Origin of the sequence: Porphyromonas sp. COT-290 OH860 (genome assembly GCF_000768935.1) — a bacterium.
Lineage (GTDB): Bacteria > Bacteroidota > Bacteroidia > Bacteroidales > Porphyromonadaceae > Porphyromonas.
In genome coordinates this window covers 1-46,618 of sequence record NZ_JRAR01000033.1, presented here as the reverse complement: position 1 = coordinate 46,618, position 46,618 = coordinate 1, and the positions used below count along the sequence as shown (strand labels likewise).

General features: G+C 49.4%; 35 protein-coding genes. 20 read left to right on the top strand and 15 right to left on the bottom strand.

Going from position 1 to position 46,618, the window contains the following annotated elements; translation table 11 throughout:
* The 12 genes from HQ41_RS03640 to HQ41_RS03585 all read left to right on the top strand — a co-directional run.
* Positions 1-876, top strand: an 876-nt coding sequence (locus HQ41_RS03640) for an IS30 family transposase (protein ID WP_044188039.1), incomplete at its 5' end; no start/stop codon positions are given.
* Positions 877-1,078: 202 nt separating this feature from the next.
* A complete protein-coding gene (locus HQ41_RS03635; RefSeq protein ID WP_152567326.1) occupies positions 1,079-1,468 on the top strand; it encodes a hypothetical protein in 390 nt (129 codons plus the stop codon).
* Positions 1,469-1,709: 241 nt separating this feature from the next.
* Positions 1,710-5,459, top strand: coding sequence for an efflux RND transporter permease subunit (locus tag HQ41_RS03630; RefSeq protein WP_044188035.1), 3,750 nt, complete (start codon positions 1,710-1,712; stop codon positions 5,457-5,459).
* Positions 5,449-6,924, top strand: coding sequence for a TolC family protein (locus tag HQ41_RS03625; protein ID WP_081964747.1), 1,476 nt, complete (start codon positions 5,449-5,451; stop codon positions 6,922-6,924). Before HQ41_RS03630 ends, HQ41_RS03625 begins: the two co-directional genes overlap by 11 nt.
* A 15-nt stretch (positions 6,925-6,939) precedes the next feature.
* A complete protein-coding gene (locus HQ41_RS03620; protein WP_044188032.1) occupies positions 6,940-8,469 on the top strand; it encodes an efflux RND transporter periplasmic adaptor subunit in 1,530 nt (509 codons plus the stop codon).
* Between the two features lie 277 nt (positions 8,470-8,746).
* Positions 8,747-10,129 carry a DUF6242 domain-containing protein gene (locus HQ41_RS03615; protein WP_152567325.1) on the top strand — a complete coding sequence of 461 codons (1,383 nt, stop codon included), beginning with the start codon at positions 8,747-8,749 and terminating at the stop codon, positions 10,127-10,129.
* 13 nt (positions 10,130-10,142) lie between these two features.
* A complete protein-coding gene (locus HQ41_RS03610) occupies positions 10,143-10,850 on the top strand; it encodes a DUF6089 family protein (RefSeq protein WP_044188029.1) in 708 nt (235 codons plus the stop codon).
* A 132-nt stretch (positions 10,851-10,982) separates the two neighbouring features.
* On the top strand, positions 10,983-11,747 hold the full coding sequence (gene uppS, locus HQ41_RS03605; protein ID WP_044188027.1) for a polyprenyl diphosphate synthase: 765 nt from the start codon (positions 10,983-10,985) through the stop codon (positions 11,745-11,747).
* 39 nt (positions 11,748-11,786) lie between these two features.
* Positions 11,787-14,516: an outer membrane protein assembly factor gene (locus HQ41_RS03600; protein ID WP_044188023.1), complete on the top strand. Its 2,730-nt coding sequence runs from the start codon at positions 11,787-11,789 to the stop codon at positions 14,514-14,516.
* Between the two features lie 84 nt (positions 14,517-14,600).
* Positions 14,601-15,116, top strand: coding sequence for an OmpH family outer membrane protein (locus tag HQ41_RS03595; RefSeq protein ID WP_044188022.1), 516 nt, complete (start codon positions 14,601-14,603; stop codon positions 15,114-15,116).
* A 65-nt stretch (positions 15,117-15,181) separates the two neighbouring features.
* Positions 15,182-15,709 (top strand): OmpH family outer membrane protein, encoded by a 528-nt coding sequence (locus tag HQ41_RS03590; protein ID WP_044188020.1) that lies wholly within the window; start codon positions 15,182-15,184, stop codon positions 15,707-15,709.
* Positions 15,710-15,799: 90 nt separating this feature from the next.
* Complete coding sequence (locus HQ41_RS03585; RefSeq protein ID WP_044188018.1) at positions 15,800-16,813, top strand: DUF4476 domain-containing protein; 1,014 nt, start codon at positions 15,800-15,802, stop codon at positions 16,811-16,813.
* A 76-nt stretch (positions 16,814-16,889) separates the two neighbouring features.
* Here the strand turns inward: HQ41_RS03585 and HQ41_RS03580 are convergent, their stop codons facing one another.
* The 4 genes from HQ41_RS03580 to HQ41_RS03565 form a co-directional block, all read right to left on the bottom strand.
* On the bottom strand, positions 16,890-17,615 hold the full coding sequence (locus HQ41_RS03580) for a nitroreductase family protein (RefSeq protein ID WP_044188016.1): 726 nt from the start codon (positions 17,613-17,615) through the stop codon (positions 16,890-16,892).
* A 103-nt stretch (positions 17,616-17,718) separates the two neighbouring features.
* Entirely contained in the window at positions 17,719-19,080 is a 1,362-nt protein-coding gene (hisS, locus tag HQ41_RS03575; protein WP_044188041.1) for a histidine--tRNA ligase, read from the bottom strand.
* A gap of 89 nt (positions 19,081-19,169) precedes the next feature.
* A complete protein-coding gene (locus tag HQ41_RS03570; protein WP_044188014.1) occupies positions 19,170-19,664 on the bottom strand; it encodes a dihydrofolate reductase in 495 nt (164 codons plus the stop codon).
* Positions 19,665-19,720: 56 nt separating this feature from the next.
* Positions 19,721-20,515 carry a thymidylate synthase gene (locus HQ41_RS03565; RefSeq protein WP_044188012.1) on the bottom strand — a complete coding sequence of 265 codons (795 nt, stop codon included), beginning with the start codon at positions 20,513-20,515 and terminating at the stop codon, positions 19,721-19,723.
* Positions 20,516-21,404: 889 nt separating this feature from the next.
* On the opposite strand from HQ41_RS03565, the gene HQ41_RS03560 reads away from it, so the two are divergent.
* From HQ41_RS03560 to HQ41_RS03550, 3 genes are all read left to right on the top strand, one after another.
* Entirely contained in the window at positions 21,405-24,659 is a 3,255-nt protein-coding gene (locus HQ41_RS03560; protein ID WP_152567324.1) for a fibronectin type III domain-containing protein, read from the top strand.
* A 65-nt stretch (positions 24,660-24,724) separates the two neighbouring features.
* Positions 24,725-26,656 carry an Omp28-related outer membrane protein gene (locus HQ41_RS03555; protein ID WP_044188008.1) on the top strand — a complete coding sequence of 644 codons (1,932 nt, stop codon included), beginning with the start codon at positions 24,725-24,727 and terminating at the stop codon, positions 26,654-26,656.
* Positions 26,657-26,855: 199 nt separating this feature from the next.
* Complete coding sequence (locus tag HQ41_RS03550) at positions 26,856-28,667, top strand: M6 family metalloprotease domain-containing protein (RefSeq protein ID WP_044188006.1); 1,812 nt, start codon at positions 26,856-26,858, stop codon at positions 28,665-28,667.
* A gap of 91 nt (positions 28,668-28,758) precedes the next feature.
* Here the strand turns inward: HQ41_RS03550 and HQ41_RS03545 are convergent, their stop codons facing one another.
* From HQ41_RS03545 to HQ41_RS03525, 5 genes are read right to left on the bottom strand one after another with little or no spacing between them, the layout of a single operon-like run.
* A complete protein-coding gene (locus HQ41_RS03545; RefSeq protein WP_044188004.1) occupies positions 28,759-29,904 on the bottom strand; it encodes a glycosyltransferase in 1,146 nt (381 codons plus the stop codon).
* Positions 29,901-31,043: an EpsG family protein gene (locus HQ41_RS03540; protein ID WP_044188001.1), complete on the bottom strand. Its 1,143-nt coding sequence runs from the start codon at positions 31,041-31,043 to the stop codon at positions 29,901-29,903. Before HQ41_RS03540 ends, HQ41_RS03545 begins: the two co-directional genes overlap by 4 nt.
* Before the next feature lie 32 nt (positions 31,044-31,075).
* Positions 31,076-31,822, bottom strand: a complete 747-nt coding sequence (locus HQ41_RS03535) for a lysophospholipid acyltransferase family protein (RefSeq protein ID WP_044188000.1) — start codon at positions 31,820-31,822, stop codon at positions 31,076-31,078.
* 13 nt (positions 31,823-31,835) lie between these two features.
* Positions 31,836-34,163, bottom strand: coding sequence for a FlgD immunoglobulin-like domain containing protein (locus HQ41_RS03530; RefSeq protein ID WP_152567323.1), 2,328 nt, complete (start codon positions 34,161-34,163; stop codon positions 31,836-31,838).
* The gene (locus tag HQ41_RS03525) at positions 34,151-34,732 is read right to left on the bottom strand and encodes a non-canonical purine NTP diphosphatase (RefSeq protein ID WP_044187996.1); all 582 of its coding nucleotides are present in this window, start codon (positions 34,730-34,732) and stop codon (positions 34,151-34,153) included. Before HQ41_RS03525 ends, HQ41_RS03530 begins: the two co-directional genes overlap by 13 nt.
* Positions 34,733-34,833: 101 nt before the next feature.
* On the opposite strand from HQ41_RS03525, the gene HQ41_RS03520 reads away from it, so the two are divergent.
* Genes HQ41_RS03520 through HQ41_RS03510 form a run of 3 tightly spaced genes read left to right on the top strand, consistent with a single transcriptional unit; the run spans position 34,834 to position 36,779 of the window.
* On the top strand, positions 34,834-35,202 hold the full coding sequence (locus HQ41_RS03520) for an MmcQ/YjbR family DNA-binding protein (RefSeq protein ID WP_044187994.1): 369 nt from the start codon (positions 34,834-34,836) through the stop codon (positions 35,200-35,202).
* Positions 35,203-35,233: 31 nt separating this feature from the next.
* The gene (locus HQ41_RS03515) at positions 35,234-35,992 is read left to right on the top strand and encodes a biotin--[acetyl-CoA-carboxylase] ligase (RefSeq protein WP_044187992.1); all 759 of its coding nucleotides are present in this window, start codon (positions 35,234-35,236) and stop codon (positions 35,990-35,992) included.
* A complete protein-coding gene (locus HQ41_RS03510) occupies positions 35,958-36,779 on the top strand; it encodes a TrmH family RNA methyltransferase (protein ID WP_369794216.1) in 822 nt (273 codons plus the stop codon). Before HQ41_RS03515 ends, HQ41_RS03510 begins: the two co-directional genes overlap by 35 nt.
* 202 nt (positions 36,780-36,981) lie before the next feature.
* Here HQ41_RS03510 and HQ41_RS03505 read toward each other — a convergent pair whose 3' ends face one another.
* The 6 genes from HQ41_RS03505 to htpG form a co-directional block, all read right to left on the bottom strand.
* Positions 36,982-37,779 (bottom strand): UDP-2,3-diacylglucosamine diphosphatase, encoded by a 798-nt coding sequence (locus HQ41_RS03505; RefSeq protein WP_044187988.1) that lies wholly within the window; start codon positions 37,777-37,779, stop codon positions 36,982-36,984.
* Between the two features lie 4 nt (positions 37,780-37,783).
* Positions 37,784-38,101, bottom strand: coding sequence for a metal-sulfur cluster assembly factor (locus HQ41_RS03500; protein ID WP_044187985.1), 318 nt, complete (start codon positions 38,099-38,101; stop codon positions 37,784-37,786).
* 66 nt (positions 38,102-38,167) lie between these two features.
* Positions 38,168-39,052, bottom strand: coding sequence for a 1,4-dihydroxy-2-naphthoate octaprenyltransferase (gene menA, locus HQ41_RS03495; RefSeq protein ID WP_044187983.1), 885 nt, complete (start codon positions 39,050-39,052; stop codon positions 38,168-38,170).
* Positions 39,053-39,055: 3 nt separating this feature from the next.
* Positions 39,056-40,402, bottom strand: a complete 1,347-nt coding sequence (locus HQ41_RS03490; protein WP_044187981.1) for an aspartate kinase — start codon at positions 40,400-40,402, stop codon at positions 39,056-39,058.
* A 52-nt stretch (positions 40,403-40,454) separates the two neighbouring features.
* Entirely contained in the window at positions 40,455-41,099 is a 645-nt protein-coding gene (locus HQ41_RS03485; protein ID WP_235316900.1) for a cell division ATP-binding protein FtsE, read from the bottom strand.
* Between the two features lie 156 nt (positions 41,100-41,255).
* Complete coding sequence (htpG, locus tag HQ41_RS03480; RefSeq protein ID WP_044187977.1) at positions 41,256-43,313, bottom strand: molecular chaperone HtpG; 2,058 nt, start codon at positions 43,311-43,313, stop codon at positions 41,256-41,258.
* 968 nt (positions 43,314-44,281) lie between these two features.
* Between htpG and HQ41_RS03475 the strand changes: the two genes are divergently transcribed.
* Together HQ41_RS03475 and HQ41_RS03470 are read left to right on the top strand one after the other, a co-directional pair.
* A complete protein-coding gene (locus tag HQ41_RS03475) occupies positions 44,282-44,821 on the top strand; it encodes a PH domain-containing protein (RefSeq protein ID WP_081964746.1) in 540 nt (179 codons plus the stop codon).
* A complete protein-coding gene (locus tag HQ41_RS03470) occupies positions 44,811-46,430 on the top strand; it encodes a PH domain-containing protein (protein ID WP_044187973.1) in 1,620 nt (539 codons plus the stop codon). Before HQ41_RS03475 ends, HQ41_RS03470 begins: the two co-directional genes overlap by 11 nt.
* The last annotated feature ends 188 nt before the right edge of the window (positions 46,431-46,618 follow it).

Below are 46,618 nucleotides of genomic sequence, written 5' to 3'. Positions count from 1 at the left end.
GCTGTCGAAGCAGGTAGCTTCCGAAAGAGGAAGATTAAATTCACCCCCGAAATACGCAAGAAGGTCAATTTCTATATCGCCGTGGAGCAATGGTCTCCCGAACAAATCTCCGGGTATTGCACTCAAAATAAGATTCCTATTATAGGGAAGTCTCGTATCTATGAGTATATCCATGAGGACAAAAATATGGGAGGAGATCTATGGAAGCATACGCGACATGCCCTAAAGAAACGTAAGACCCCTAAACTTGTTACAAGCCCCAAGCAGCTCAATAAAAAGAGCATTGAGCAGAGAGATCCTATTGTGCAAAATAAGGGGAGAATAGGAGACTGGGAGATGGATCTTATTNTTACAAGCCCCAAGCAGCTCAATAAAAAGAGCATTGAGCAGAGAGATCCTATTGTGCAAAATAAGGGGAGAATAGGAGACTGGGAGATGGATCTTATTGTCGGGGCACACAATCAAGATGTCATACTGACAATGGTAGAAAGAGTCACCGGATACGGGATGATTCGAAAACTCAAGCATGGCAAGAATGCCAAGAAACTAGCTATACTTGTCAGCAAAGAAATGAAGGGGGTAGCAAGAAGAGGGCTACTGAAGACCATTACCACGGACAACGGGACCGAATTCTCTAGTTATGAAATTATTGAGAAGGCGCTCAAAGTGCCTGTATACTTTGCCCATCCCTACTGCTCTACAGATAAACCTCATGTCGAATTATTCAATAAACTCGCAAGACAATACATTCCTAAGAAGATGGATTTCAAGCAAATAAGTCAAGATATGTGTATCAAAATACAACACAAAATTAATCGAAGACCCAGAAAACGGCTAGGATACCTAACGCCAAGCCAAGTTTTAGGACTAACTTAGATCAACATTGTTGCGCTGGAAGGAGGAATGTGCACAATCGAAGACCCAGAAAACGGCTAGGATACCTAACGCCAAGCCAAGTTTTAGGACTAACTTAGATCAACATTGTTGCGCTGGAAGGAGGAATGTGCAGCTCTGTTTGGGAGCTCTGGAGATTTGGAATATTTTGGTAACTTTGACTCTTCATTGCGACTAGATCAGTATGACGAGATTTGTATTATCCATATTAACAACCCTCTTCCTCTTTGTGTCTTCTGGCATAGCCATAAGCTCGCACTACTGCATGGGCAGACTTGTAGAGGTTGCCTTGGGAGGTGTGCAGGATACCGATGGTTGCTGTGCCGTCGCCGATGAGTCGGCCAGTTGCTGCTCTAGTCAATTCTACTTCTTGAAGCTCACGATCGACCAGAACAAGGAATGTAGCCCCGAGGTGAACTTGACGCCTTCGGTAACCAATCTCTTCGCCTACCTATGGCGATATACAAGCTCTCTCGAGGTCAATCAATACTACAGAAGCCAAGCCCCGCCTTTTGAGGCGACTAGGCAGAGCCAGAGCCCACACTTTATCCTCTATCGCAAGCTCATCATTTAGCAGTTTGTATCCTTTTTAGACTTTTATCGCTTGCATTGCTTCGACTGGCTTAGGCTTGTCGAGGTATGTCGCTCACTCTATGCCTATCACGACTTGGAGGCAGTAGGGTTGTGATGAGCCTTGGCGTAGTCTCGTATCGCTACTCGAGGTTGGCTATTGGCTTAGCCCCTTGGGCTGAGACGGTGCCGCCGAAGCTACCCAAGCTCTCTTGTTCATTGACCGACTAAATAAATACATAATTATGCTAGATAGATTAATTCGTTATTTCCTAGAGAATAGGCTCATAACGACATTACTGCTGATTTTGATCGTGGTCTGGGGGATCTCAACGGCTCCGTTCAATTGGCACGCAGGAGTTATCCCACGCAATCCAATCCCCGTAGACGCCATTCCTGATATTGGGGATAATCAGCAGATTGTAGCCACGGAGTGGATGGGGCGTTCGCCCAAGGATATTCAAGACCAAATCACCTATCCGCTCACGACTTCGCTTTTGGGTATCCCGGGGGTGAAGACTATTCGCAGCTCATCGATGTTTGGCATGTCGTTTATCTACATCATTTTTGACGATGATGTGGAGTTCTATTGGAGCCGCTCACGCATTTTGGAGAAGCTCAACTCCCTGCCCTCTGGTACGCTGCCCGATGGGGTTCAGCCCTCTCTCGGGCCAGATGCCACGGCTCTCGGGCAGATCTATTGGTACACGCTCGAGGGCAGAGATCCCAAGACTGGTAAGCCTACGGGAGGCTGGGACGCCGAGGAGCTACGTACGGTGCAGGACTTCTACGTCAAGTACGCACTCTCATCTGCCGAGGGAGTTGCCGAGGTGGCCTCGGCTGGTGGCTTCGTCAAGGAGTATCAGATAGATCTCAACCCCGATGCTATGTACCGCTTCAACATCTCGGTTATGGACGTTATGGGCGCCATACAGAAGAGCAACCTAGACATAGGGGCAGAAACAATGGAGATCAACAAGGTCGAGTATCTCATCCGAGGGCTTGGGTATATCAAGAGTATCTCGGATATTGAGCAGACTGTGGTGGCCGTGCGTGAGGGTGTCCCGGTGCGTATCTCGGATATTGCCTTCGTCAATATAGGCCCTAGTACTCGCCGTGGTGGGCTCGACAAAGAGGGCGTAGAGGCCGTGGGAGGCGTGGTTATAGCACGCTATGGCTCCAATCCTCTAGAGGTCATAGACCATGTCAAGAGCAAAATCAAGGAGATGGACTCTGGCTTGCCTCAGAAGACGTTAGCCGATGGCACCGTGTCCAAGGTGTCCATAGTCCCTTTCTACGACCGTACAGGTTTGATCCGAGAAACAATCGGTACGCTCGAGACGAGCCTCTCGCACGAGGTGTTGATCTGCATCATCGTCATCATTGTACTGGTGCTCAACCTCCGTGCTTCTATCGTCATCGCCAGTATGCTACCTATCGCTGTGTTGGGTACATTTATTCTGATGAGGTACACAGGTGTTGAGGCCAACATAATGGCCCTATCGGGGATCGCGATCGCCATCGGTGTGGTGGTCGATGTCGGTGTCGTTTTCGTTGAGAGTATCATACGCTATCTGGAGCTACCCGAGTATGCAGGTCGTACTAGGGGCAAGACTCTCTTACGTGTTATCTCACTAGCCGTTTCGGAGGTTTCGGGTGCTATAACCACGGCGATGATTACCACCATTGTGAGTTTCCTACCTGTATTCGCTATGCAGGCTCAGGAGGGTAAGATGTTCGCTCCGCTGGCCTATACCAAGACTTATGTACTCGCTACGGCCTTCTTGCTGGGGTTGGTCTTGCTCCCTACTCTGGCCTATTGGGTGTTCTCGGTGCGGATCAACTCTAGGCTACTGCGCAGGGTACTCAACTATCTCCTCATCGTCCTTGGTCTAGGGCTCTTTGTTGCCTATCTGAGCTTGCCAGCCCTTGGGCTCATCGCAGTGGGGGTAAACAACCTTTTGGCACATCGCTGGAGTCACCCAAATAGAGCCAACCATATTAATATAGGTATTGCCCTGCTGGTGGCTACCTACTACCTCTCGGTCGAATGGCTACCTATGGGGGCTGATAGTGGTGGGCTCCTCAACTTCTTATTTGTGGCTGGGTGTATCGCTTTCATTCTCGTGTTGCTGTGGCTGTTGGTCATCTACTATGAGCGCATCTTGCGCTGGTGCTTGGCCAATAGATGGAAGTTTATGATCATACCCATAGCCACCGTAGTGAGCGGATTGCTCATTTGGCGCAATATGGGGCAGGAGTTCATGCCTAGCCTCAACGAGGGGTCTTTCCTGCTCATGCCAACGAGTATGCCTCACACTGGGATAGAGCAGAACCTAGAGTATGTAGAGCAGCTAGATAGGCGACTAGCCTCTATCCCAGAGGTCGAGGTCGCTATCGGCAAGTGGGGGCGTGTGAACTCTGCACTTGACCCAGCTCCCGTACAGATGTTTGAGAACACCATTAACTATCGCCCCGAGTATATCTTGGACGAGAATGGCCACCGCAGGCGATTTAAGGTAGATAGTGACGGAGCCTTCGTCCTCAAGAGTGGACAGACCTACAATCCCCAAGACGGATATAGGCTGATATCATCGGATAGTCTAGTCCCTGATGCTAGAGGAGCCTACTTTCGTCAGTGGCGTCCGGAGATTAAAAATGCCAACGATATATGGCAGCAGATTATTGATGTGAGCAATCTGCCCGGGCTTACCTCTGCTCCCAAGCTACAACCCATAGAGGCTCGTCTGGTTATGCTCTCCACCGGTATGCGTGCACCCATGGGTGTGAAGGTCTATGGCCCCGATCTGGAGGCTATTGAGCAGGGAGGTAAGGCTATCGAGCAGGCTCTCAAGTCAGCACCGTCGGTTGTTGCCTCATCGGTTTTCTACGACAGAGCAGTAGGAGCACCCTACTTAGAGATCAAGCTAAACAGAGAGAGTATGGCTCGCTACGGTGTGCCAGTGGCCGACTTACAGGAGGTACTTAGCGCCGCAGTAGGTGGTATGGCGCTCTCTCGCACGGTCGAGGGGCGTGAGCGGTTCCCTATTCGTCTGCGCTATGCACGAGAGCTTAGGGATAGCCCCGAGGCACTATCAATGCTTCTTATCCCCACGGCTACAGGAGCTCAGGTACCACTCCGAGAGCTGGCCGATATTGAGTATTCTCGTGGGGCTCAGATGATACAGAGCGAGGACACATTCTTGGTTGGCTATGTCATCTTCGACAAAGAAGCCGATCGAGCCGAGGTCGATGTTGTAGAGCAGGCCGATGCCTTCTTGCAGGAGAAGATACGTTCAGGAGAGCTGGTATTGCCCAAGGGCGTGTCCTATAAGTTTGCTGGCAACTACGAGCAGCAGCAGCGTGCTACTGATAGGCTTATGATCGTGGTGCCTCTGGCTCTACTGATCGTGCTCCTCGTGCTCTACGCCCAGTTCAAGACGGTCACGGCTTCGCTCATTCATTTCTCAGGGGTATTCGTTGCCTTCTCGGGTGGCTTCATGCTCTTGTGGCTATATGGTCAACCTTGGTTTATGAATTTTAGTATCGCAGGCGAGAACATTCGAGATCTGTTTCAGATGGCTCCTATCAATCTCAGCGTTGCCGTTTGGGTGGGTTTCATTGCTCTCTTTGGTATCGCCACCGACGATGGGGTTCTGATGGGGACATATATTCACCAAGTCTTCCAGCAAAGACAGCCCCGCACCAAGGACGATATTCGTGAGGCTGTCGTAGAGGCAGCGCTCAAGCGTGTTCGCCCTGCAGCGATGACTACTGCCACTACGCTCATAGCTTTACTGCCAGTGCTTACCTCGACGGGTAAGGGCGCTGATGTGATGATCCCGATGGCCATACCCACTTTTGGTGGTATGCTCATTCAGTCGATGACTATGTTTGTAGTCCCAGTATTACAATGCTGGTGGAGAGAGCAGGTAGAGGGACGACTAGCCAAGCAACAAATCAAACAACAAGACGGAAATAACGATGAACAATAAATATATATGTAGGGTTATGGCACTACTCTCTGTGGCGGTGCTCTCTAGCCCGATGAGGGCTGGGACTGAAGTACAGCCCGATAGTCTCCCCCATTACTTGGAGTTGGCCGCCCGCAGCAATCCTCAGCTACAAGCGGATCTAGCGCTCTACAAGGCCTCTGTCGAGAAACTACCACAGGCTGGAGCCTATCCAGATCCAGAGCTAGAGCTCGGGGTATTTCCCAAGCCGATGCACACACTCATGGGTAAGCAAGTGGCAGATCTAACTCTGATGCAGATGTTCCCTTGGTTTGGGGTGCGCCAAGCCGCCCGAGCAGAATCGGAGCAAATGGCGAAAATGGCGTATGAGCAGTTTAGGGAGCGTAGAGATAATATATGGTATCAAGTCAAGGCTCAGTGGTATGAGCTCTGTGGCCTTGGTGAGCGGTACAAGGCTGTGCAGAGCCATATAGACCTGCTGCATCAGCTCGAGCAACTCGCCTTAGGGCGTTTTTCTGCAGCTGGTGTGCAGACTGCGGGTTCATCTTCAGCTAGCCCTCCTCGCTCTGTGTGGCAGTCGGCCTCTACTTCACCTGCTAGCTCTACGGATATGGGAGGTATGCCGGGTATGTCTGGTGGCATGAGGGGAGTGTCTTCCGCACCTATGACCTCTGGAGCCAATGCCATGCCTCAGATGTCTGGCTCTGGAGCAATGAGTATGTCCTCGGGCAGTATGGCGGACGTCGTACGCATTCAGCTAGAGCGAGCCGAGCTGGAGCATGAGCTCCTAGACTTGCTCTCTAGGCGCCGGGCAGCTGAAGCCAAATTTAATACCTTACTTAACCGTTCGGTAGAGAGCTCTGTAGCTTTAGCCGACACTCTCGAGCGGCGTACCTTGCCCGATCGAGCGGCTGGCCTGCTCGATAGCCTCCTAGAAAATAATCCTATGGTGGCGATGCTCAAGTCGGAGGCTCGAGCATACAGAGCCAAAGCCAGGATGGACCGATTGATGAGCTACCCGATGATTGGCCTCGGATTACAGTATAGTATGGTGGCTCCGTACGATAAGCCCATTCTAGGCAATCATGGCAATGGACATGATATGCTGATGCCTATGATCAAGGTTAGTCTGCCTATCTTTCGTGGTAAGTATAAGGCTCAGCAAAGAGAGAACAAGCTATACTATCAGGCCTCACAGCTCAAAGAGGCCGAACTACACAATCAGCTACGAGCCGAGTACCTCAATCTGCGTCTAAGGCTAGAGGAGTCGGCACGCAAGTCCGATCTCTATGCGAGGCAGTATGCCTTATCTCAGTCGCTCAGCCGTATCGTGATACAAGAGCTAGTGGCAGGGCGGCAAGGGCTTGCCGATGTGATAGCCCAAGAGCGTCAGCTCGTGGACTATCGGCTCAAGGCTATTGAGGCTGTCGTAGCCTACAATACTTACGTTGCAGCGCTCGAGAAGTTATTATCCATTTCCTTTTAATTTTTACGACAGACAATGAAGACTAGAAATAATATAATGACTAAGAAGTATCTCTACTATCTCCTATTTGCTTTGGGAGGACTTCTTCTCGGGGGGCTACTCTTTGGCTCTCCTACTGGCGGCGCTCACTCGGGGCATAGCCATATAGCGGAGGGAGATACTGCAGACGCTTGGATCTGTTCTATGCACCCACAGATCGTTATGGATAAGCAGGGCAAGTGCCCCATCTGTGCGATGGATCTCATTCCTCGCAAGACCAGCGGAGGGGGAGAGGAACTAGATCCGTCTGCCATACAGCTCTCCGAGGAGGCTATGGCACTTGCCAATGTACATACGACGAGAGTCAGTCTAGAGAGCCCTGCCAAGAGTATCCGTCTTTATGGCAAGATTGTCCCAGACGAGCGTGGGTTGCAGTCGCAGACCGCTCACGTGTCTGGCCGTATCGAGAAGCTGAATATTAAGTTCACGGGAGAAACTGTACGTTTAGGACAAACCTTAGCCACCATTTATTCGCCAGAGCTACTCACAGCACAGCAGGAGCTGCTGCAGGCGGTAGCCATGCAGCAGCCCCAACTAGTTCAGGCCGCCCGAGAGAAACTCCAGCTCTGGCACATCACTTCGCAGCAGATCGATCACATACTACAGTCCAAGCAACTCTCTGCATTCGTGGAGATCAAGGCTACGGCTAGTGGTGTCGTCACGGATAGACGTGTCAATCAAGGCGACTATGTTGCTCAAGGAGCGGTACTATTCGACATCGCCAACCTCTCTCGGCTGTGGGCGGTTTTTGATGCTTTCGAGGGGGATCTGTCTTTCTTGAGCGTTGGCGACTCCATCGGCTTCAAGCTTACGGCTTATCCGGGACGGAAGTATTCTGGCAAGATTTCCTTCATCGACCCTATGATTAATCCAAGTACCCGTACGGCTCGTGTCCGTGTCGATATCGCCAACTCAGGCATGGAACTCAAACCCGAGATGTATGCCATGGCAGAGGTGCAAGCAAAGCTGAGGGAAAATCCGAGTGCTATCATTATCCCTCAGACGGCAGTCCTCTGGACGGGGAAGAGATCTGTGGTGTACGTTCGTCAAAGAGATGCATCTATGCCTACGTTCTTGATGAGAGAGGTTGAGCTGGGGCCTTCTTTGGGTGGAGCGTATGTGGTACTAGATGGCTTGTCCGAGGGAGAGGAAGTGGTAACTAGTGGTGTCTTCGCTCTAGATGCTAGCGCACAGTTAGAGGGCAAGAAGTCGATGATGAATGTAGTGCCTGATTCGGAGCACTCCAAGGAAATTAAGTTCGGAGTGAGAGGCTCGTGCGGTATGTGCAAGGACTTGATAGAGAAGACAGCGCTTGATATTTATGGCGTTGAGGACGCTCGGTGGAGCAAAGATGAGCAGATACTTTACCTGCGCCTCAATACTGCCGTAGCCTCCGAGCAGGCGGTCAGCAAGGCGATTGCCAAGATTGGCTACGATACCGAGTATCATAAGGCGGAGAGCTCTGTCTTTGACCAACTACCCGGTTGTTGTAAGTACGATAGATAGCCCACCAGCAGTATTCTTGTACTACTGGTCTAGGAGTAGTGCCGAGGGGGAGACCTTGGTACTACCCCTATTATCTTGTTTGGCATCGGGGTAAAATGTGGGTTTAGTGGACGAGGCGAGTGTAGCATAAGAGCTGATGCATACCAAAAAGGGTATCTAGAGAGTTACTTAGGTAGTAGAGATTGAGTGCAGAGCTGGAATAATATTTACTAACTTTGTGTCTCAATGTATCCGCACATTTGTCGGGCGGTTTACTTGTGTCGTAACATATAAATATATGAAGTATATATCATCACTCGGTCGGTTGGTACTTGTAGGAGGCTTTATTTGGGCTACACTAGGAGCTGTCGGCTGTGGCTCCAAGTCCGATCCCAAGGTGCAGGAGGTAAAGTTTGTTAATGCTCAGATCCGCAGCTTCTCGATGTCTTCGGAGAAGGATGCAGAGCTATCCAAAGTCTTTTTCTCTATTGAGAACTTCGCTGATACAGGCAAGATAGAGAATAAAAAGCCGCTTGCATACGGCAAGAAAATGGAGAAGATCAAGCTCTCGGTAGGAACAGCAAGTACCGGGACTAAAATATATGTAGCTCTAGGCAACGGAGCTTATGAGGAGTGGAAGGCAGAGAAGGTTTACGACTTCCCCGAGGAGTTGCACGAGCTCAAGGTCAAGGTGAGCATTGGAGATGATCGAGATAAAATAGAGTATGCTTACAATGTCAAATTAAATAAATACAAATTTGATCCCGAAACCATAGTCTGGGCAGACCCCGTGACGACCGTCGGTGACAGACCAAGGTTAGAGCAAGATGCGTATGCCTATGCCATGAAAAGGGTAGATGATGTTTGGGTAGTTGAGGCCACGGCAGGGGAGAATAGGTATTACACTTATCAAGACGGTGTTTTTACTCGAGATATGGGCTATTCAGGGCTGCCCACAGGAGCTACTATTAGGCATATCGAGGAGTATGATAGGAAGCCTTATGCGCTAGCCTCCAATGGTTATGTTTATCGACTATTAGGCAAAGTCTGGCAGCGGATCGAGGCTATCGGTTCGGTTGAGGGACTTCTTGGGGTCTTGCCTCCACGCCTCTCGGCAGAGGAGCCCGATTTGGCTCTCTTAGTGAAGGGTGATGATGGCGAGCTTCGCTTCGCTGTTTATTCGCAGGGCAGGGTTAAAGTGTCTTCTCTAGCTGTTCCCAAGGACTTCCCAAGGGACAATTATCGTGCTTTCTCGGGAGTCAAGAAGTATATAGGCGGGTACCTATATCTGGTCGCTTTAGAGGATCAAGCCATTATCTCTAGAGTACAGCGCAGCGTTTGGTACACAACCAATGGCTTAGACTGGTCACGTATATATACCAACTCCGATGCTGGTACAGTTCATTCGGCTTCGATTTTTAAGACTGATGACCTTATTTATATATTCGAAGCGAGCCCCTCTGTGGGGCTGAGGATTTGGACTTCGGACAATATGGGGCGTACTTGGCGTGAGAACGGCCCCATTGCTAAGCCTAGGGACTTCGCCTCTTTTGCCAATAGACGTGTCCTTGCTTGGGAGCATGCAGTCAATCACAATATTGCTCTCTTGGGGAGTGTAGATACACCTGTCGGCTCTCCTGCTTCTCTGTGGATTGGAGCGCCCAAGAAAGATGAGTATTAAATAAAAACAAGGAGTGAAGTTCGGCTCAAGCCACTGGATACTGCCTCTTTTACTGTGTTGCAGTATCCTGTCGATCCCAACACAGCGCCTCTCTGCTCAGGAGTATGTTTACGAGCTGGGGGGGCGTTTAGGGTCTTCCTACTATATGGGAGATGCTGCACGCCGAGCCTTCGTTACCTCGTATGCTTCAGCCCTATCCTTAATTGGTAGATATAATTCTAACTTCAGATGGGCTTGGACGACAGAGCTTGGATATAGAGGGTTAAGTGGAGATACACGCTATGCCGACAATGTCTTCCCAGAGGGGCGTACAGCTCGGTTTTCTTCGTACCTGCTCAATCTGAGATTGGGAGGAGAGTTTAATTTTTATCCCCTGAGCGACAAGTTTCGTTATCTAGGTACAAGGAGCTTTTCTCCTTATATAGGGGCTGGATTAGCAGGGAGCTTAGCATGGTCGCAGAGTAGGGTAATACCTACTCCTAGCGTCTATTGTGCTCTGGGAGTTAAGTATCGGCTTAGTGCGCGGCTCAGCCTAGAGGCCGAGTGGCAGTGGCAGCACACGTGGAGCGACGGTCTTGATGCGCTGCAAGCAGGGCGTACATGGCTCTCCGATCCGTATCGACTCAATGCCTCGTGGATCAAGAATAGGGATGCTTTTGCCGTCCTTAGTTTAGGGCTTACTTATCAGCTCAAACGTAGGAAACAAGGGCAGTGTGATTAGGTAAAATGTGCTATATTTGGGCATATATACAAGCGATAGGTTCGGGGAAGCCCCCAGTGGAGGCTGCGATAGAAGTTGTCCGCTAGATCCGGAGTAGTATTCGCTTGATGATGAAAGGAACAAATGTAAATAATGACAATAGACAATAGTAGTAATCAAGATTTGAAAGAGCTCAGAATACCTCGCCATGTGGCAATTATCATGGATGGTAATGGCAGGTGGGCCAAGGAGCGAGGCCTTCCTCGTACAGAAGGCCACATCAAGGGGCAGGAGTCGCTCAAGGCCACCCTCAAGGCCGCCGCAGAGTTCGGAGTTGAGGTGCTGACGGTATATGCCTTCAGTACGGAGAACTGGAATCGCCCAGCCGAGGAGGTTGATGCGCTCATGGAGCTTCTTGTGCGGGCTATTCATGCAGAGAGCGCAGAGCTTATTCAAGAGGGTATTCGCTTAGAGGCAATTGGAGATCTCTCTCGTTTGCCTCAGACTGCTTATGAGGCCCTTATGGACTGTATGGCTCAGACTTCTGCAGGCAAGCGTGTTCGTTTGGTGTTAGCACTTAGCTATTCTTCTCGCGACGAGATAGTCCGAGCTATTCGTCGGGCTGTTGCTTTACAAGCCTCGGGCGCTCTCACGAGCCAAGACATAACGGAGGAGGCATTCTCTGCTCTGCTTGATACGGCCAATCTTCCAGAGTTAGACCTTATGATCCGCACTGGAGGCGAGGAACGTATTAGTAACTTCTTGCTTTGGCAGGCCGCCTATGCCGAGCTATACTTCAGCAGTGTTTATTGGCCTGACTTTGGCAGAGAGCCTTTGCTAGAAGCTATCCGAGCATATAGCGATCGTGAGCGACGCTTCGGTAAGACAAGCGAACAGATACAGCTTGGCGACGATTAAGCTAAGATTACTACACAATGAAATAGACCCATACCAACGATGTATAGACGCCTATCACTAAGCCTAGCCGTAGGCTTCCTCTCAATCGCTTCATTGGCGGCACAAGTTAGGTCTACCGTAGAGGTCGATACGCTCAGCCTACAAGGCGTACGTATTGACAACCCCGAGGTAGAATACACACGCCCTGTTTCCAAAATTATTGCCGACGTTAAGATTACGGGAGCACCTAGCTACGACGAGTTTGTCCTCAAGAGCCTCTCTTCACTTGCCGTGGGCGAACGTATCGATATCCCGGGACTGGCACTCACCGATGCTGTCAAGCGGTATATGCAGTATGGCTATTTTGCCAATGCCAAGATCCTCATCACCAAGTATGTGGGTGACTACGCTTGGATTGAGATACAGCTTGTGGAGAATCCTCGTATTGGCAAAGTAACCTACACAGGTATCGGCAAGAGTGATCGGGAGGAACTTGAGAAGCGCATTGGTCTACGCAAGGGAATGCAGAGCTCGCCCAATGTTTTTGATCGTACTCGTCAGCTCATTAAGAAGTATTTCGACGAGAAGGGCTACCGTGAGATGAAGCTCACGATCAATCAGCAACCTTCGACCGAGGAGAAGAACTTCATTGATTTGATCATTCATATCGACAAGAGTGGTAAGACGAAAATCAAGAATATCATCTTCGAAGGCAACGAAGCGCTGACAGATCATCAGCTACGTATGGCGATGAAGAAAACTAATGAAACTTTCTCGACCAAAAGACTCTGGACAAGTATTTTGGAAATCTTCCAGCCAAAGAAGCTAGTTGATGCAGAGCTTGAGAATGACTTACAGAATCTACTCAAGCGCTACCACCAAGCAGGCTATAGAGATGCTGAGATCGTATCCGATAGCATCGTACGTCTACAAGATGGTAGCCGCAAGGTAGATCTACATATTAAACTGCATGAGGGGAATAAGTACTATATCAAGGATATTCGCTTCGTAGGCAATACTAAATACAATGCCGAGGTGCTCAACCATTTGCTCGGCGTGAAGGCTGGAGATTTGTACGACCAGAAGCGTCTAGAGGATCGTCTGCAGGTGGACGAAGATGCGGTGAGCAATTTGTACTATAACAATGGCTATATCTTCGCAGCTATTGATCCTGTAGAAACGAGTGTCGTAGGCGATTCTGTTTCGCTAGATATTCGCATCACAGAGGGACCACAGGCAACGATCAATAAGGTAAAGATTAGTGGTAATGACATCGTCTACGAAGATGTTGTGCGCCGTGAGCTATATACCAAGCCGGGCAGACTGTTTAGTAAGGAGGATTTGATGAACTCGTATCGACTGATCAACCAGATCGGTCACTTCGATGCTGAGAAATCTCTCCCAAAGACTGTGCCTGACCCAGCCAATGGTACTGTCGATATTGAGTATGACCTTGTACCTAAGAGCAACGACCAGCTTAATCTCTCGATCGGGTGGAGCCAGTCTGGTCTGATTGGTTCGGCAGGTTTTACTTTCTCCAACTTCTCAATCAAGAACCTTTTCCGCCCAAGCATGTACAAGGGGATTATCCCACAGGGCGACGGACAGAAATTGTCTATCAATGTCCAGTCTAATGCTCGTTACTATCATCAAGCTAGCTTGTCTTTCAGCGATCCTTGGTTTGGTGGTAAGCGTCCAAACCTCTTTAGTGTAAGTGCATTTTACTCGCACTCCACTGCCATTGACCAGAGGTATTACAGCAATCAGGTCAATAGCTACATGCTTAATAATCCATATTACCTCGGTGGCTATGGCTACGGTAATGGCTATGGCTACGGAGGCTACGGAGGTTATGGTGCAGGCTATGGCTATGGAGGTTCCAGTGCAATCTATGAGAGTGCCTATGACTCGGACAAGAGCCTCACCACTCTTGGGCTAACTATTGGTAATGGGCGACGCCTCAACTGGCCGGATAACTGGTTCCAAGTGTATGGAGCGCTCAACTACACCCACTACAGACTGAATAACTGGATCTATTACACGTTTGGCAACTTCCACCATGGTAGAGCCAACGACATCAACCTTGAGCTTCGTCTAGAGCGCAACTCCATCGACAATCCTATCTATACACGCAGAGGCTCTGAGTTTAGTGTTGCGCTTAATCTGACGCCTCCTTACTCGGCGTTTGATGGTAAAGACTACAGTGACCCTGCGCTCTCGGAGGCCGATCGCTACCGCTTTATTGAGTATCACAAGTGGCGTTTCTCTGGTAAGGTGTTCTTGCCGCTGCTCAATCCGCTTACCGTTAAGCGTACCCCTGTGCTCATGGCACGTATGGACGGGGGTATAATCAGTAGCTATAACAAGCACAAGCGCTCACCTTTTGGCACATACTACATGGGTGGTGATATGATGAGTGGGCAGTATGCCGGCTTTACGAATGAAACTATCAGCCTGCGTGGCTATCGTAATGGCTCGATCGCAGGTGCCGACTATGACTATGCTTACTCATACTTCCGCACGACTCTCGAATTGAGATATCCGCTCATCTTCGAGCAGTCCACTACGATTTGGGTACTTGGCTTTCTAGAGGCTGGTAATGCGTGGAGAGATAATAGTCGCTACAATCCGTTTGACCTCAAGCGTTCGGCTGGGGTAGGGGTGCGCATCATGCTACCTATGGTTGGTCTTCTCGGTATCGATTGGGCATACGGCTTCGACCGTCCTAGCCCGCTCTCGAGAGAGCGTGGTGGCAGCAATGTACACTTTGTTCTCGGCCGTGATATCTAGTAAGCAAGATATTTGCTACATTTGACATTCGGAATACAATAATTTTAACTTTTCTAGAGTTATTCACTAAAAAAGATGTCCGTTATGAAGAAGAATCTATTTGCCCTACTGGCCTTGCTTTGGGTGAGCGTAGGATCTGCATCAGCCCAGAAGTTGGCCTTGGTTGATATGGAGTATATATTAGGTAAGATGCCGGCCTATGAAATGATGAACCGACAGCTAGAGGATTTGTCCAAGAAGTGGCAACAGGAGGTTTCGGGGCAGGAAGCAGAGGCTCAGGCTCTCTATAAGAAGTATCAGAGTGATTTGGTTTTCCTCTCGGCAGAGCAGAAGAAGATGCGTGAGGAGGAGATCGTAACGACAGAGAAGGCCGCTTATGAGCTCAAGCGCAAGTACTTCGGCCCAGAGGGTGAGTTGATGAAGCGTCGTGAGAGCTTGATGAAGCCTATCCAAGACGAAGTTTGGAAGAGCCTCAAAGAGCTTGCTCTAGCGCAAGGTTATCACGTGATCATAGACAAGGCAAGCAGCAAGATCGTCTACGCAGACCCCTCAGTAGACGTCAGCGCCATTGTATTGCAGAAAATGGGATTTGGAAAATAATCCCTATCTTTGATCGCATTGTTTTTTGATAAATCCAAACAAATAAATTAAATAGGACAACAACGATGAGAAAGATTTTGATGGCTCTGCTCCTTGCACTACCACTCACAGTGCTTGCACAGCAGAAGATCGCAGTGGTAAATACTCAGGAGATCATGACCTCTCTTCCAGAGGTAAAGGCTGCCGAAGACAAGATCCAAGAGCTAGCTAAGAAGTATAATGTTGAGATCCAGAGCATGCAAGATGCGTATAAGGCCAAGGTTGAAGCTTTCGTCAAGGAACGTGAGCAGCTTCTGGAGGCTATCCGTGCGAGCCGTCAGCAAGAAATTCAGGGCCTAGAGGAGCGTATCCAAGCATCTTATCAGGCTATGCAGGAGCAACTACAGAAGGAGCAGCAGAAGCTATTGGCTCCTATCCAAACCAAGGTTGCTGCTGCAATCAAGAAAATAGCCGATGCCGATGCTTGTACGTATGTACTAGAGGCTGGGGTGATGCTACATGTAGGCAAAGACGCTGTTGATATTACTGACAAGGTGAAGGTAGACCTAGGAGTTAAGCCTACTGCAGCTGCTAAGCCTGCAGCTGGCCGCTAGTCGATAGCTCCAACAACAAAAAGTCATAGAGGGGGAAGGCAATAGCTATTTGCGTTCCTCCTTATTGTTTTCATATTTAACTATAAGATTATGATCAAGCAGTTGCTGAGCTTTGCTCTTACTTTGCTCATGGGTGTATTTCTGTGGGGGTGTGGGCTCTCTAGTAAGGCCCTCAAGCTCTCCCAAGGAATGACGATGCAGCAAGTCCTAGCTGTTATGGGTTCGCCCGATCATCGTAGGTTCAATAGTAATCAGGAGGAATGGGAGTATCGTGAAACGATTGGTGAGAAGATGAATGTATTGATTGTCACCTTCGTCGGGCAGCGTGTGGATAAGCTCGACTCGTACGATATGCCTGCTCCAGAGCACGAACCAATCCCACCGACCTACGACCCGGGGGCGCCTAGACCTCAGATAACAATCCCCTTACCAATTCCCGAAGAGGTGTATCCGCCCAGCTATCCACCTAGGGGAGGCTACCCAGATAGACCGATGATTGACGAGCGTTGGTTCGCCGACTTCTACAACCATCTCAAGCGTACGCCCTTCCCACGTGAGCGTAGAGATATGATCGCCAGTGCGACTCTAGAGAGATACTTTACCGTCGAGCAGAGCTGTAGACTGCTCTCGCTTTATGCCCACGAAGACGACAGGCTAGATATTCTCCGTTTGCTCTCTGGGCGGATTGTAGACTTGGAGTATGCCGATCGTATCTTGGAGATGTTCCGATATCGTAGTAGCAGAGAGAAAGCTCGCTCACTACTGATCCCTCCACGAGGCCGATATGGGACTCTAGAGGGAAGACCAGCCGACCCGAGGTTGGTGATTGATGAGCGCTGGTTCGAGGATTTCTACCAGAGAGTCAAGGCTAAGACTTTTAGTGATGATAAGCTAGAGTACATCTCTGTGGCTGCTCATACTCGTTTCTTTACAGTACATCAGGTGTCGAGGTTGATGAAGCTCTACACCTTCGATGACGATCGCCTCAAGGTGCTGGGGCTATTGGCTCGCCGCATTGTTGATATGGAGAATGCAGATCGACTACTGGATCTATTCACTTTCAGTAGTGGCAGAGCTGAGGCTCGGAAGCATTTAGGCTTGTAGCTCAGAGTATAAATTAGGAAGGCGGTGTATCGAATGCATAGTTCGGTACACCGCCTTCTTATTTTGTTGCCTCTGTCTAGCGATGTTTGTACATCTGCTCAAAGGGGATACGCACACGATCGCCCCAGATCCCTCTAGGATCTCTGATGCCACAGCTGACGATCATACCTATCTCGGCTCCGCTGGGGAGGTTGAGCAGACGGCGAACACGCAGACTATCAAAGCCGCCTATGGGGCAAGTATCATAGCCCGCCTCTGCCATTGCGATGATGAAGGTCTGTGCGACCATGCCGCAGCTTTGATGCACCGATACACGTACATCGGCCTCCGACACCTGCCGGATCATTGGTCGAAATAGTCCGATGCATTGTGCGAATGATTTGCGTATCACTCCCCAGATCCCCAAGCAACGTGAGTTGAGCAGAGGCATCACCCGACCGTAATAGAGCTCCCAGCGCTTGAGGCGATGCTCTTGTCTGTCCTGTGGGCTATTGAGCTTTACATTCTCTCGTTCGTAGGCGAGCATCGCTTTGGCTCTCGCTCTATGTAGGTCTTGGCGTGCTACGAAGACAACCATTTGCTGAGCGGTGCTGGCTGCTCCTTGTCCGAAACAAGCCACTGCAAGCTGACCGAGTAGGGCTTTGTCTGTGACATGATACACCTCGTAGAGTTGCATATTGGAGCTTGTAGGCGAGAGCTGGGCTAGCTTGATGCACTCACGTACACGCTCGGTGTCGATGGGCTGATCGCTATATCGCCGAGTAGCACGGCGAAACTCCAGTATTTCTTTTAGGCTTTTCATTTTTTGCTTGATTATTAAGTGCAAATCTATCTATAAACAATGATCCTCTTTATCTCCCAATAGGGTGGCGAGATAAAGAGGATACGTAATTGATACCGCTTTTTTACTTCGTGAGCAGCTCAATCAAGGCCTCTTCCGTGAGGCTAGCTTGCTCGCCTGTGAGCATATTCTTGACCGTTAGTGCTCCACTGCGGAGCTCATCTTCGCCTACGAGAGCCACATAGCCTATATTCATGCTATTGGCATAGCTCATTTGCTTCTTGAGTTTGGTGCTCTCTGGGAAGAGCTCGCAGCGCACACCAGCACGGCGTAGGCGAGCGACTATGGGGACTAGGCTACGGGCCTCGGAGGCTCCGAAATTGACGAAGAGGATCTGTGTGCCAGTGCTACTAGCGTCTGGGAATAGCCCAAGCTCCGCCATCACGTCATATATCCGGTCAGCTCCAAAGGAGATGCCCACACCGCTGAGCCCTTGCAGCCCGAAGATACCCGTTAGGTCGTCGTAGCGCCCACCTCCCGAGATGCTGCCGATTGTGGCGTCGATAGCTTTGACCTCTAGGATTGCTCCCGTATAGTACGACAGACCACGTGCTAGGCTAAGGTCTATCTGTACCTCAGTCATGAGCTCTACCGTGTCTAGGTGATCGAGTACGAAGCGCAGCTCCTCAATGCCTTTGAGCCCCTCGTCACTTGTTGCGATGAGGGAGGAGAGCTTATCGAGTTTTTCTTGATTGCTCCCCTCTAGTAGCAGTAGGGGCTCTAGGCGTCCTAGAGTTTCGTCCGAGAATCCTTTTCCTCTAAGTTCCTCCTTGACCTTGTCCAAGCCAATTTTGTCTAGCTTGTCGATCGCCACCGTGATATCAATGAGCCGATCCTCTGCACCTACGGTCTGGGCAATGCCTGCGAGTATCTTGCGGTTGTTGAGTAGTACTCGTGTACGAATGCCTAGACGGCGAAAGACCTCATCTATGATTTGAATTAGCTCTACTTCGTTGATCAAGGAGTCAGAGCCGATTACGTCGGCATCGCACTGATAGAATTCACGGTAGCGCCCCTTCTGTGGCCTATCGGCACGCCAAACGGGCTGTATCTGGTAGCGTCGGAAAGGCATCGTAAGCTCATCACGGTGCATCACTACGTAGCGAGCGAAGGGTACGGTTAGGTCGTAGCGTAGCCCTTTTTCACATAGGCGAGCTGCTAGTTTATGGGGGTTGCGCTCGAGGAGCTCTCCGTCCTCAATACCTTTGAAATAGTCGCCCGAGTTGAGCACCTTGAAGAGAAGTCTATCTCCCTCCTCGCCATACTTACCCATCAGAGTAGATAGGTTCTCCATAGTGGGGGTCTCGATCTGCTGATAGCCGTAGAGGGCATAGACCGAGCGGATAGTATCGAAGATATAGTTGCGACGAGCCATTTCTACGGGGCCGAAGTCGCGCATTCCTTTAGGAATCGTTGGTTTCTGCATATTATCTTTTGGGGAGAGTGATCCTCCGTCTGTATTATTGTTTGCCGAGTACAAAGTTCGGCAATTCGGCTCATTTAGCCAATATCGCTCTATCTCTCGGCTCGAGATAGGACGTAGTATTTGCTCGCCAATGGATTTTTGTCGTCGGCAGGGTATACCTCTTCGTACAGGGACTGCCACTCCGCCCAGTCTATCTCGGGGAAGAAGGTGTCAGCATCGGGGTACTCGGCCTCTACGAGGGTTAGGTATAGCCTATCGGCTCGCTTGACTAGCTGACGATAGATCTCGCCTCCGCCTATGACGAAGACCTCTTCTTGGTTGCCTACGGCTTCTAGAGCTTCCTCCACACTGCCGAATAGCTCTGCTCCGGGGGCCTCCTTGAGGCTTCGGCTGATGACGATGTTGCGCCTATTGGGGAGGGCGCCATTGGGGAGGGATTCCCATGTGCGTCGACCCATCAAGATGCTATGCCCAGTGGTCAGTGACTTGAAGCGTTTGAGGTCTGCGGGCAAGCGCCAGAGCAAATCATTGTTGCGTCCGATAGCTCGGTCTAGAGCCATCGCGACTACTATGGATAGTGTCATAGAGCTCAATGGTTGGTTGGGGTAGGGGCGGGGAGAAGTTGCGTACGGGAGTAGATCTAGACTGATACCGTGGCTGCGATATGTGCATGAGGATCATAACCCTCTAGCCTAAAGTCCTCGAAGCTGAAACTGTCAATATCCTGTATCTCGGGGTTGATCCACATACGAGGTAGGTTACGAGGCTCTCTAGAGAGCTGCGTCTTGACCTGATCTAGGTGGTTGAGGTAGATATGCACATCGCCAAAGGTATGTACAAACTCGCCTGCCTCGAGCCCCGTGACTTGGGCAATCATCATCAGCAGTAAGGCATATGAAGCTACGTTGAAGGGGACGCCAAGGAAGACATCGGCGCTACGTTGGTAGAGCTGTAGGCTTAGGCGCCCATCTCTTACGTAGAACTGCATCAAGCAGTGGCATGGGGCCAGAGCCATGTCGTCTATCTGTGCCACATTCCAAGCCGAGATCATTAGCCTGCGGCTATCGGGGTTGTGCTTGATCTCCTCGATGACCTGCTTGATCTGATCTATGGTTCCGCCTCGATAGTCTGGCCAAGACCTCCACTGTGCCCCATAGACGGGCCCTAGATCTCCATTTGCGTCTGCCCACTCATTCCAGATACGTACCCCTCGCTCCTGCAGATAGCCTACATTGGTATCTCCTCTGAGGAACCATAGTAGCTCATAGATGATACTCTTGAGGTGCAGCTTCTTGGTGGTCAGTAGCGGAAATCCTTTGGCTAGATCAAAACGCATCTGGTAGCCGAAGGTGCTGATCGTGCCAGTGCCAGTCCGATCGCCTTTGGTCTGCCCCTGATCTAGGATATGCGCCAGCAAATCAAGATATTGCTTCATTGATTTCCGTGTCTTTTGTTTCGTTAATACTAGGAACAAAGATAGGCTAATATCACGACTATGTATGTAGGGACTAGATTAGGCAGGTAGAATTTATATTCTGGCTCAGTTTTCAGAATGTTGTTGGGGCGACCCCTCTGAGCTTGGGGCAAAAAGGATAGACCTCATATTTGCCCCCTAGGAGGCCCTAGATCGAGTGCAGCTGTATTTTGGGTATATCACTCGGGCGAGTGCGAAGAGTCGCTTAAATTGTATGTTTTCTAATGATTTGGTTTTTAGATATCTATGAAGATCCTTTTGGCTGATCTGGAGCCTTTGATGCCCACTCAAAGGATTTTCTTCCCATCAATCCTAGACGATTGGTGGGTATATCGTCCGAGATTGGCCCTACAACGCTTCTAGATCTTCCCATTGATTTCGTCTAAACTTTCCCGCAACCCTTATTTGTCTATCCTAAACACAGGTTAGTTGTTTATAGAATATTAACAATTCGTTTATACTATCGGGTTAGGATTATCGGTGGACTGCTGGCTATATAGTCCCTTCGATTCATTTTCTGGGAGTGAGATGGTTATTAAAATATAGACCATTTTATTTTTGCTTACCTTTGTTTCAAGCTGGCTTGTAGGGGGATTCATTTTGCAGATGCCTATTATATAGGGGGTGTAGGAGTTTAATGTTGCCACATAGGGGAGAGTTTTTGTAACCTTGGTATAGTGCCGTAGGTAAGACCCTACGCCAGATTTAATCCATAAAATAGAAGTGATTGCTGCGCACCGAGCTTAATTGTCCGAGCGCATAGATCTAGTGCTCAAGAATAAGGAAAATGATTTGTCGTAGACTTAACCAATGAGGTTTTGTCGTATGTTTAATATTAATAAAAACAAGCATGAAAAGGAAAATTTTACTCTGTTTGTCTTTGTTAGGCTCCTTAGTGAGCTTTGGCTCTGCTCGGGCAGAGAGCACTCGCCCAGAGAAAGGCAAATCTCCACTGTTAGTAGAGAGCACTGCCTCGGAAGCCCAAGACCCCCCTCTAGGCTTTGTGTGGGACAATGGTAGCAGCTCCAAGGGGGTGACTTTCTTCGGGGCAACTTTCGAAGATAAGTCTACCGCTCCCAGCATCGTTCGCCTATCGCCCAATAAGCCTACCGATATACATCGGCTTGGACCCGTGGATCCCTTAAATGAATTTAAAATCAAAGTGATACACTGTGGTGCTTACACGGGTAAGAAGTACGTTGGGTATATGACGATTTTGTACACCTACGAGATTCGTCCAGCACGTTTCGTGGAGATAGACACCCAGACGGGGGCTGTGAAAGTGCTCCGGAGCTATGACCATACTTCGCAAGAGTATAAAGACTGGCCAGTCATCTACGACATGACTTATGACCATAAGAATAATAAGTGTTGGGGGATAGCTCGCAGTAATCGTGAGGACAAAAAAGCCTATTCTACAGTGTACTCCATCAATACTGAAACTGGAGCATATACCAAGCAACAAGACCTCGAGTTCTATGTTTGGGCTGCCGCTAGTGATTATGATGGTAACCTAAACGTAATTGTGGCTAGACCTAACTCTAAGGGGGAATACGTGGCATCTGAGTTTCTTAAGCTGGACGCTAGCAATGGTTTCAAGGAGATTGCAGGCACAAGGCATGAGATCAAAAGGAATGGCTTTGCGATTGTCCCCTACTATACACATACTGCAGAGGTAGACCACACTACTGGAGATTTTTATTGGCTTGGTGCCGATAAGTCGGGTTTCCAGTATGTCTACAAGATTAATCCTGATACGGGTGAGCACAAGAGCTATGGTTCGGTAGGGTATGGCGATGTTATTACAGGCTTATATATCCCATACGAAACGGCAAAGGATCGCAAGGCTCCCGCACGTGTACAGGGGCTACAAGCTACTTATAAGAAAGGTGATCACGCCAAGGCTGTGCTTGCTTGGAGGAACCCAACCACCACTTGGGATAGGAAGCCTCTATCGTCTATAACGAAGATCACGATAGCACGCGATAAGAGGGATAATGTCGTTGGCGAGATTACCTCCAGTACCAAGGTTGGGGATAAAATGGAGTGGACAGACCCCAACTCAACCTCTGGGGTACATACTTACTATGTGACTGCGGAGAATGCTCAGGGTAAGGGTGTCATTGATAGCATTCGTTGCTACACTGGTGTAGACGTTCCCGGAGTTGTACAGAACTTAAGCGCACAGAAGCAAGGTGCTGATATCGAGATCTCTTGGAGTGCGCCAGCCAAGGGGGCACATGATGGCTTCATTAAGCCCGAAGAGGTGACCTACACCATCACTCGTATGCCTGACAAGAAAGTGGTGGCTACCAACCTCAAGACTACTACTTACAAGGACTCTAGGCTAGGCTTCGTGATGGCTTATTCCTATATTGTTACGCCCAAGAATACTATTGGCAATGGTGTGCCTCTAGAGACAGAGAAGATCGTGGCAGGTGAGGCCTACAAAGTGCCTTACTCAACCGACTTCAAGACATACCGAGATGGTGAGAGTTGGTCAGATCTTGATGCTAACGAGGACGGCAAACGCTTTGTCTATAGTGGCGGTGGAGCACCCGTTTTTGAGCGTATGGCGCTTGACCCTGCTGGCTACCAAAGGAAGTCCGACGACTGGCTCTTCTCTCCCAAACTCTCTCTATTGCGTGGTCGCTACGAGATCATTACCAAGATACAGCTCGAGGTCGCCAATACGATCCACGACTTCTCGATCAATATCGGCAAGGGTACCAGCCCTCAAGCTCAGAAGCAGCTCAAGAAGTTTGAGTACTATACGATGTCCTTGGCTCAAGATATCAGGACAGAGGTTGTGGTAGCTGATATCGAGGAGGACGGTGTCTATAATGTTGGTATCCACTGTACGAGCATCGGTAGCGCAGATGTGAGAGATCTCTTCTGTGTGCAGGGTGTTACAGTCAAGCGACTATACGAGAAGGATTTGGCGGTGAAGGATTTTGAGCTATCCGAGATCATCAATGAAACCCAAAACAAGGTTGTCGTTAGGATCTTGAACGAAGGGACAGAACCACAAAGTGCATACAAGGTGCGCCTGCTCGAGATGAACGGAGATCAAGCTACGGTGGTAGCGGAGCTAACGGAGGTGCCTACCGTTAAGTCCAAAGAAACGGTAGATTGTATAGTTAAGTACACGCCCAAGGGCAAGTCTGGCAAGATGCGCATCGCTGCCGAGGTAGTACTCTCTGGTGACGGTGAGAGAAGCAACAATCGCTCACAGACTCTCGACGTCAAGGTACTCAAGTCTGGCACGATGCCTTGGAGCCATCTGATCACTGACGACGTAATAGCACGTGAAACCACTATGCCTATTAGTTTCATGAGGCACTACTCTACAGGGCAGACTATTTACCCCGCCGAAGAGCTCGGATTCAATAACGATGCTACTATCTCTCGTCTAGCCTACGACTACGTCGGGGGTGTCGCAGTCAATACCCCAACCCCAGTCAAGATCTACCTAGGCAATGTTGATAACCCAGACCTTGCAGGGCTTAGCCCCCAAGAGGCTTGTGTTGATCCTGCTACGATGACACTTGTCTACGATGGCCATATTACGATCAAGAATGGTGTCGGTCGTCTAGAGTTTGATTTCCAGACCCCTTTCCAGTACAAGAAAGGTAAGCACCTCTGTGTGCAGGTATGGAAGGAAGCACGAACTTCCGACAATATTTTCCCTGCCCAGTATGCTATCTTCGGTAAGGGAAGTGGTGTCTTGCGGTCTGTGCGCTATATGGATAATAAATCTAGACTGAATCCTGCCGCTCCTACCCTCAGATCTGTACTGCTCCTTGAGTGGGTACCTCAGCTTCGATTGGCTGCCCAAGTCGAAGGAGAACCCGGCAGCGTTCAGGAAGTCTTGGTAGCATCGCCTATCTCCTACGATGCAGTACGCAGTACTCTGCTGCTAGGTGGCTTCAACGCTCGTGCAGTACGTGTCTATGACCTAGCTGGTCGCCTTGTGCTTGATAAGGCTGTTGCCACTGGAAGCGATGAGGTCGATTTGGGTTCACTTGCTCAAGGTCACTATGTCGCTGTCGTACATGGTGCAGATGGTACTATTGCTAGAGTTAAGCTCCACGTCAATCAATAACGATTCATACTTCGGTCAGAGGATAGAGCACTGCTCTATCCTCTGATATTTATCTATAGAAACTCATGAGAAAGAAACTTCTACTTTTGTCGGCTCTTCTAGCCTTCTCTTCAAATCTAGGGCTTGCTCAAGATCTAGGACGCTTCGTCCTAGGCAAATCGGAAATTAATGATACGCAGCTGCGTGCAGGCAAGAGTGAGCTACGTGCCGAGGACGATAAACTACGTGTCGGTTATGCCACGGATAGAGTGGATAGATCATTTACCCTACAGATGCATGGAGGTCCTATTGACTATGGTGCGGCTGTACTGCTCAAGGGAGATATCCTCAATAAGTATGTTGGCAATAAGCTCACCGATATCGTATTCTATCACGCCTCTAGCCCCAGCACTATGGGTTCGATGAGGGTCTTTGTGACCAAAGACCTACATGCAGATCCCGCTACCTATATGCACAGTCAGACTGTTCCAGATGTCAAGGTGGACTCGTGGAATACCATAGCCCTAAATCGAGAGATCACAATTGAGAAGGATACTCCCCTCTATATTGGCATGGTTGCCAGCTATAGCAATGCTGTCATGCCAGTCGTTAAGGCTTGCTATGAGCGAGGCTTCAGAGAGAGTAATGCAAACTTCTTTTTGGACCGATCTACGTGGTCGCCATTCGACCGATTCGGAGATGAAACCGACTACAACTTCCCCGTGTATGCCTACATCAAGGGCAACAATGTTCCGCTCAACGACGTAGGGATCCGCCGACTAGACGCATCAGACTTCGTAAGGCAGAACACACCTTCGGAGGCGTTCTTCCTAATGCGTAACTATTCTAGAGACAATGTCAAGAAGGTTACGCTCTCTGCCAAGTCTGGTGGCGTAGAGTTCCAGAAGCTGATCGTGGATAATATAGATGTGCCTACGGGCTTGGAGATGCGGATTAATATGAAGGGTATTCGCTACCCTAAGGAGGGTAACCACAAGATCGATTTCTCTGTGCTCTCTGTTAATGGAGGAGAGGATAAGGATGTCAAGGATAATATGCTCCCCAAACATGTTTTCGTGCTCAAGGAGGGGCGTGAGTTGATGCCCAAGAAGGTACTCTTCGAGCAGTTCACCGCAGAGTCGCATCACTCGATGCCTGTCGCAGACTCGCTCTATACCATTTCGATTAATAAGACTAAAGACGCAGTTTGGATCAAGCATCACATCTATGAAGATGCCTATGCTCTACCATACGTTGATGCCTATAAACTCTTCTTTGAGGGGGGGAGAACCTTCTTGCCTGCGATCGCTGTTAATAGGGATATATACCCCTATTTCGACGTGGAGAAGGGGCCTGCCTATTTCCTCAATAGCGAGTCTTTTGTTGATAGGATTATTCGGCTAGGTCTTTCGTTCCCTGCTACTATATCGGTCAAGGGTAAGGTAAAACTCAATCAAGATACTAATGTGCTTGATGTGACGATCGAGGGTGAGTCTGCTGCCAACGAACTCCCATTTACCAAGGATCCGCACCTGACGGTTATGCTGGTCGAGGACTCAATCAAGTCTACTACCCAGACAGGCAAGGCCGAGTACATTCAGAATGGTGTGGTACGTGCGGTCCTATCGTCTTCGGCATGGGGAGATAGGCTAGATGTGAGCAACTACACTTATCGCAAGGATTTTAGTATCAAGCTCAAAGATGAGTGGAATAAGCAGCATCTGCGCATCGTTGCTTTCGTAAACAACTATGGCGGCAAGTACGATCAGCTCAGAGTACACAATGTTGATGAGTTTAAGGTAATGAGTAGCGATAGTAGCGATGTGCTCCTGCCTATGGCTGAGCCCAAGGTGTGGTATGCCTCAGATGCTGTGCAGGTACCAGAGGGCTTCGACATAGTGGCGGTCTACAATCTCGCAGGCCTGCGTTTCTCTCCCAAGCATCTAGCAGCGGGACAGTATGTTGTGCAGATCTCTAATGGACGTACTACTACTGCTCATAGACTACTTGTCAAATAAAGACCTATCAAGGTTTGCGGATGTGTTACCACACATCAAATGCTACTTGGCTTGGGGTGCTGGTCCGGTACTAGCTTAGATATTAGCTTTGGGGCAGTAGCATTCGGGTGTATGCTGGGATACTCTATGGGGGCTGTGCAGAGATTCATGTTGTGTCACAGCCCCTTTCCTATTCTTTCTTACGTTAAAGCTTAGATTTATGAAGACAAACTTCTTACGCCGAGTAGCTCGAAAAACTCTACTAGGTGCTATGTCGCTCATTGTAGCGCAGGGGATTGTATCGTCTGCTCCCGCAGATCGAGTCATCCGCCTCTTTACTCAACCCGATGGCTCTACGGTTACCATCGTTTTGCAGGGTGATGAGCACTTCAACTATCATACTACGACTGATGGGTTTATGCTTTTTGAGGACACTGATGGTTACCTCAAGTATGCGACCCTCTCCGATGGGCACAATATCTCATCTTCTGCTTTCATCGCTCGTGATCCAGAAGATAGAACCAAGGAGGAGTGCATATTCTTGAGTTCTTTGTCTGCTCAGGACTTTAGGGCAGCCGTCTATCAAAAACGAGAGGCAAGCCCTCTGCGTGAGCATGCAGCGAGAGATAAGTTCCCTACCAAGGGGAGCCCCAAGGGATTGATCCTCCTAGTAGAGTATAGTGACCTTAAATTTAAGGTAAAAGATCCCCAGAAGCGCATCACAGCACAGATGAACGAGAAGGGCTACAAGGAGGGTGGTGCCACGGGTAGTGCTCGTGATTACTTCTCAGACCAATCTCATGGCCAGTTTACTCCCATATTCGATGTTACTGAGCCAATCACTGTATCCCGCCCTATGGCCTACTATGGGCAGAGAAGCCTCACGGGCCACGATGCCAAAGCGGCCGAGCTGATCAAAGAGGCTTGTGAGCTACTTACCAAGAGGGGGGGGATGGATTTCTCCGAGTATGATAATGACAAGGACGGCATTATTGACCTAGTTTTCGTCATATATGCTGGCTACAACGAGGCTCAGGGTGGCCCTAGTGCTGCTATTTGGGCACATGCTTGGACCATGACGGAGGCAGGCTACAAGGGCGTTAAACTCGGGGATCTTGCTGTAGAGCGCTATGCTTGCACCTCGGAGCTCAGAGGGGCTGTAGGCCGCAACCTAGATGGCATTGGGACTTTCTGCCACGAGTTTACGCATTGCTTCGGATTGCCCGACTTCTACGACACGGCTGCAGTCTTTATGGGTAACTATGGTGTGGGCACATGGAGCCTTATGGACCGTGGCTCGTACAACAACAACGCCAATACTCCAGCAGGCTATACCTCTTATGAGCGTATGTTTGTCGGTTGGCTCGAGCCCAAGCAGCTTACCAACCCAGAGCTTGTAACGCTCGACCCTATCAATACCCACAATCAAGCTTGCATTATATACTCAGACAAAAATCCTAATGAGTACTTCTTGCTGGAGAATAGACAGAAGACTGGCTGGGACGCACATATTCCCGGCCATGGTTTGATGATCACTCATGTGGACTACTCCAAGTCGCTCTGGGAGCTCAATGCCGTCAATCGAACAGGTACAGTCGAATATCCTCACTATCAGATTGTCACTGCAGATAATAGTCCCTCTTACATGACCGAGGAGGAAGACCTATTCCCCGGTCCTCTCAATAAGACTGAGTTTACCGATCAGTCTTCCCCCGCCTCTATACTATATACGGGCGAATATCTGGGTAAGCCAATTACGGGTATCACAGAGAAGGATAAGAAGATTACTTTCAGCTTCATGGGAGGGACTGTTGGTCTAGACGCTATCAATGATCGGGCTGTATCTATTTCTTTGAGTAGAGGTATGCTTCACCTGACCATGTCGGAGGCACAGCTTGTACGTGTGTATGGTCTAGAGGGTATGGAAGTGGTTAGCCTCATGTCCGCAGAGGGCAAGAATAGCCTGCCTTTGCCTACGGGTCAGTATGTTATACAGGTTGGCAAGAGAACCTATAAAGTGCTGATTCCCTAGGTAAGAGCCATACAGAGCTAGGCCCTACTAGCACAGAGCTCATTACTTCTAGATGCTGGTAATAGTAAAATAGCCGAAGCCCTCTATCGAACTAGTATTGTTGATAGAGGGCTTCGTATTGCTTGGCCATACGCTCTTGGCTGAGGTGTTCTCTAAGCCTCTGGTGTAGCTCTAGGGGGATCTTCATATTGCGGGAAGCCAGTAGTGCCTTGGCTAGAGCCTTGGCATCTCCTATTGGGTAGAGTAGCTCCAGTAGAGCTGGATCGTGCAGCATCAACTCTCTGTAGACGGGTAGGTCTGTTGCTACGACTGGTACCTGAGTCAGTAGTGCTTCGGCTACATTTAGCCCGAATCCTTCACTGTGTGAGGCTGTCACGAGGGCGTCAGCGGCTTTCAGGTAGTCTGCTACATTCGTCTTGAAGCCTAGTATCTGCACCTGTTGCTCAAGGCCTAGAGCAGCATTTCGGCACTCGCCCTCCAGTTCGCCTTGACCAATGAGGGCAAGCACACTATCCCTCGGTATTGCCTCTACACTCAATAGATAGACAAAGGCACGTATGATCAGTAGTGGATCTTTGAGTTTGGAGAGAGAACCACAGACAATCCATACTAGGCCCTGTGGTGTCACGCTAGGGAAGAGTTGTCGGCGCAGGATCATTCGCTCCTCATCGGGGAGAGGACAAAAGGTTGCCGTGTCTATGCCATTGAGTATCGTTACTACAGAGGTTGGGCTATCGCCTAGGCGATCAATACAGTAGCCCGCCACATGGTCGGTTATCCCGACGACCGCATCTACATGCTTTAGCCTAGACCACAGACGTGTATCCATATATCGACCTAACCATTTGCCTTTGCCAAAAGTGAAGTCTGCCCGACTGATGTTGTGCTGTGTAGAGATGCGTGCAAAACGTTTGGGTAGATGCGAAACGACGAGATCGGGGTGGTAGCCGTGTGCGTGCACAATGTTGGCTCCGTGTTGGTCTGCGAGGCGCATTACTTGTCTAGCGACGGTACTTGTCATCAGCTCTAGCTCTACGAAGCTGCGATTTAGGTAGTGGATCGAGATACCCATTTGTGCAAAAACCTCATCATATCCCTTGGGATCTTTGCCTCTGAGGCAAATGATAACAGGGGCAAATGTCCGACGGTCGATAGCTCGTATCAAACTCTCTAAGACGTGTACGGGGCCTAGCTTTGGTAGAGCGTTGATTACATAAATTATTGGGGTCTTAGTCATAGATCATATCTTCCTTGGGCTCCTTGGGACCTCGTCCATTCTTTTCGATCTTCTATTTTCTGCATGTGATTGGTAGGAGTAGTCAGGTCGTAGACTGTCTGGTAATGAGCGTATGGCTCTTCGGGATTGCTAATCTCCTTGAAGGTAAGTAGAGAGAAGCCTAAGAGAAAGGTTGCTGTGCCTATACGCCATATCCCACGATTATGTTTGAGTAAGAGAGGGAAGCAAATGAATATCATGGCGTATGGGTAGAGCATCAGTCTTAGCCCCGGCTCAAAGGTAGAGAGAATGTTGTACATACATACAGACAGTGCGATGGCTTGCACACCAAAGGTCGCTCGTTTGTCTAACTCTCCCCCCCAACCACTGCGGATGGCAAGAAAAGAGGCGAATAGATTTAAGAAAATCTTATATAACCCCGATATGGTTTGGGTAGCTGTTTCATCGCTTGATAGATAGAGGGCATACCTCTGTGGTATGAATGATCCGAAGGCATCGAGTAGCATAGGGAAGAGAGTGAGGCCTGTGACGAAGCTTACCCCTAGAGCTAGTAAGAGCAGCCATCTGGAGTACTTACGGTAGACAAGAAAATAGAGAGCTAGAGATAGAATTGCCGACGAATGGAAAAGCGAGGCTAGCAAAACGCTGCCGACAAATCGGATAGGTTTGCGATCGACCATTAGAGAAGCAGAGCCAGCGAAAACCATTGAAACCGCTAGGCATTGGCGGATTGTATTGAGAGACTCGAAGAACCCTTTATATATAAGTACGTAGGTCAGTATTCCCCACACCCAATCTATTCGCCAACGTCTGAAGCCGTATAGCATTAGAGCGTAGGTAAGTCCCGCAATCCACATCAGCCAGAAGTGCAGAGGCATACCTAGAAGATCCCGACAGATATGATTGATGAAGCCCCAAGAGAACTCAAGATACTGTGCGCTACTACTCATCGGGTCCGTGTAGGCGTTGAGATAGACGAGATAATCTCTACCGGGTCCCACACGTAAGCCCGAGAAAAGTGTAAGCAGTACCCACACCAAGATCTGGCAGATACGCTCACTCTGGCGATAGAGTTTGGCAGCCAGTAATAGCCCAATGAATATACTATAGAAGATGATGTAGTATGTGAGCGGACTCATAGAGCGGTTGGGTGCTGGGCTGGGTGTCGCTTTTAGCTAGCTTCTTGCTCCATTGGTAGGACTGAGGCAATGCGTGTACGTGCCTCTTGAGCAGATGCCATGATATTGCGTGGAGCTTCGCCGTAGTCACACGGAGAGAAAGGCGCATGTATCGTTAGGCGAATGCGATGTGGTTTGACCAGCTTATGTCCACGCTTGAGCACATCAAACGCTCCATCTATGGATACTGGCAAGATGGGTGTATTGAGCTGGCTTGCCATGATGAAAGCTCCTTTCTTGAAGCGAGTCATCTTACCAGTGATTGTTCGGCTCCCCTCGGGGAATATGAATATAGAATTGCCACTGGAGAGGACGGCTTGTGCCTGCTCCATAGTTTGAGTGATAGAGGAGGGTTTGGTATCGTCCACGAAGATGAAACCTGAGGCCTCACAAGCTTTACCTACGAAAGGCATTTTGCGCAGCTCTTCCTTGAGAACCCACTTAAACGGTAGGTCTATGTATCCGTATAGGACGAAGATATCGAAAGCACTCTGATGATTGGCTACAACAACGTAGGTTTCGTCCTGCTTGGGTAGGTATTCTTGTCCCTCAACCGTGATAGGGCACCAATGTAGAGCCAAGGAGGCTTTAGCCCATAGGCGACCGACGTATCGAGTTGCCCAATGCCCATAGCCAACCATACAGCTTAGGATAATTGTCAACGAACAGATAATCGTCGTGAGCACAAAGAGAGAGAGGCCCACAGGGAAATAATAGAGGTAAAATAATACTCTACGCATATCTTGACATGGTTTAATCAATAGAACGAATGATTGATACGCTGATTAGCTGTGCCTCGGAGCCATCAGGTGCATAGACACGTATATGATAGATACCGCTGGGTAAGCGCACGCCTTGGTTGGTATAAGTGTCCCAGCGGTAGCTTTGGTCCACCGACCTCGCTTGATGTACTAGACGACCGCTAGCATCACTGATGTGGATATTTGCTCCTGCAGGCAAGCTTTCTAGGGTAATGCCGTCAGGGTGCTCGGGACGCAGTGGGTTGGGATAGGCAATAGCGCTTGGGCGCTTAGTCTGATTTTCGGGACTCGTGGCTGTTTCCAGTACATTAAGCCCAAAACCAGTGCCGATGTACAGCAGTCCTTTGCCTTCGTCTATCGCTAGGCTAAGTATACGATTGTCTAGAAGAGGGCTGTTGTCCTTGTGGTAGTGTCGCAGCACTTGGAGCCCATCTTCCGAAATCAGATACAGACCACTGCTCTCGGTGCCTAGCCATTTACGGTTCATCGCATCAACTGCGATGGTGGTGATGGGAACGTTGTCTAGCACATAAAACAAATTTGGGGCTTCTCCACCAATAGGTCTAGATACCGTAGGAGGACGAGAGGCTTGAGGTGTGCGTCCGGGGTTGAGTACAGAGAAATAGCCTATATTGGAGCCAACCCATAGAATGCCTCTACGGTCTAGAGCCAATGCTGTTAGCTTAGAGAAGCTAACACTACGCCCACTTAGCTCTGTCATGGTAGAGTAGTGCGCCGAGGCGTCGTCCGAGAGATCGTCTGTACCATGATCTTGATAGACGAATACCCCCTCGCCGTGGTCGGACTTGTGACTGTCAAGCAACCACTTTGTGCCGTTTGGTAAGACAATATGCGTGTGAAAAGAGTTAGTTCCCCTTATCGCAGGATAGTCATACGCATACCACTTGCCCTCTGGGCTCATGCGAGAGATAGCGCTGATGCCCATTCCTTCGGCTCCGCCTTGGGCCATCCACAGGTTGCCTCGTCTGTCGTAGGTGAGACTTCCGACACGCACATAGTGTGGAGAGCCTAGGACGGCTGAGGCCAATGTGCTATTCTCTTCGTGGAAGCGGTTCACGAGCTTACCGTTGTAGAATTCGTACAACCCCTCGCCCCAACTAGCCACATAGTAGTGGCTAGCCTCTCCGTCTTTGTGTGGTAATATATCTATTGGGTCAAGAAAGGGAACACCGGATTGAGCTTCGACATCTGTATTTAGTAGGGCTGACCAATGTTTGCCGTCAAATAGCTGCACAACGCCTTGAGTCCGGAAGCGATCTGTTCCTCGTCCGCCATTGACGGTATAGAGGTGTTTGCCTTTGTGCTTCATCGCATAGAAGACATTCGAGGCTGGCCCTTCTATTGTAGGCTTCAGCATTTGCCGATCCCAAGCATCGCCCGTACGTCTAAAATGGGCTATCTCACTGCCTCCTGTTGCCTGCCAGATATGTCCTTTCTGGACGCTCCCAGTTGGCAAAAAGTCGCCAGAAGAGGCACCAATGAGGTGTACGTTAAGATCTTCGCTTACCGAAAAGATAGAGGAACTCGAGAGCACGAAGAGCTCAGTGTCACTGGGGATTAATTTCGTGATCTTGGCTTCGTGGGGTAATATCTTAGCTCTCTGTTCTTGCAGATGGTAGAGAATACCATCTGTTGCGAGCCCTATGAGTGTGGTACCAGCATAGCCAATAGCCTGCCATTTGGCCTTTTTGTTCTCGGGTTGTAGTGTTACCGATCGCCAAAGGCTAGGGTCTTGTAGGTTATCTGCGAGCAGGCCTATCTTTATGTTCGGTCCCTCTACGCAGGCAATCTGCTTGCCATCGGTGCTGATTGCAATTGAGTTGATAGGACGATTGCTCCTGTACGTTGCCTCGATCTGTCCACGGGCGACATTGAGTTGTATAATGCCGAACTCGCCTGCTAGCCAAGCTCTCTCTCCATAGATGCTAATCTGGTATAAGGCTCGGCGTGTCATTTGGTTGGAGGTCTTGAGCGCATCTATATGCTCTACTCCCTTGCTGGAGAGTAGATCTATCCCTCCAGAAGTGTAGTAAATAATTAAGCGCTTGGCCGCAGCGCACCATGCGATTTGGCTGATCCCAACATCGCTTAGCCCATTTGCTCTATCATAGAGGTCTACTTGGTCGGCATTGTCCAGTCCGATTGAGTAGAGGCTACCGTCTGCGACGGCAAACAAATGCTTCTCGGCAGCGGCAATACTCGTCGTATGCTTGCGTACTACCCAAGTTTGCCAAATACTTTCCTGCCCAGAGAGCAACAGTGGAAAACTGAGCATTAGGGCAAGAATTAGTTTGCGCATAGGTACTCGGCTAATGAAGTTACAGCCTTGGCTCTGTGGCTTATTTTGTTTTTAATCGTTTCCCCGAGGCTTGCGAAGGTCTGATCGTAGCCCTCTGGGCGAAAAACAGGGTCGTACCCAAAGCCTGTAGTACCCTCTCTCTGCTCGATAATCTCTCCTCGGACGCAGCCCTCGAATAGATGCTCCCCACTATCGTCTATCAAAGCAATTACCGTGCGGAAAGCTGCAAGGCGAGGAGTCGGGGTACCCTCCAGTTCTCCTAGAAGCTTGATGATATTGTCTTCGGGGCTACAATGCTCCCCAGCATAGCGAGCAGAGTAGACGCCGGGAGCACCTCCAAGAGCCTCAACCTCTAGCCCAGTATCATCGGCAAAGCAATATAGTCCGTACTTATCGTATATGTGGCGAGCCTTGATAAGGGCATTCCCCTCGAGCGTGTCGGCTGTTTCTGCTATATCATCGTTACAGCCGATGTCATTGAGGCTAATAACCTCCACTTGCCCTGCCAAGATCCCACGTATCTCATCCAACTTGTGTGCGTTATTCGTCGCAAACACTAGTTTTTTCATTACTTTTGTTTATGGAGTTTTGTATCTTAAACCAACAAATTATACTTGCCTAAGTGGAGCAAAAAACCAAAAAGTTAGGCAGACAAATATAACTATTAAAGATGGATATCGAACAAATTAGGGACTTCTACCTCAAGTTGGATTACGTATCCGAGAGCTTCCCTTTCGATGATACAGTCTTAGTTTTTAAGGTTGGGAGCAAGATGTTTGGCTATATTCCCTTAGACAGAGAAGAGCCCTATATCTGCCTCAAGTGCGATCCTGATCGAGCCATTGATCTCAGGGCGCACTATGATGCGATTGAGCCAGCCTACCATATGAATAAGGCACATTGGAATGGCCTACATCTACGTCGTGGCCTACCCAGAGAGCTCGTGCTTGATCTGGTGCAGCACTCCTACGATCTAGTTTGGCGTGGTCTGACCAAAAAAGAGCGTGAACGCCTAAAGAGTACAGCCTCTAATCCATAGAACAGTTACACAGAATACATACGGAACTATTATGACGACAGACAGATTTCTCTTCCTAGACGAAGCGGCTAGCACCAATAGTTATCTCATGGAAATGCTCCAGCAGGATCGTAATCTACCACAGCTATTCGCTGTAGTTGCTCGTAACCAAACTCACGGGCGTGGCCAGAGAGGCAATTCGTGGTACACCTCGGCAAACAAAAACCTCACATTCTCTTTCCTAATACGCAACGGTTACATTGCTCCGCAGGACCAGTATGCCGTAAGTGAGTTAGTGGCCTACGGCCTGCTCAAAACTATCGCACGCTACCTTGACGAAGATCAAGCCTATAAGCTCAAGATCAAGTGGCCCAACGATATCTACTACGAAGATAAAAAGATCGCAGGTATCCTTATTGAGCACAGTATCACAGGCGAGCATATAGATTACTCTGTGGCGGGCATTGGTCTCAATCTCAATGAAGAGTCTTTCCCAGCAGATATACCTAACCCTATATCACTTAAACAGATTACAGGGGAGAGCTACGACCCAGACGAAGTACTTCGCCGTCTGATGAAGCGTTACGGCTTTATGATTGAGGAGTTTCTTCTTGGGAACTATGCGGAGGTGCACCGTGAATACATGCGTCGCCTCTATCGCCGCCGAGGTTTGCACCCGTTTACAGATGCCCAAGGTCACTTCTTGGCTTCAATCAAAGATGTACTCCCTACCGGGCAGATTGTCTTGCAGAGAGAGGACGGTGCGGAGTCTACTTATGCCTTCAAGGAGATACAGTTCGATGCTGAGTAAGCCCGACCTTGCATTTATCCGATCGCTCAGCAAAGCCTCCGAGCGCAAGGTGCATAATCTCTTCGTCGCCGAGGGGATCAAGCTTGTTCATGATATGCTTGGCAGCTTTGCCTGCGCACTGCTTATTGTCAAGCCCAAGGAGTACAATCTATTGAGTAAGCGTATAGGCGAGCTGCCCCTAGAGCTACGCCCTGAGAGTTGCGAAGTAGTAAGCGATAGCTTCGATTTCTCCAAGATTAGCTCTCTCAAGTCACCTCAGGCTACTCTAGCTCTGTTTCATCTGCCAGAGCTCAGTGTAGAGCGCTTGTATGCTTCCCAAGAGCTAGTTATGCTTCTAGATAATGTACAAGATCCCGGCAATCTAGGTACAATCATTCGTACAGCAGACTGGTTCGGTATTGGCGATGTCGTGCTCAGCTCTGGGTGTGCTGATCCATTCTCTCCAAAGGTAGTACAAGCCACAATGGGGGCACTCTGTAGAGTGCATACTCCTAGGCTACAAGGTGACACTAGAGATTTTCTTGCACACTACCGAGGGCTGATCTATGGGACCTTCCTAGACGGGGAACCCATCTATCAAATGGGGTTGTCTACCGACATTCCCGACGGACAACTCCTCGTCATGGGGAATGAAGGGAATGGCATTAGTCCAGAAGTTAAACCCTATATCTCAAAGCGCATCTATATCCCACCTTATTCGTCCGATGGTATGGGGAGCGAGTCTCTCAATGTAGCCATAGCTACAGCGATCTGCTTGTCAGAGTTTAGGCGAGGGGTAATGAAATGAGCAAAGGGGCTATGGCAAAAGTGAATTTTGCCATAGCCCCTTTTTAGGTATTTCAGAATACGTAAGATGGAAGGCCCCAAGCCCGAGGTTTGGGGGAGCATACTGGTGTATCTGACCCCAACTGATGGCCGAGCCCATGCAGAGCAAATGTCGTAAGTGGCATTGCAGTTGCACGCACGATGCATTCCTCCATTTATGAGCCCTAGTCTATTACCTCAAATTGCTCTAGAGATAGATAGCTTCCGTCCCAGACTGCGTACGAGTTGTAGCGTAGCCAGTCGCCAAGTATTATTACTCGTTTGTCGTTGCGTAGCGCCATATCGAGCATCAGGTGTCGATGCCCAAAAAGGAAATAATCAACCTCGGGTATCTCTTGGCTATACTCCTTGGCCTTGGTGACGAGTAGCTCCTTCTCGACGTCGAAGTACTCGTTGTGGTAGGCGTGGGGGATACGCCCGATAGTTTGGAGCTGCAGTCCTCTACGCCGGCTGCGTAGAGAGAGCGACTCGGCTAGTCCTACGGTCCAGCGAGGGTGAACAGCTGCATAGAGGGCTCTGCAAATGCGCGACCTAAAGATATGGTAAATCAAACGATCCTTCCAGTTCTCTTGACTGTATTCTTCGTCGCCATGGGCAAGGCGGAAGGTCTTGCCCATAAGCTGTACGATCTCTGCTCTATGATGAATGGTGGCACCAATCTCTCGTGGTAGATAGTCGGCGAACCAAACGTCGTGATTGCCTGCGAAGAAGTGAATTTCTATACCCTCATCGCTCATCAGTCCAAGTAGTCCGAGGAAGCGAACATAACCCTGAGGAACAACCTTGCGGTACTCGAACCAATAGTCAAATATATCTCCAAGGAAATAAACTGCCCGAGCCGAGGGGCGCACAGACTCAAGCCACCGCACGAGCCGTCGCTCTACTGCCATAGGATCTGCGTGATAGCCCGAGCCTAGGTGCACATCACTGACGAAGTAGATCTTGTCCCTTGTCACAGCCAATGCCCTAGAGGAAACCTAGCTCGAGGAGGGCTTCCTCGCTCATCATATCCTTATTCCACTCGGGCTCGAAGGTCAGCTCCACGGCTACGCCCGTTACTCCATCTACATATTCGGTTTTCATCTTCACGTCCTCGACGATGAAGTCTGCCGCAGGGCAGTTGGGGGCGGTGAGGGTCATTGTGATGGTGACGAACTTGTTATCGTCTACATCTACATTGTAGATTAGTCCCAAATCATAGACATTGACAGGGATTTCGGGGTCATATACAGTACGTAGCATGGCCACGATCTGCTCTTCCATTTCTAGATATTGATTGCTCATTGTTGTAGCTAATTGATTGATGAATGAGGCGCAAACTTATCCTAAATCCACAAAATAGACAAAAGCCTACACTGGTCGAAGCCAGAGTAGACCAAGGATAATAAGTGCTAGGACGAAAACGTTGCGAGCCGTAAGGGCTAGAGTTCTATTGAGCGCCTCCCCTTCGCTTCTCTGCAAGGACCTATGTGCTTGCAAGAAAGATAGTATATAAATCTGTAGTAGTACCCAAGACCATGTGGAGAAGAGCGGGTAGAGTAGTCCCATAGCCAGCAAACCATTGGTCATGTAGAGTCTGGGGGCGAAATCTCGCCCGAAGCGTACGACTATAGTGCGCTTGCCTGTTTGGCTATCTTCGGCGTAGTCCCTATAGTTATTGACCAAGAGGATATTGGCACTGGCTAGACCAATAGCCGTAGCTAGATGCCACAGCGTAGAGTCTAGAGGATCTCCGCCGAGTATATAGTAGCTCGTGACTACTGGTACCCAGCCGAAAAAGATCAGTACGGCTACCTCGCCAAAACCATTGTACGAGAGAGGATAGGGACCGCCCGAGTAAGCAAAAATGCCAAGCACAATAGCCAAGCCTACTAGCAGTAGCCACCAAGAGGACATCGCTATGAGTGAGAGGCCGCAAGTCAATAGCACCACTAGGCTGACGGCTAGAGCAGCTCTGACCTCTCTCAGACTGATGAGCCCCTTACTCAGAGGGCGTAGTGGTCCTGTTCTGTACTCTGTATCCGCTCCACGCTTATAGTCAATCAGATCGTTGGCGATATTGCTGGCGATTTGTGCGCTGACGGCTAGCAAGATTAGGAGTACTGAAATGAGCCAGCTCGAGTGACTTTGGCTATAGGCGTAGCCGATGGCCACGAGTACCGACGATAGCCCGGAGAAGAGTGTCTTGGGGCGAAGTAGACCAAGCCAAAGCTGAGGTCTGGAGTAAGTGCTCATACCCTAGGGCTTAGACTGTCTTATTGTTGGCTCAAAGAGATGCTCATTCAGGGCAAGCAGAGCTTTGCGCTTATCCTCGGCATCTACCAGTACAGATAGATTGTAGTCGCTACCGCCGTAGGAGATCATCAAGACTGGTACTTCCCTCAGTGCGTATAGGATTTGTGCCTCGAAGCCTACATTCTCCCATTCCATATCGCCTACCACACACACGATAGTTAGGTTATGCTCTAGCTCTAGAGTGCCAAGAGCCTCGAGCTCTGCGATGAACTCAGGAGTCAGCCTGCCACGCTCCACAGCAAGCGAAACGGCTACCTCAGCGGAGGCTACCATATCAATGGGGATACGGTAGTGCTCGAAGAGACCGAAAACCTTACTCATAAAGCTCCAAGGCGTCATCTGATGGCTGGAGCGTAGACGTATCATTGTTAGCTCGTCCTTGGCTGCCACGGCCTTGATCAGATCCTTGTCTGTATCTGTCGAGATAAGTGTGCCGGGAGCCTCGGGGGCTAACGTATTAAGCAGTCGAACGGGGATAGACTTAGCTTGTGCAGGCTTGATGCAAGTTGGGTGGAGGATTTTAGCGCCGAAGTAGGCCAGCTCCGCTGCCTCCTCGAAGCGGAGGCGACGGACGGGAGCCGTAGCCTCAACGAAGCGAGGGTCATTGTTGTGCATGCCGTCAATATCCGTCCAGATCTGAATCTCGTCGACCTCTAAGGCTGCCCCGACGAGCGAGGCGGTGTAGTCGCTACCCCCACGTTGTAGGTTGTCGATATCGCCGAAAGCATTGCGGCAGATGTACCCCTCGGTGATGAATAGCTTAGTGTCTTTGGGGGCCTTGTCTATGATAGCACGCAGATGCTCTCTGATGTAGTCTTCGTCTGGCTCTGCATTTTTGTCTGTACGCATATACTCCAGAGCTGGTAGCCCCACGGCCTTGTAGCCACGATCGGCAAGGTGCCCAAGCATCATCGCTGTGCTCAGTAGCTCGCCTCGCGCTAGTATCTTTTTCTCGTCGAAGAGAGTAAAATTCTCCACGTAGCAGATCTGCTCGAGGAAAAAGAACGTTTCATTCACTATGGTCCAGTTACGGTCATAGCTCGCAGGATCGGGGAAGAGAGCCTGCGTTTCGATCTCATACTTACGTTTGAGCCTAGTAAGCATCGTCAGGGCCTCGTGCCTATGACGTGCTACAAGCTGTCTACTTATCTCCACGAGCATATTGGTAGTGCCAGCCATGGCTGATAGCACGACTAGCTTAGGCTCTGGGGTAGATGTTATCAAATCAGCGACGTGTCTGATGCGCTCTGCGGAGGCAACCGATGTGCCTCCAAATTTCATAACCTTCAACGAAGTAATTCTTTATGTTGTGAAATGATCAATGATTCCAGCGGTAATTACTCTAGCGTAGCGAGCTAATATCTAAGATGCGAGCGGGGAAGCGCTGTATGACCGATAGGTTGTGCGTGGCCATCAAGACGGCTGCGTTAGTTTCTTGTGCAAGGCGATGTAGGAGCTCCGTAATGGCGACACCACTATCTGGGTCCAAGTTACCCGTAGGCTCATCGGCCAGTAGCATACGGGGCCGACCAAGCAAGGCTCGGGCAATAGCGGTGCGTTGCTGCTCCCCCCCCGAGAGTTCTTGAGGGTACTTGTAGCCCTTGGTTTCTAGGCCTACGTCTGAGAGGACCTGCTCGATGCGCTCACGGCGCTCTTGCCCTCGCTTGACGCCTAGGGCGCATAGGACGATGTCTAAGTTATCGTACACTGTTCTGTCCTGTAGTAGCTGGAAGTCTTGGAATACGATACCAAGGCTGCGTCTAAGCTCTGGGATTTGGCGCTTTTTGAGGCGTGTGAGGTCGAAGTCGAATAGCCGAGCCACCTCCCCTCGCACGGGTACATCTGCATAGATTGTCTTGAGCAGAGTGCTCTTGCCTGCCCCGACTGCTCCAGTCAGATAAACAAACTCCCCGGCCTCTACCTGCAGATCAAATTGGTCAAACAAGATATGTTCGTTACGACAGATCTGTGTTTTCTTATATTCCAAAACTACATCTCGCTCGCTCATAATTCATCTATAATTAGCTTACAAACTTACACAAAACTCTTCAGATTTGAGCAGTTTGTTCTCCCTGTGGCTATCAAAAAGGGCGTGACAAAGCCTCCCTTCGCCACGCCCTTGCATACTATATTATCCCCTGTTCTAGAGCATACGTTGGCTACGCTGTATGAAGCGAGCCAGTGCCTCGCCCGTCAGTAGTCCACTCCCCAGTAGAGCTAGATCTACCAGTTGACCGACTAGGTCGTTGCCAGCGCCATAGGCCTTGAGTTCGTTCTTGATCGCTCCCTCTAGCTCGGCTTGCTTGTAGGCTAGATCCTCAAGCGCCTGCTTGTCTGCTGCTGGTATCTCCTCGTCTTTCTTGCCTTCTTGCTCCTTGCGTGCAGCCTCTACCTCGGCCGTCTTGGCTGCTAGTTCATCTCGCTTAGCTTGCAGACCTACTTCGATAGCCTGAGCTTCGTCGTCGAGGATACGGCGTACGAGCGGGTGATCGGCGTTGAGTACTACATTGTAGCTCTCTGGCATCTCACCATAGAAGCTCATACCCGGCTGCATCTTGGCCATCTCCTGCATACGGCGCATGAACTCGGCCTGAGTGATCAGTACGGCATCAGCCTCTGCCCCCATAGACTCGATAGCTACATGGTAGAGCTTTTTCTCCTGCTCGGGTAGACGACCTGCGAAGATCTGCTCCAGACGAGCCTGCTCCTCGCTAGTTAGGGCAATAGCCTTGGCGTCCTCTTTCACGATGAGTTTAGCTACAGAGTCTGAGTCTACACGCACGAAGCGTACCTTCTCGAGCTTCTGCTCCAGTTGTCCTACGGCATGCACATCTAGAGGGCCGTCCATCAGCAGCACTGAGTAGCCCTTGGCTTCAGCTCTCTGTATGTGGCTGTATAGTGCATCTTTGTTGTCGGCGTAGAGGATCACGAGCTGACCATCTTTGTCTGTCTGCTCAGCTTCGACGAGGGTACGGTATTCCTCGATTGTGAACTTCTTGCCTGCTACGTCGGTCAGTAGTACGAACTTCTGAGCTCGGTCGTAGAACTTCTCGTCGCTCAGCATACCATACTGTACGAAGATCTTGAGGCTATCCCACTTCTCCTCGAAGAGAGGGCGATCGTTTCGGAATATTTCGTCTAGACGATCGGCCACTTTCTTGGTGATGTGATTAGAGATTTTCTTAACCTGAGCATCACTCTGCAGATAAGAGCGTGATACGTTGAGCGGAATATCTGGCGAGTCGATCACTCCATGCAGGAGCGTCAGATACTCAGGTACGATACCCTCTACCTCCTCGGTGACGAAAACTTGGTTGCAATAGAGCTGTATCTTATTGCGCTGTAGCTCCATCTGATTTTTGATCTTAGGGAAGTACAGAATCCCCGTAAGGTTGAAGGGGTAGTCTACGTTGAGATGAATCCAGAAGAGGGGCTCCTCCATATTCATTGGGTAGAGCTGACGGTAGAAGGCTTTGTAGTCCTCGTCCTTCAGTTCGCTAGGCTTCTTGGTCCATGCAGGGTGGGTATCGTTGATTTGGTTGTCCTCATCTGTGTCCTGCATCTTGCCATCCTTCCATTCTTGTTTTTTGCCAAAAACGACGGGTATAGTGAGGAACTTGCAGTACTTGTTGAGCAGAGCCTCTAGGCGTGACTTCTCTAGAAACTCCTTGCTCTCATCGTCTATGTAGAGGACAATATCCGTACCACGATCGGTTTTATCTACCTCTTCTATTGTATACTCGGGCGATCCGTCGCAGCTCCACTTGACCGCTTGAGCTCCCTCACGGTGGCTCTTGGTGATGAGGTCTACATGCTTAGCTACCATGAACGAAGAGTAGAAACCTAGACCGAAGTGCCCGATGATGGCAAGCTTATCGTCTTTGTACTTGTCTAGAAACTCCTCTGCGCTAGAGAAAGCAATTTGATTGATGTACTTGTCTACTTCCTCTGCCGTCATGCCGATACCGCGGTCGCTCACGGTGATGGTGCCAGCCTCGGCGTCTACGGAAATCGTTACCTTGAGGTCGCCTATCTCTCCCTTGAACTCGCCAGCAGAACTCAAGGCCTTGAGTTTCTGCGAGGCGTCTACTGCGTTGCTGACTAGCTCACGCAGAAAAATATCGTGTTCGCTGTAGAGAAATTTTTTGATGACGGGGAAGATGTTCTCGCTCGTTACCCCAATCTTACCTTGTTTGCTCATACTTTCGTTCTATTTTAATGTTGTATTTGTTGTCTGGGCAAGGTAAGCGCAAACACGATGCCAACGGGAGGTATGTGTCAATATGTCATAGTATAGATGTCAGTAGCTGCTGTTCCGGCACGTCAAGTAGGGTAGGTGGAGAAGAGTAGACGCATCGAGTCTAGAGTAATCCCAGTAGGTGATGAATGATGTATCTAGAGTGGCAGAGGCGTAGCGGGAGATGTTGAGGGCTAGCCTTCGAGAATGGACGTAGCGGTGTGCTACTAGATCGAATTATTTTGAGCTCCCCAAAATTTAGATTTTAGGCCAAGTTTCAGAATGTTGGTGGGAAAATCTCTGTGTGCTTGGGGTGTAAAAGTGTAGATCTCGTATTTGCCCCCTAGAAGGCCCTGTATTACGTTGGGCTATGTTTGGGGGCTTACCCCTCCAGCAGTTGCAAAGGGTGGTCTAAAGAGAGGTTTTTATATCTATTTGTTAATCAGCATTGTGTGTTGTTTGTTTAGGCGGCTTTATGGCTCCATAGTGCACTTTCGAGGTATTTCTTCCCATCAATCTTTATGGGTTGGTGGACACATCGCAGAGGATTAGTCCATCAATCCCTCAAGATCTTCCCATCAATTCTTCTTGTCCCTTTGGAGAGCCTTAACGGAATGCTTGGTCATACGATCAAATTTGGGAGTTATTTTGTTTGTATTCTTTAACAAATAAGTAGGAGAATGAGATGCCGGTTGGGTGCTCTATTGGGGTATAGTGCGTGCTATGTTGGGGGCTGGGCAGGGCTATTGCTTGCGATGCATGGTGCTACTACTAGAGAGTTCCTCTTTCCTATGGATAGATTGGGGTTGTTATGGCGCCTAATCTCCTTGTATTTCTGGAGAGAAGTGTATATCTTCGTGTGTTGAGCCATTTACCGATCAAGTCGTACGATATTTAGTGATCACATCGTTCATCTAGCTACTCTATAAATCATGCAACAGGACTCCACTCAGGCGCACTTCTCCAATCATCAAATTCCGTTGGAGTCTGTAGATCAGCTCTCTCAGATCTCTTTTAGCCCATTACTCCCTCGTTATATTCAGGTTATCCGTATCAACTTCGTTTTGCTGTGGCTCTTGGGGGCAGTTGTGTTTGCAGTAGTATTGGCGATAGTTGAGTTGGAGCTCTCGGCTCTTCTGTGGTTACTGTTAGCTTTGGGCGCTCTGTGGTGTTTAAGTTTGGGGATTAGTCTGTGGGCAATCTCTTTGAGCTTCTCACGCAGAGGCTATGCCGTTCGTGAGCATGATATTAGTCATCGCTCGGGTGTGTTTTTCGTCAAGACCGAGACAATCCCCCTTGATCGTGTGCAGCAGGTCAGTCTATCTCAGAGTCCTATAGCTCGCTTGCTCGATTTCTATACTGTGGAGGTAGATGCGGCAGGCGGTGCTTCTTGCCGTATCAGAGGCCTAGAGGCGAGTGAGGCGGAGGCACTACGTGACCATATTTTGTCCCAGATACGCCATGACTACTAGCTACGATTTTAGTCAGAGGAGTAGGCTAGGTCGCACTGCGATGCTGGCGATGTTTCTGGAGTTTTGCTATGGGTATATTTGGCTCATAGCCCTCTTCCTATTGGGGCTTGTGAGCGGAGTGTTTGATGTCGATATGGCTGGTTGGTCATATTGGCTACTCGTGCTGTTCTTACCGCTGGATCTCGTGAGGGCTATTTGGCTTGCTTGCAGTACTCAGTTTTGGGTAGAACGCGGTATGCTACATGTTGAGCGTAATTTTTTCTTTCGTCGAGAGGCATGCACCATTCCTATAGATCGTATTCATAGCCTAAGATCTAGGGTTAATCTCCTCTATCGTGCCCTAGATCTAGAGGGCTTGGTGCTAGATAGCGTCGCTAGTATGAAGGAGGAGGTTACACTGATCTTGCCCAATAAACAAGCCGAAGCTCTGCGTCAATGGGTAAACCAGCAGGAGCATCTGCTCGACTCTGAGTTCGACTCCTCGGCCGAGATCTTAGCTGCAGACTGCCCAGTGGGCGTATCGGCCCATCTTGCGGAAGTTGCATCTGTGGCTCTGAGTTTCTCCTCGATAGACAAGTCTTCTGCACAGATGACTACTGAAGAGCAGTGCTGGAGCTATCGCTACTCGCTTCGGCAGATCATTTTGGGGGCCTTGATGCAAAATCATTTGCGAGGCCTCGTCTATATTTGGTTTATCTTCTCTTTTGTCTTCGACACAATCTCCGACTTAGACCTAGGTTTCTCCCCAGATACTTTAGCTCCAGATGCGGTAGGGTGGCTCGAGAGTCAGGTTGAGGTTGTCGAGCATGGGTCGCAGATAATATCATTTTTACTTATTCTTTTGGCTGGGTATGTAATTAGTGTGCTGCTACTGGTCGGTCGTCATATCTATCTCAATTATCATGCAGAGATTAAGGTTTGGGGCAATCGTGTTGAGTGGACTGGAGGTTTGGTTACGACGATGTATAAGAAAATTCGCTTCTCCAAGATTATCACCTTTACGATTAAAAGGAATTATCTAGAGCGGATCTTCAATACTTCTTCTGTGTGTCTTGGGGTTGCGGATTATGCCCTCGATACCGAGCAGCGAGAGGCTGGGCTAATTAACTTGAATGCCTTCGATGATTACGATCGTTTGCTTCATCATTGGGGAGGTGGTAGAGAGTGGATTATCCCTAAGCTACATGCCCGAGTGGGGCTTTTCTATACTCGATTGTCTTTTTGGTTAATCGTATCTGTCTGTGCATCAGCCTTGCTTTGGGATTTCGGGAGTGCGCTAGCAGGAACAGTGGTTGGGGTATTGCTATTGTTTGTTGGAGCTCTGCGTAGCTATGGTATATATAGGTATAGTGGTGTAGCTGCAACTGATCGACACCTTGTTGTTTCTAGTGGTGCATTAGCTGAGATTGATACTTGGATCCTCATCGAGCGGGTAGAGCGTATGCGTATCACTCAAGCTCCTTGGCAGAGGTATACTAATGCGTGTGCGCTCAAAATCGATACGATGGGGCGTGACTTTGTGCTAAGATCGCTTGACAAGACTGAGGTGGAGCACCTCATTGAGGTCTGGATTTACCTCTCCAAGTCTTCTCGTGAGAGGCCCGTGTAGCTGAATAGTAGGGGAGGGAGAGTCGATATGGGCAAAGCAATAAAGGAAATGTCTGGCGTTAGATGAGAAATTTTTCTTGGGTTCTAATTATTTGATATTTATTGTTTTGTTTGTGTTTTAGTGGAGTGTAGTAAAAATATTTTGCTGTAATATTTGGTTTGTAATAAAGTTTTGCTCTATCTTTGCAA

Coding starts and splice junctions, on each gene's coding strand:
- HQ41_RS03540 (WP_044188001.1), bottom strand. CDS start 31,043: ATGAGTCCGCTCACATACTACATCATCTTCTATAGTATATTCATTGGG.
- HQ41_RS03515 (WP_044187992.1), top strand. CDS start 35,234: ATGACGACAGACAGATTTCTCTTCCTAGACGAAGCGGCTAGCACCAAT.
- HQ41_RS03625 (WP_081964747.1), top strand. CDS start 5,449: ATGAACAATAAATATATATGTAGGGTTATGGCACTACTCTCTGTGGCG.
- HQ41_RS03545 (WP_044188004.1), bottom strand. CDS start 29,904: ATGACTAAGACCCCAATAATTTATGTAATCAACGCTCTACCAAAGCTA.
- HQ41_RS03530 (WP_152567323.1), bottom strand. CDS start 34,163: ATGCGCAAACTAATTCTTGCCCTAATGCTCAGTTTTCCACTGTTGCTC.
- HQ41_RS03560 (WP_152567324.1), top strand. CDS start 21,405: ATGAAAAGGAAAATTTTACTCTGTTTGTCTTTGTTAGGCTCCTTAGTG.
- HQ41_RS03600 (WP_044188023.1), top strand. CDS start 11,787: ATGTATAGACGCCTATCACTAAGCCTAGCCGTAGGCTTCCTCTCAATC.
- HQ41_RS03615 (WP_152567325.1), top strand. CDS start 8,747: ATGAAGTATATATCATCACTCGGTCGGTTGGTACTTGTAGGAGGCTTT.
- HQ41_RS03565 (WP_044188012.1), bottom strand. CDS start 20,515: ATGAAGCAATATCTTGATTTGCTGGCGCATATCCTAGATCAGGGGCAG.
- HQ41_RS03535 (WP_044188000.1), bottom strand. CDS start 31,822: ATGCGTAGAGTATTATTTTACCTCTATTATTTCCCTGTGGGCCTCTCT.
- HQ41_RS03595 (WP_044188022.1), top strand. CDS start 14,601: ATGAAGAAGAATCTATTTGCCCTACTGGCCTTGCTTTGGGTGAGCGTA.
- HQ41_RS03475 (WP_081964746.1), top strand. CDS start 44,282: ATGCAACAGGACTCCACTCAGGCGCACTTCTCCAATCATCAAATTCCG.
- HQ41_RS03630 (WP_044188035.1), top strand. CDS start 1,710: ATGCTAGATAGATTAATTCGTTATTTCCTAGAGAATAGGCTCATAACG.
- HQ41_RS03620 (WP_044188032.1), top strand. CDS start 6,940: ATGAAGACTAGAAATAATATAATGACTAAGAAGTATCTCTACTATCTC.
- HQ41_RS03500 (WP_044187985.1), bottom strand. CDS start 38,101: ATGAGCAATCAATATCTAGAAATGGAAGAGCAGATCGTGGCCATGCTA.
- htpG (WP_044187977.1), bottom strand. CDS start 43,313: ATGAGCAAACAAGGTAAGATTGGGGTAACGAGCGAGAACATCTTCCCC.
- HQ41_RS03525 (WP_044187996.1), bottom strand. CDS start 34,732: ATGAAAAAACTAGTGTTTGCGACGAATAACGCACACAAGTTGGATGAG.
- HQ41_RS03580 (WP_044188016.1), bottom strand. CDS start 17,615: ATGAAAAGCCTAAAAGAAATACTGGAGTTTCGCCGTGCTACTCGGCGA.
- HQ41_RS03470 (WP_044187973.1), top strand. CDS start 44,811: ATGACTACTAGCTACGATTTTAGTCAGAGGAGTAGGCTAGGTCGCACT.
- HQ41_RS03590 (WP_044188020.1), top strand. CDS start 15,182: ATGAGAAAGATTTTGATGGCTCTGCTCCTTGCACTACCACTCACAGTG.
- HQ41_RS03550 (WP_044188006.1), top strand. CDS start 26,856: ATGAAGACAAACTTCTTACGCCGAGTAGCTCGAAAAACTCTACTAGGT.
- HQ41_RS03555 (WP_044188008.1), top strand. CDS start 24,725: ATGAGAAAGAAACTTCTACTTTTGTCGGCTCTTCTAGCCTTCTCTTCA.
- uppS (WP_044188027.1), top strand. CDS start 10,983: ATGACAATAGACAATAGTAGTAATCAAGATTTGAAAGAGCTCAGAATA.
- HQ41_RS03570 (WP_044188014.1), bottom strand. CDS start 19,664: ATGACACTATCCATAGTAGTCGCGATGGCTCTAGACCGAGCTATCGGA.
- HQ41_RS03585 (WP_044188018.1), top strand. CDS start 15,800: ATGATCAAGCAGTTGCTGAGCTTTGCTCTTACTTTGCTCATGGGTGTA.
- HQ41_RS03635 (WP_152567326.1), top strand. CDS start 1,079: ATGACGAGATTTGTATTATCCATATTAACAACCCTCTTCCTCTTTGTG.
- hisS (WP_044188041.1), bottom strand. CDS start 19,080: ATGCAGAAACCAACGATTCCTAAAGGAATGCGCGACTTCGGCCCCGTA.
- HQ41_RS03510 (WP_369794216.1), top strand. CDS start 35,958: ATGCCTTCAAGGAGATACAGTTCGATGCTGAGTAAGCCCGACCTTGCA.
- HQ41_RS03520 (WP_044187994.1), top strand. CDS start 34,834: ATGGATATCGAACAAATTAGGGACTTCTACCTCAAGTTGGATTACGTA.
- menA (WP_044187983.1), bottom strand. CDS start 39,052: ATGAGCACTTACTCCAGACCTCAGCTTTGGCTTGGTCTACTTCGCCCC.